Source organism: Halobellus litoreus (assembly GCF_024464595.1).
GTDB lineage: Archaea > Halobacteriota > Halobacteria > Halobacteriales > Haloferacaceae > Haloquadratum > Haloquadratum litoreum.
Genome location: NZ_JANHAW010000001.1, coordinates 1169503 through 1223999, shown reverse-complemented (window position 1 = coordinate 1223999; position 54497 = coordinate 1169503). Strand labels below are relative to the sequence as shown.

60 protein-coding genes and 1 tRNA gene (2 of these 61 only partly in view) are annotated in these 54497 nt (G+C 67.8%); 24 read left to right on the top strand and 37 right to left on the bottom strand.

The features are described 5' to 3' along the window. The 4 genes from NO360_RS06260 to NO360_RS06245 form a co-directional block, all read right to left on the bottom strand. Window positions 1-707: the 5' portion of an O-acetylhomoserine aminocarboxypropyltransferase/cysteine synthase family protein gene (locus NO360_RS06260; RefSeq protein ID WP_256306703.1), read on the bottom strand. 589 nt of this gene lie to the left of the window's left edge; only the first 707 of its 1296 coding nucleotides appear in the window; the start codon lies at window positions 705-707; its stop codon lies beyond the left edge, outside the window. A gap of 108 nt (window positions 708-815) precedes the next feature. Continuing rightward, a complete protein-coding gene (locus tag NO360_RS06255) occupies window positions 816-1187 on the bottom strand; it encodes a hypothetical protein (RefSeq protein ID WP_256306701.1) in 372 nt (123 codons plus the stop codon). 48 nt (window positions 1188-1235) lie between these two features. Then, window positions 1236-2486, bottom strand: a complete 1251-nt coding sequence (gene metX, locus NO360_RS06250) for a homoserine O-acetyltransferase MetX (RefSeq protein ID WP_256306700.1) — start codon at window positions 2484-2486, stop codon at window positions 1236-1238. Further along, on the bottom strand, window positions 2483-3853 hold the full coding sequence (locus tag NO360_RS06245) for an O-acetylhomoserine aminocarboxypropyltransferase/cysteine synthase family protein (protein WP_256306699.1): 1371 nt from the start codon (window positions 3851-3853) through the stop codon (window positions 2483-2485). The genes metX and NO360_RS06245 overlap by 4 nt, the downstream gene beginning before the upstream one ends. A 121-nt stretch (window positions 3854-3974) precedes the next feature. On the opposite strand from NO360_RS06245, the gene NO360_RS06240 reads away from it, so the two are divergent. Further along, a complete protein-coding gene (locus tag NO360_RS06240; protein ID WP_256306698.1) occupies window positions 3975-4541 on the top strand; it encodes a sugar O-acetyltransferase in 567 nt (188 codons plus the stop codon). Window positions 4542-4674: 133 nt separating this feature from the next. Here the strand turns inward: NO360_RS06240 and NO360_RS06235 are convergent, their stop codons facing one another. Next, window positions 4675-5880 carry a pyridoxal-phosphate-dependent aminotransferase family protein gene (locus NO360_RS06235; protein WP_256306697.1) on the bottom strand — a complete coding sequence of 402 codons (1206 nt, stop codon included), beginning with the start codon at window positions 5878-5880 and terminating at the stop codon, window positions 4675-4677. A gap of 222 nt (window positions 5881-6102) precedes the next feature. On the opposite strand from NO360_RS06235, the gene ligA reads away from it, so the two are divergent. After that, on the top strand, window positions 6103-8172 hold the full coding sequence (gene ligA / locus NO360_RS06230) for an NAD-dependent DNA ligase LigA (RefSeq protein WP_256307117.1): 2070 nt from the start codon (window positions 6103-6105) through the stop codon (window positions 8170-8172). Between the two features lie 214 nt (window positions 8173-8386). Here the strand turns inward: ligA and NO360_RS06225 are convergent, their stop codons facing one another. The 4 genes from NO360_RS06225 to NO360_RS06210 form a co-directional block, all read right to left on the bottom strand. Beyond that, window positions 8387-8641: a HalOD1 output domain-containing protein gene (locus NO360_RS06225; RefSeq protein WP_256306696.1), complete on the bottom strand. Its 255-nt coding sequence runs from the start codon at window positions 8639-8641 to the stop codon at window positions 8387-8389. Window positions 8642-8877: 236 nt separating this feature from the next. Further along, window positions 8878-9798 carry an ABC transporter permease gene (locus tag NO360_RS06220; protein WP_256306695.1) on the bottom strand — a complete coding sequence of 307 codons (921 nt, stop codon included), beginning with the start codon at window positions 9796-9798 and terminating at the stop codon, window positions 8878-8880. Then, window positions 9795-10790 (bottom strand): ABC transporter ATP-binding protein, encoded by a 996-nt coding sequence (locus NO360_RS06215; protein WP_256306693.1) that lies wholly within the window; start codon window positions 10788-10790, stop codon window positions 9795-9797. Before NO360_RS06215 ends, NO360_RS06220 begins: the two co-directional genes overlap by 4 nt. A 92-nt stretch (window positions 10791-10882) precedes the next feature. Next, window positions 10883-11233, bottom strand: coding sequence for a DUF7967 family protein (locus tag NO360_RS06210; protein WP_256306691.1), 351 nt, complete (start codon window positions 11231-11233; stop codon window positions 10883-10885). 112 nt (window positions 11234-11345) lie between these two features. Between NO360_RS06210 and NO360_RS06205 the strand changes: the two genes are divergently transcribed. After that, window positions 11346-13079 (top strand): excinuclease ABC subunit C, encoded by a 1734-nt coding sequence (locus NO360_RS06205; RefSeq protein ID WP_256306690.1) that lies wholly within the window; start codon window positions 11346-11348, stop codon window positions 13077-13079. A gap of 268 nt (window positions 13080-13347) precedes the next feature. Then, the gene (locus NO360_RS06200; protein WP_256306688.1) at window positions 13348-13746 is read left to right on the top strand and encodes a CBS domain-containing protein; all 399 of its coding nucleotides are present in this window, start codon (window positions 13348-13350) and stop codon (window positions 13744-13746) included. A 136-nt stretch (window positions 13747-13882) separates the two neighbouring features. On the opposite strand, the gene mdh is transcribed toward NO360_RS06200, so the two are convergent. Both mdh and NO360_RS06190 read right to left on the bottom strand, forming a co-directional pair. After that, complete coding sequence (gene mdh, locus NO360_RS06195; protein WP_256306687.1) at window positions 13883-14797, bottom strand: malate dehydrogenase; 915 nt, start codon at window positions 14795-14797, stop codon at window positions 13883-13885. Window positions 14798-15166: 369 nt separating this feature from the next. Next, window positions 15167-15240 (bottom strand) — tRNA-Arg (locus NO360_RS06190). A gap of 119 nt (window positions 15241-15359) precedes the next feature. On the opposite strand from NO360_RS06190, the gene NO360_RS06185 reads away from it, so the two are divergent. Both NO360_RS06185 and NO360_RS06180 read left to right on the top strand, forming a co-directional pair. Continuing rightward, complete coding sequence (locus NO360_RS06185) at window positions 15360-15998, top strand: AAA family ATPase (RefSeq protein WP_256306686.1); 639 nt, start codon at window positions 15360-15362, stop codon at window positions 15996-15998. After that, window positions 15995-16414: an RNA-binding domain-containing protein gene (locus tag NO360_RS06180; RefSeq protein WP_256306685.1), complete on the top strand. Its 420-nt coding sequence runs from the start codon at window positions 15995-15997 to the stop codon at window positions 16412-16414. Before NO360_RS06185 ends, NO360_RS06180 begins: the two co-directional genes overlap by 4 nt. A 137-nt stretch (window positions 16415-16551) precedes the next feature. Here NO360_RS06180 and NO360_RS06175 read toward each other — a convergent pair whose 3' ends face one another. The 4 genes from NO360_RS06175 to NO360_RS06160 form a co-directional block, all read right to left on the bottom strand. Further along, a complete protein-coding gene (locus NO360_RS06175; protein WP_256306684.1) occupies window positions 16552-17601 on the bottom strand; it encodes a nucleoside recognition protein in 1050 nt (349 codons plus the stop codon). Window positions 17602-17729: 128 nt separating this feature from the next. Continuing rightward, the gene (locus NO360_RS06170; protein ID WP_256306683.1) at window positions 17730-18287 is read right to left on the bottom strand and encodes a magnesium transporter; all 558 of its coding nucleotides are present in this window, start codon (window positions 18285-18287) and stop codon (window positions 17730-17732) included. After that, window positions 18288-18869, bottom strand: a complete 582-nt coding sequence (locus NO360_RS06165; RefSeq protein WP_256306682.1) for a magnesium transporter — start codon at window positions 18867-18869, stop codon at window positions 18288-18290. It abuts the gene before it with no gap. A 173-nt stretch (window positions 18870-19042) separates the two neighbouring features. Continuing rightward, window positions 19043-20455: a signal recognition particle protein Srp54 gene (locus tag NO360_RS06160; protein WP_256306681.1), complete on the bottom strand. Its 1413-nt coding sequence runs from the start codon at window positions 20453-20455 to the stop codon at window positions 19043-19045. A gap of 63 nt (window positions 20456-20518) precedes the next feature. On the opposite strand from NO360_RS06160, the gene NO360_RS06155 reads away from it, so the two are divergent. Both NO360_RS06155 and NO360_RS06150 read left to right on the top strand, forming a co-directional pair. After that, complete coding sequence (locus tag NO360_RS06155) at window positions 20519-21163, top strand: LysE family translocator (protein ID WP_256306680.1); 645 nt, start codon at window positions 20519-20521, stop codon at window positions 21161-21163. Between the two features lie 226 nt (window positions 21164-21389). Continuing rightward, window positions 21390-21980 (top strand): GNAT family N-acetyltransferase, encoded by a 591-nt coding sequence (locus NO360_RS06150; protein WP_256306679.1) that lies wholly within the window; start codon window positions 21390-21392, stop codon window positions 21978-21980. Between the two features lie 15 nt (window positions 21981-21995). Here the strand turns inward: NO360_RS06150 and ftsY are convergent, their stop codons facing one another. The 6 genes from ftsY to NO360_RS06120 all read right to left on the bottom strand — a co-directional run bounded on the left by ftsY (window position 21996) and on the right by NO360_RS06120 (window position 25216). Beyond that, complete coding sequence (gene ftsY, locus NO360_RS06145; RefSeq protein WP_256306678.1) at window positions 21996-23276, bottom strand: signal recognition particle-docking protein FtsY; 1281 nt, start codon at window positions 23274-23276, stop codon at window positions 21996-21998. Window positions 23277-23314: 38 nt separating this feature from the next. Beyond that, window positions 23315-23776, bottom strand: a complete 462-nt coding sequence (gene pfdA / locus NO360_RS06140; protein WP_256306677.1) for a prefoldin subunit alpha — start codon at window positions 23774-23776, stop codon at window positions 23315-23317. Continuing rightward, on the bottom strand, window positions 23773-23964 hold the full coding sequence (gene rpl18a, locus NO360_RS06135) for a 50S ribosomal protein L18Ae (protein ID WP_256306676.1): 192 nt from the start codon (window positions 23962-23964) through the stop codon (window positions 23773-23775). The genes pfdA and rpl18a overlap by 4 nt, the downstream gene beginning before the upstream one ends. A gap of 151 nt (window positions 23965-24115) precedes the next feature. After that, window positions 24116-24781 carry a translation initiation factor IF-6 gene (locus tag NO360_RS06130; RefSeq protein WP_256306675.1) on the bottom strand — a complete coding sequence of 222 codons (666 nt, stop codon included), beginning with the start codon at window positions 24779-24781 and terminating at the stop codon, window positions 24116-24118. Window position 24782: 1 nt separating this feature from the next. Continuing rightward, a complete protein-coding gene (locus tag NO360_RS06125) occupies window positions 24783-25061 on the bottom strand; it encodes a 50S ribosomal protein L31e (RefSeq protein WP_103991009.1) in 279 nt (92 codons plus the stop codon). Window positions 25062-25063: 2 nt separating this feature from the next. After that, on the bottom strand, window positions 25064-25216 hold the full coding sequence (locus tag NO360_RS06120) for a 50S ribosomal protein L39e (protein WP_103991010.1): 153 nt from the start codon (window positions 25214-25216) through the stop codon (window positions 25064-25066). 194 nt (window positions 25217-25410) lie between these two features. Between NO360_RS06120 and NO360_RS06115 the strand changes: the two genes are divergently transcribed. Beyond that, window positions 25411-26352: a DMT family transporter gene (locus NO360_RS06115; RefSeq protein WP_256307115.1), complete on the top strand. Its 942-nt coding sequence runs from the start codon at window positions 25411-25413 to the stop codon at window positions 26350-26352. A 131-nt stretch (window positions 26353-26483) separates the two neighbouring features. Here NO360_RS06115 and thpR read toward each other — a convergent pair whose 3' ends face one another. Next, complete coding sequence (thpR, locus tag NO360_RS06110; RefSeq protein ID WP_256306671.1) at window positions 26484-27044, bottom strand: RNA 2',3'-cyclic phosphodiesterase; 561 nt, start codon at window positions 27042-27044, stop codon at window positions 26484-26486. A gap of 78 nt (window positions 27045-27122) precedes the next feature. Between thpR and NO360_RS06105 the strand changes: the two genes are divergently transcribed. From NO360_RS06105 to sufU, 6 genes are all read left to right on the top strand, one after another. Further along, entirely contained in the window at window positions 27123-27905 is a 783-nt protein-coding gene (locus NO360_RS06105; RefSeq protein ID WP_256306669.1) for a tetratricopeptide repeat protein, read from the top strand. Further along, a complete protein-coding gene (locus NO360_RS06100; protein WP_256306667.1) occupies window positions 27905-28204 on the top strand; it encodes a DUF424 domain-containing protein in 300 nt (99 codons plus the stop codon). Before NO360_RS06105 ends, NO360_RS06100 begins: the two co-directional genes overlap by 1 nt. A gap of 318 nt (window positions 28205-28522) precedes the next feature. Beyond that, window positions 28523-29800, top strand: a complete 1278-nt coding sequence (gene sufS / locus NO360_RS06095; RefSeq protein ID WP_256306666.1) for a bifunctional cysteine desulfurase/selenocysteine lyase SufS — start codon at window positions 28523-28525, stop codon at window positions 29798-29800. A 120-nt stretch (window positions 29801-29920) separates the two neighbouring features. After that, a complete protein-coding gene (locus tag NO360_RS06090) occupies window positions 29921-30493 on the top strand; it encodes a mechanosensitive ion channel domain-containing protein (protein WP_256306664.1) in 573 nt (190 codons plus the stop codon). 72 nt (window positions 30494-30565) lie between these two features. Then, complete coding sequence (locus NO360_RS06085) at window positions 30566-31075, top strand: hypothetical protein (RefSeq protein WP_256306663.1); 510 nt, start codon at window positions 30566-30568, stop codon at window positions 31073-31075. Window positions 31076-31181: 106 nt separating this feature from the next. Next, window positions 31182-31601: a Fe-S cluster assembly sulfur transfer protein SufU gene (gene sufU, locus NO360_RS06080; protein WP_256306661.1), complete on the top strand. Its 420-nt coding sequence runs from the start codon at window positions 31182-31184 to the stop codon at window positions 31599-31601. Between the two features lie 25 nt (window positions 31602-31626). Here the strand turns inward: sufU and NO360_RS06075 are convergent, their stop codons facing one another. The 7 genes from NO360_RS06075 to htpX form a co-directional block, all read right to left on the bottom strand. Further along, on the bottom strand, window positions 31627-32292 hold the full coding sequence (locus tag NO360_RS06075) for a helix-turn-helix domain-containing protein (RefSeq protein WP_256306660.1): 666 nt from the start codon (window positions 32290-32292) through the stop codon (window positions 31627-31629). 213 nt (window positions 32293-32505) lie between these two features. Then, window positions 32506-33873, bottom strand: coding sequence for a glycine cleavage T C-terminal barrel domain-containing protein (locus NO360_RS06070; RefSeq protein ID WP_256306659.1), 1368 nt, complete (start codon window positions 33871-33873; stop codon window positions 32506-32508). Window positions 33874-34293: 420 nt separating this feature from the next. Then, window positions 34294-35325 (bottom strand): DNA repair and recombination protein RadA, encoded by a 1032-nt coding sequence (gene radA / locus NO360_RS06065; protein WP_256306658.1) that lies wholly within the window; start codon window positions 35323-35325, stop codon window positions 34294-34296. 169 nt (window positions 35326-35494) lie between these two features. Further along, a complete protein-coding gene (locus NO360_RS06060) occupies window positions 35495-36853 on the bottom strand; it encodes a hypothetical protein (protein ID WP_256306657.1) in 1359 nt (452 codons plus the stop codon). Further along, on the bottom strand, window positions 36850-37509 hold the full coding sequence (locus NO360_RS06055; RefSeq protein WP_256306656.1) for a hypothetical protein: 660 nt from the start codon (window positions 37507-37509) through the stop codon (window positions 36850-36852). The genes NO360_RS06060 and NO360_RS06055 overlap by 4 nt, the downstream gene beginning before the upstream one ends. Window positions 37510-37724: 215 nt before the next feature. Then, entirely contained in the window at window positions 37725-38360 is a 636-nt protein-coding gene (gene pspAB / locus NO360_RS06050; protein WP_256306654.1) for a PspA-associated protein PspAB, read from the bottom strand. Between the two features lie 27 nt (window positions 38361-38387). Further along, window positions 38388-39257 carry a zinc metalloprotease HtpX gene (gene htpX, locus NO360_RS06045; protein ID WP_256306653.1) on the bottom strand — a complete coding sequence of 290 codons (870 nt, stop codon included), beginning with the start codon at window positions 39255-39257 and terminating at the stop codon, window positions 38388-38390. Between the two features lie 130 nt (window positions 39258-39387). On the opposite strand from htpX, the gene NO360_RS06040 reads away from it, so the two are divergent. After that, a complete protein-coding gene (locus NO360_RS06040) occupies window positions 39388-40515 on the top strand; it encodes a 60S ribosomal export protein NMD3 (RefSeq protein ID WP_256306652.1) in 1128 nt (375 codons plus the stop codon). A gap of 54 nt (window positions 40516-40569) precedes the next feature. On the opposite strand, the gene NO360_RS06035 is transcribed toward NO360_RS06040, so the two are convergent. Further along, window positions 40570-40758, bottom strand: a complete 189-nt coding sequence (locus tag NO360_RS06035; RefSeq protein ID WP_256307114.1) for a DUF7317 family protein — start codon at window positions 40756-40758, stop codon at window positions 40570-40572. 398 nt (window positions 40759-41156) lie between these two features. Further along, a complete protein-coding gene (locus NO360_RS06030) occupies window positions 41157-43007 on the bottom strand; it encodes a helicase C-terminal domain-containing protein (protein ID WP_256306651.1) in 1851 nt (616 codons plus the stop codon). A 158-nt stretch (window positions 43008-43165) separates the two neighbouring features. On the opposite strand from NO360_RS06030, the gene NO360_RS06025 reads away from it, so the two are divergent. The 4 genes from NO360_RS06025 to NO360_RS06010 all read left to right on the top strand — a co-directional run bounded on the left by NO360_RS06025 (window position 43166) and on the right by NO360_RS06010 (window position 46162). Beyond that, a complete protein-coding gene (locus NO360_RS06025; protein WP_256306650.1) occupies window positions 43166-44239 on the top strand; it encodes an A24 family peptidase C-terminal domain-containing protein in 1074 nt (357 codons plus the stop codon). Window positions 44240-44310: 71 nt separating this feature from the next. Continuing rightward, window positions 44311-44679, top strand: a complete 369-nt coding sequence (gene hisI, locus NO360_RS06020; protein WP_256306648.1) for a phosphoribosyl-AMP cyclohydrolase — start codon at window positions 44311-44313, stop codon at window positions 44677-44679. A gap of 5 nt (window positions 44680-44684) precedes the next feature. Beyond that, on the top strand, window positions 44685-45887 hold the full coding sequence (locus NO360_RS06015; RefSeq protein ID WP_256306647.1) for a DUF7118 family protein: 1203 nt from the start codon (window positions 44685-44687) through the stop codon (window positions 45885-45887). Then, entirely contained in the window at window positions 45887-46162 is a 276-nt protein-coding gene (locus tag NO360_RS06010; RefSeq protein WP_256306645.1) for a hypothetical protein, read from the top strand. The genes NO360_RS06015 and NO360_RS06010 overlap by 1 nt, the downstream gene beginning before the upstream one ends. A 45-nt stretch (window positions 46163-46207) precedes the next feature. On the opposite strand, the gene glmM is transcribed toward NO360_RS06010, so the two are convergent. Together glmM and NO360_RS06000 are read right to left on the bottom strand one after the other, a co-directional pair. Continuing rightward, a complete protein-coding gene (gene glmM / locus NO360_RS06005; RefSeq protein ID WP_256306644.1) occupies window positions 46208-47575 on the bottom strand; it encodes a phosphoglucosamine mutase in 1368 nt (455 codons plus the stop codon). Window positions 47576-47696: 121 nt separating this feature from the next. Next, on the bottom strand, window positions 47697-47957 hold the full coding sequence (locus tag NO360_RS06000) for a DUF8151 family protein (RefSeq protein WP_256306643.1): 261 nt from the start codon (window positions 47955-47957) through the stop codon (window positions 47697-47699). 158 nt (window positions 47958-48115) lie between these two features. Here NO360_RS06000 and NO360_RS05995 point away from each other — a divergent pair, with 158 nt between their 5' ends. Together NO360_RS05995 and hisA are read left to right on the top strand one after the other, a co-directional pair. After that, window positions 48116-48346, top strand: a complete 231-nt coding sequence (locus tag NO360_RS05995) for a DUF7860 family protein (protein WP_256306642.1) — start codon at window positions 48116-48118, stop codon at window positions 48344-48346. 94 nt (window positions 48347-48440) lie between these two features. Further along, window positions 48441-49166, top strand: coding sequence for a 1-(5-phosphoribosyl)-5-[(5-phosphoribosylamino)methylideneamino]imidazole-4-carboxamide isomerase (hisA, locus tag NO360_RS05990; RefSeq protein WP_256306641.1), 726 nt, complete (start codon window positions 48441-48443; stop codon window positions 49164-49166). Here the strand turns inward: hisA and NO360_RS05985 are convergent. Further along, a complete protein-coding gene (locus tag NO360_RS05985; RefSeq protein ID WP_256306639.1) occupies window positions 49138-49308 on the bottom strand; it encodes a hypothetical protein in 171 nt (56 codons plus the stop codon). The two genes, hisA and NO360_RS05985, sit on opposite strands and share 29 nt — an antisense overlap. Window positions 49309-49459: 151 nt before the next feature. Further along, window positions 49460-50455, bottom strand: coding sequence for a tyrosine--tRNA ligase (locus NO360_RS05980; protein WP_256306638.1), 996 nt, complete (start codon window positions 50453-50455; stop codon window positions 49460-49462). 118 nt (window positions 50456-50573) lie between these two features. Between NO360_RS05980 and NO360_RS05975 the strand changes: the two genes are divergently transcribed. Continuing rightward, complete coding sequence (locus NO360_RS05975; protein WP_256306637.1) at window positions 50574-50891, top strand: PLDc N-terminal domain-containing protein; 318 nt, start codon at window positions 50574-50576, stop codon at window positions 50889-50891. A gap of 25 nt (window positions 50892-50916) precedes the next feature. Here the strand turns inward: NO360_RS05975 and NO360_RS05970 are convergent, their stop codons facing one another. Together NO360_RS05970 and rnz are read right to left on the bottom strand one after the other, a co-directional pair. Beyond that, window positions 50917-52896, bottom strand: a complete 1980-nt coding sequence (locus NO360_RS05970) for a DUF460 domain-containing protein (RefSeq protein ID WP_256306636.1) — start codon at window positions 52894-52896, stop codon at window positions 50917-50919. Window positions 52897-53186: 290 nt separating this feature from the next. Beyond that, window positions 53187-54116 carry a ribonuclease Z gene (gene rnz, locus NO360_RS05965; RefSeq protein WP_345780186.1) on the bottom strand — a complete coding sequence of 310 codons (930 nt, stop codon included), beginning with the start codon at window positions 54114-54116 and terminating at the stop codon, window positions 53187-53189. Between the two features lie 87 nt (window positions 54117-54203). Between rnz and NO360_RS05960 the strand changes: the two genes are divergently transcribed. Beyond that, on the top strand, window positions 54204-54497 hold the 5' portion of the coding sequence (locus tag NO360_RS05960; protein WP_256306634.1) for an SHOCT domain-containing protein. 225 nt of this gene lie beyond the right edge of the window; the window shows 294 of its 519 coding nt (coding positions 1-294); its start codon is at window positions 54204-54206; its stop codon lies beyond the right edge, outside the window.

The window sequence follows — 54497 nt, the reverse complement described above, 5'->3', positions numbered from 1 at the left end:
GCGTTCTCGCTCCAGGGGAACGACCCGCCGTCGACGAGGATCCCACCGATGGTCGTGCCCGCGCCGTGGATCCACTTCGTCGTCGAGTCCCACACCAGGTCCGCGCCGTGTTCGAGCGGGCGGCAGAGATACGGCGTCGCGAACGTGTTGTCGACGAAGAGCGGCACGTCGTGCTCGTGAGCGATGTCGGCGATGCGCTCGATGTCGGGCGTGACGAGCGCCGGGTTGCCGATCGTTTCGAGGTGGACGTAGGCGGTGTCCTCGTCGATGGCCTCCTCGTAGGCCTCGTAATCGAGCGTGTCGACGAACTTCGTCGTGATGCCGCGGCGCTCGACGGTGTGGGTGAAGTACGTGTAGGTGCCGCCGTACAGCGACGCCGCCGTGACGATGTTGTCGCCGGCGGACGCCAGGAGGAACGTCGCGAGGTCGAGCGCGGCCATCCCCGAGGCGGTCGCGGCCGCGCCGATGCCTCCCTCCAGCGACGCGAGGCGCTCCTGCAGCGTCGCGACCGTCGGGTTCATCAGTCGGCTGTAGATGAACCCCTCCTTCTCCAGCGCGAACTGCCCCGCGGCGTCCTCGGCGTCCTCGAAGACGTAGGAGGTGGTCTGATAGATCGGCGGTGCGCGCGCTCCGGTGGCCGAATCCGGTTCCTGTCCTGCGTGGAGGCTCCGCGTCCCGAATCCGAGCGGTTTCTCGTCGTCTGCCATACCGAGCCCTTCTCGGAGGGGCGTCCTAACCGACGTGACCTGTGCAATTTCCGCCGGTACCTGCGACGAGACGGCGAGTCGGCGCGCGTGAACCGGCCCGGATCGGGGTCACGCCGTCGCGCGACCGCCGATCGACGCGCCGGTGAGAAGCAGGACGAGCGCGACGCCGCCGACGCCGAGCACGCTCCCCGTCGAGTTCGTTCCGACGGCGAGCAGGCCGAGCGCGGCGACGAGGACGACGCCGCCGACGGTGACCGCGAGCGACCGACCGCGGTCGACGACTAGGGCGAGCCCGGCGACGACGAAGCCGACGCCCGTGAGGCCCCCGGCGACGACGATGTGCACCACTGCACCGCGCGCGAGCAGATCGAGGCCGGACGCACCCGCGGTCGGGACGAAGAACCCGCCCCACGCGAGGACGACCCCCGCGACGGCGACGAGCAGGCCGACGATCCGAGCGAGGAACTCCGACGGAGACATACGCCCGAGAACGGCGCAGGGAGAAAAGTGTGTTCGGGTTTCGGGCGGTCACTGACTGAACAGCGAGGCGTGGACGGGCGCGAAGTCGGTCCCGGAGTCGGCGTCCGGTTCGTCGGTGTCGTGGACGGCGCGCCCCTCGACGCCGGCGTCGAGGAAGTCCCGCAGCGGCGGCCCGACCTTCTCCGGTTCGACGAGGAACGCGTCGTGGCCGTGGTCGGACTCGATGACGTGGTGGGCGACCGGGGCGTCGGTCTCGCGGAACGCGGCGGCGACCGTCTCGGACTGCTCGGTGGTGAAGTGCCAGTCGCCGGTGAAGGAGAGCAACAGCGCCTCGCCCTCGAAAGCCGCGACGGCGCGGGCGTCGTCCTCGTACCCCTCCGCGAGGTCGTAGTCGTCCATCGCGCGGGTGAGATAGAGGTAGGAGTTGGCGTCGAAGCGATCGACGAACTTCTCGGCCTGGTAGTCGAGGTAGGACTCGACGTCCCGGTACGGGAAGAAGGCCGCCGCCGGATCCGACGGGAACGAGTCGCGTCTGGCGTCGCGGCCGGCCGCCCGGCGGCCGAACTTCTGCTCCATCGACGACTTCGAGAGGTACATTATGTGTCCGATCTGCCGGGCGAGCGCGAGGCCGTCGGTCGGTCTCTCGTCCTGGTCGTAGTACTCGCCGCCGTTCCAGTTCGGGTCGGTGGTGATCGCTCGGCGCGCGACGGCGTCGAGCGCGAGACACTGGGCGTCGAGGCGAGCGGCGGCGGCCACGGAGACGACGTAGCGGACGTCGTCGGGGTAGCGCTTCGCCCAGTCGAGGGCGTTCATCCCGCCGACGCTCCCGCCGACGACGGCGTGCAGGCGCCCGACGCCCAGTTGATCGAGGAGCAGTCGCTGCGAGCGCGTCCAGTCGCCGAGGGTAACGGGCGGGAAGTCGGTGCCGTACACCTCGCCTTCGGGGTCTTCGGAGGCAGGGCCCGACGTGCCGTAGCACGACCCGGGAATGTTCGCGCAGACGACGTAGTACTCGTTGGTGTCGATCGCCTTCCCCGGCCCGACGATGTCGTTCCACCACGCGCGGGCCTGCCCGGTCGTCTCCGAGCCGTAGCCCGCGACGTTCTGACTCCCGGTGAGGGCGTGACAGACTAACACTGCGTTGCTACCGGACTGCGTCCGGTCGCTCGCGGAGCCGTGCTCCGCGCTGTCGCCGTCGAACTCGCCGTAGGTCTCGTAGGCGACTTCGAGGTTCTCGATCTCGTCGCCGGAGGCGAAGTCGAACCGGCCGAGGTCGACCGTGCCGCTTTCGGTTTTCATCGCTCGTCTGCCCCCCCTTCGTCGCCCGCCCCCGAAACGTCTCGGGTCGCGGCGCGGATCGCCCGGTCCAGGTCGGCGATCACGTCGTCGGCGTCTTCGATGCCGACAGAGAGCCGGAGCATCTCGGGGCTGAGCCCCGCGGCGCGCTGTTCTTCCGCCGACAACTGCGCGTGCGTCGTCGACGCCGGGTGGATCACGAGCGTCTTCGCGTCGCCGATGTTCGCGAGGAAGGAGGCGAGTTCGGTCTCCTCGCAGGTCCGCTTAGCCGCCTCGAAACCGGCGGCCAGCCCGAACGTGACCATCCCGCCGAACTCGCCGGCGTCGCCTCGTTCGTTCGCGTCGCTACGTTCGCCCACGTCGCCGCCGTCACTGCCGAGATATCGACGCGCGTTCTCGTGCGTCGGATGGTCCTCGAAGCCCGGATACGACACCCAGGCGACGTCCGCGTGGTCGCGGAGGAACCTCGCGACGTCGCGGGCGTTCTCGCAGTGACGGGCCATTCGGAGCGGTAGGGTTTCGAGCCCCTGGATCGTCTGCCAGGCGTCGAAGGGCGACTGCTGGTTGCCGAGCGTCCGCAGCGCGCGCTGGCGGACGACGTTGGCGAACGCGGCGTCGCCGTAGCGCTCGACGAAGTCGACGCCGAACGCCGGGTTCTCTCCGGAGAGCTCGTCGTAGTCGGCGTGCTCCCACGGGAACGTGCCGCCGTCGACGAGAACCCCGCCGATCGTCGTGCCCGACCCGTGAATCCACTTCGTGGTCGACTCCCAGACGATGTCCGCACCGTGTTCGAGCGGGCGGCAGAGATACGGCGTCGCGAACGTGTTGTCGACGACGAGCGGCGCGGCCTCGGCGTGGGCGACGTCGGCGAGGCGCTCGAAGTCGGGCGTCTTCAGCGACGGGTTGGCGATGGTCTCGACGTGGACGAAGGCGGTGTCCTCGTCGATCTCCTCTGCGTAGGCCTCGTAGTCGAGGGTGTCCACGACCCGGACCTCGACGCCGCGGCGCGTCGCCATCTTCGTGAGATACGTCGCCGTCCCGCCGTACATATCGGCGCTCGCGACGACGTTGTCGCCGGCGCTGGCGAGCACGCTCGTCGCCGAATCCAGCGCCGCCATCCCCGAGGCGGTCGCGACGGCGGCGACGCCGCCCTCCAACGCTGCGAGCCGATCCTCCAGGATCCGCGTCGTCGGGTTCGAGATCCGCGAGTAGACGTCGCCGTCGGCCTCCAACGCGTAGAGGTCCGCGGCGTGGTCGGCGTCCTCGAAGGCGTAGGAGGTGGTCTGATAGATCGGCGGCGCGCGTGCGCTCGTCGCCTCGTCCGGCTCCTGACCGGCGTGCAGACTCCGGGTGTGGAACCCATCGACCATACTATGTGTTATATGCATATTCATTCGAACGCTTATAACCAGCGGTTACGCCCCGAGCGCTTCGGCGCGACCGATACCCGCCTTCGAAAACAGCTATCCGCCTCCGAAACGGGTGACGCGTATGGACACCGAACGGGAGAAGATGCTGCGAGGAGAGTTGTACGATCCCACAGACCCCGAACTCGTCGCCGATCGGAAGGCGGCGCGGGCGCTCACGAGACGCCTCAACCGGACGACCGAGGCCGAGACGGACCGGCGATGGGAACTGCTCGCGGACCTCTTCGGCACGGTCGGCGAGGAGTGCTACCTCGAACTGCCGTTTCGCTGTGACTACGGGTACAACATCCACGTCGGCGACTCGTTTTTCGCGAATTTCGGCTGCGTCGTCCTGGACGTCTGCCGGGTGGAGATCGGACGGAACTGTATGCTCGGCCCCGGCGTTCACATCTACACCGCGACGCATCCGCTCGACGCGAGCGAACGGGTCGCCGGACTCGAATACGGCAAGCCGGTCACGATCGGTGACGACGTCTGGATCGGCGGGCGGGCGGTCCTCAACCCCGGCGTCACCGTCGGCGACGGCAGCGTGATCGGATCGGGCGCGGTCGTGACCGAGGACGTCCCGGCGAACGCGGTCGTCCAGGGGAACCCGGCGACGGTCGTGAAGGAACTGGACTCGGAGTCCTGACACTCGCCGAAATACGCTCGAAAATATGCTCGCGCCGCCCGAACGATGCCGGGCGGACCTGTCGATCGGGTCCGAGCCCTGTCGCCGGCAACGGGGTCGACGACGTCAGAAACGTCGAAACCTCCGCCCTCGCTCAGTCGTCGGCGGAGGCCGTCTCGGTCACGTCGAGTTCCTCCTCGGCGGCCGCGATGCCGGCGTCGACGTCGACGTCGACGCCCGCTTCGGCCATCGCCTCGCCGACCGTCCGGACGCCGCGACGGATGGCCGCGTCGGGGAGCCCCCCCATATTGCTCACGCGGAAGATGGTGCCGCCGAGATGGCCCTGCCCGCCGGAGATGCTGACGTTGCGCGCCGCGACGCCGTCGAAGAAGTCGTCGGCGTCGTCACCGGAGACCGCGTCGGGCAGCGACACCGACGTGACGGTGTTCGACAGTTCCGTCTCGCCCGTCGCGTCGGCGAAGAGGTCCAGTCCCATCGCGGTGAACCCGGCGCGGAACGCCGCGGCCTGCCGGCGGTGGCGGGCGATGCGCGTCGGCATCGTCTCCTCGACGATGTCCTCGACGGCGACCGCCATCGCGCGGAACAGCGGGACGGCACTGGTGAAGGGCGTCTGGTGGGACGCGGACTTTCGGAGGTGCCACTCCAGGTCCTCGTAGAACGGCGCGGCCTCGCCGTCCAAGTCGTCTTTGACTTCCTCGGTGACGTACATCGCGCTGATGCCCGGCGGGGCCGCCAGCGCTTTCTGGGAGTCCGTGACCGCGATATCGACGTTCCAGGAGTCGAGTTCGAAGGCGTCGCCGCCGATGGAGGTGACGCCGTCGACGACGAAGCGAGCGCCGTACTCGTCGGCGACCTCGCCGACGCCGGCGACGGGGTTCAAGAGCCCCGTGCTGGTCTCGTTGTGGACCATCGTCACCACGTCGGTCCCCTCGGTCACCACGGCGCGGACGTCTTCGAGGGGAATCGACTCGCCCCACGGGACCTCGACGCGCGTGACGTCGGCGTAGCGCTCGGCGATCCGCGCGAAGCGGCGGCCGAACTTCCCGTTGACGAGCGCGACGACGTGGCCGCCGTCCCCGACCAGGTTGGCCACGGCCGCCTCCATCCCCATCGAGGCGGTCCCGTTGAGAATCAGCGAGGTCCCGCCTCCCTCGGTCGCCGTCGAGGACCCGTCGAGCGTCGACTGCTCGAAGATGTAGTCGAGACCGTCCTGTGCACGCTCGTAGACCGCCTCGAACGCCGCGGATCGGTGCGAGACCATCGGCTCGTCCATCGCCGCCGACACCTCGTCGGTGATGGGCACCGGACCGGGGTTGAGGAGCAGGAAGTCCTCTTCCATACGCGGCGATTGCGGCGCTTGGGGATAAGCGGTACGGGTTGCCGTCGCCGCTGCTCGGGCGACGCACACGGGATTCGCGTCCGCGTTCGAAGACGTGGCGAGCGCGTCCGGATCGTTCGACGAAGCACCTAACACCGCGCCGGACGACCACCCGGTAGCATGATCGACGAGGCGTCGTCGGAGACGGACCAGCAGGGGCGCGAGGGGGAGGAGCCGGCGGAACTGTCGTACGCCGACCCGGACAATCCGTATCTCCGCGACCCCGACACCGACTTCGACCCGGTCGAGGAGCTGACCCGCGAAGAGGGCCGGGCCCAGGCCGAAGCGCTCAGAGCGGCGATCCGCGAGCACGACCACCGTTACTACGTGCTGGCGGCTCCCCTCGTCTCCGACCGCGCCTACGACGAACTGTTCGCGCGGCTGCAGGACCTCGAAGCCCACTTCGACCTCGACACCGGGACGAGTCCGACCCGACGGGTCGGCGGGGAGCCGCTCGACGAACTCGAGACGGTCGAGCACCGCGCGCCGATGCTCTCGATCGAGCAGTCGACCGATGCCGACGCGGTCCGGGCGTTCGACCGCCGCGTCCGCGAGGCCGTCGGCGACGTCGACTACGTCTGCGAGCCGAAGTTCGACGGGCTCTCCGTGGAAGTCGTCTACGAGGACGGCGAGTACGTCCGGGCGGCGACGCGCGGCGACGGCGAGCGCGGCGACGACGTGACCGAGCAGGTCCGGACGATCCGCTCGATTCCGCTGTCGCTCCGCGGCGACGTCCCCGACTCGCTGGCGGTTCGCGGCGAGGTGTTTATGCCGAAAGACGCGTTCCGCGAACACAACCGCGAGCGGGTCGAGCGCGACGAGGAGCCGTTCGCGAACCCCCGGAACGCTGCTGCCGGGACGCTCCGCCAACTCGACCCCTCGGTCGTCGCCGACCGGCCGCTGGACTGTTTCTTCTACGACGTCTTGGACGCGAGCGAGGTTCCCGAGAGCCAGTCGGCGACGCTCGACCGGCTCCGCGAGTGGGGGCTCCATACCAACGACCGCGTCGCGGTCGTCGACGCCATCGAAGAAGCGACCGAGTACCGCGACGCGCTGTTGGAGGCGCGCGAGGACCTGAACTACGAGATCGACGGCACCGTGATCAAGGTCGACGCCCGCGACGCCCGCGAGCGACTGGGGGCGACGAGCCGCGCCGTCCGGTGGGCGTTCGCCTACAAGTTCCCGCCCCGCGCTGAGGTGACGCGGGTGACGGACGTCGTCGTGCAGGTCGGGCGGACCGGTCGGCTCACCCCCGTCGCCCTGCTTGACCCGGTCGACGTCGGCGGCGTGACGGTCTCGCGGGCGTCGCTGCACAATCCCGACGAGATCGAACGGCTCGGCGTCGGCGTCGGCGACGAGGTGCGCGTTCGCCGCGCGGGCGACGTCATTCCCGAAGTCGCCGAGGTGATCGAGAAGCGCGCCGAGGGGACGTTCGACTTTCCGGAGACGTGCCCGGTTTGCGGCAGCCCCGTCGAGCGCGACGGCCCGCTGGCGTTCTGCACGGGCGGGCTCACCTGCGACGCCCAGCTCGTCCGGGCGATCGTTCATTACGGCAGCCGGACGGCGCTCGACATCGACGGCCTCGGCGAGGAGCGCGTCGAACAACTGGTCGACGGGGGCGTCCTGTCGTCGCTACCGGACCTCTACCGGCTCTCGGTCGGTGACCTGGCCGGCCTGGAGGGCTGGGGGGAGACGAGCGCGCGGAACCTGATCGACGCGGTCGACGCCACGCGGTCGCCGCCGCTGGCAGACTTCCTCGTCGCGCTCGGGATCCCCGAGGTCGGCGGCAGCACGGCCCGGAACCTCGCGCGGGAGTTCGGGGCTCTCGACGCGGTGATGGACGCCAGCGAAGCGGAGCTACAAGCCGTCGCGGACGTCGGTCCGACGGTCGCGCGGCACATTCACGAGTTCTTCGCCAACGAGCGGAACCGCGCGGTTGTCGAGGAACTCCGCGATGTCGGCGTCGCGCCGGAGCCGGTCGACACCGACGCCGGCGACGCGCTCGACGGGCTGACGTTCGTCTTCACCGGGTCGCTGTCGGTGACGCGGGGCGACGCACAGGAGCTGATCGAGCATCACGGAGCGACGGCGACCGGGAGCGTCTCGGGCAACACGGACTTCCTCGTCGTCGGCGAGAATCCGGGGCGGACGAAACGCGACGACGCCGATGCGCACGACGTCCCGACGCTCGACGAGGCGGCGTTCGCCGACCTGCTCGACGAGCACGGAATCGAGTACCCGCCCGAGGAGTAGCGGCCGCCAATCCGCGGCGGACGCCGTGTGCGACGCCGCAAACGAGTCTCGCGCACGAGCAGAGAGACAGGGAGTTCGAGGCTCGCGGCTGTTCAGATCCGAGCGCACGACGGCGTGCGAACGGACGTGTGGTCAGACCTGGACGCCGGTGTGCGAGAGCCGGCCGCCCACCGCCGACCCGAACGGACGCGCTCTGCGGGTCCGGGCTTCCCTGTCAGTCGTCGGCAGCGATACCGTCGGCTGTGGGTGACTCGGAACAGTCGACGATGCTGATCGCCCCCCCGCTCTCGACGCAGACCTCGCGGCCCGCGTACGGGAACGTGATTTCGACGTCGCCCGGTCCCGCGACGAGCGCGTTCAACGCGTCCGGATCGATCGATTCGTACAGCGGCGGCAGCTCCAGCGGATCCGTGTCGGTAGCGCTGGCTACGTGTTCGACGATCTGTTCGGACACTGTCGTCTCCATCATACACAGTCTGAGTAATGACACCGTATAAATATTAGTCAGACACCTGTACGACTATATACACTTTCGTGGAGATACGGGCACGTATTCGTCGATAGTAGTGCCGCTTCGCGCCGTGCGCTCGGCTCCGAGCGCTCCGACGTCACGAACGGGGCCGTGATTTCGGCACCGTCACCGCAATTGATTCGAATGAACTCCCTCCTGCCCGTCCGGACTAGGGCGTCGACGTCTCGATCCGGTTACAGATCGGCGCCTTCGAACGCCCAGTAGCCGACTGCCGCGGGGAGGGCGATCCACGCGAGCAGGATCAAAAAGAGGAACCACCCCGAGTAGTAGAACGGAAGCGACCCCTCGAGAACGGGAGCCAGCACCGTCCGCTCGCCGAACGTGGTGCTGACGAGACGGGCCTGCGCCGGGCCGTAGTACGCCTGCGCAGCGAGGGTCTCGTAGGTCTTCAACGGGTTCAGGTACTTGAGAAAGACGCCGAGCTTGACGCGCGTGAGTTCCGCGACCCCGCCGCCACCGAGCTGTTGGGCCGCGTAGTTCAGGAGCTTCGGAATTCCTTCGGAGACCGATCCCCAGAGGATCGCGAAAACCAGATACAGCCCCATCGTCGCGAGCGTCGCCTCGCGGTTCGAGTCCGCGAGCGCGGAGATACTGAGACCGACGGAGACGAACGCGACGCCCAGGAGCGCCGTCAGCAGAATCTGCTGGGAGAACGATCCGAGTTCGAGCCGCGTACCGGTCGCCAGGAGGACGACGAAGGTCGCGAAGAAGCCGACCAGCAGGGCGACGACGACGACGCCCGAGCGGCCCAGGAGTTTTCCGAGGACGGCGTCGAGCCGCGAGTTCGGCAGCGACAGGAGCAGTTTGATCGACCCCGATTCGCGCTCCTCGGTGATCGATCCGTACGACGTCGAGAGCGCCATAAACCCGAGGACGAGCGCGAGCAGCCCGGGGAACGAGAAACTGAACACGCCCAGATTGGCGAAGAATCCGAACAGGTTCGACACCTGACGGCTCTCGGGACCCAGGAGGACGCCGAAAAAGAGCCCCGCGGTCCCGGCGAGGAACAGCACGAAGAACAGTGTCGAGCCGTGGAGCCACCGCGAGCGGATCGCGTCGCGGAACTCCTTGCGGGCGACGGCCCGCCAGCTCATCGTGCCACCTCCGTGTCTTCGACCGAAGAGTCCGGTTCCGCGCCGTCGGCCTCGTCCTCCCCGGCGTCGACTCCCACGTCGACGTCGTCTTCGGTGTACGCGAGGAAGAGATCCTCGAGAGAGGCCTCTTCAGTCGTGAAGTCGGTGACAGTGATCCCGTGCTCCTCCAGTTCCGTGACGACGGTCGTCTTGGCGTCGCTGTCGCAGGTCACTCGGAGGGCGTCGTCGCCGTCGCGGTCGACGCTCTGTACGCCCGCGAGGCTCCGGATCTCCGCGATGACCTCGTCGTCGACTCGGTCATCGACGGCGACGCGGAGGGTCGCGTCGGCGTCGGTCGCCTCGCGCAGCCCCTCGATGGAGTCGACCGCGACGAGTTCGCCGGCGCGGAGGATGCCGACGCGGTCGCAGACGGCCTCGACCTGTTCGAGGATGTGGCTGGAGAAGAAGACCGTCGTACCGCGCTCGGCCTCCGAGAGCACGATTTCGCGCATCTCCTTCGCGCCGGCGGGGTCCAGCCCCGACGAGGGCTCGTCGAGGATCAAGAGATCCGGATCGCCGACGAGCGCCATCGCCAGCGCGAGGCGCTGTCGCATCCCCTTCGAGTAGCCGCCGGCCTTCCTGTCGGCCGCGTCGGCGAGACCGACCCGCTCTAAAACGGCGTCGGGGTCGGCGTCGACCTCTTTCGAGTCGATGGCGAACTCCACGTGCGCGCGGCCAGTCAGCCGATCGTACACGTCGAAGCCCTCCGGAAGGACGCCCGTTCGCTCCCGGACGGCGACGCTCTCCTCGCGGGCGTCGTGGCCCAAGACTCGCACGGTGCCCGCCGTCGGCCGGACGAAGTCGAGGAGGACGTTGATCGTCGTTGACTTCCCGGCGCCGTTGGGGCCGAGAAAGCCGAAGACCTCTCCCTCCTCGACGGTCAACGAGAGATTCGAGACGGCGGTGACGTCCTCGAACCGCTTCGTCACCCCGTCGAGTTCGATAGCGGTCATAGGCGACGGTTGTCAGGTCCGTTCATAAAGCGTTTGGTGCCGTACTCAGCGTTGAGACTCAGTGGGCCGCGATTATCTCCGTTTCGATCCGCCTACACTTCGTCGTCCGGGCCGTACCGTTCGCGCACGCGCTCGACTTCCGTCGCGTACCGCTCTCGCACCGCATCCTCGTCGACTGGTTCGAGATCTCCCCGATCCACGTCGACCGCGGCGGTCGTCCCTGAGCCACGCTGTCGCATAATCGTCGTCGAGAGCTGTTTCCGGCGGACGTGCGCGCCGTCCGGCGTCGCGTACACCATATCGACGAGTCCGCGGTCGGTGTACGTCCGCTCGACGAGCCAGCAGCGGACGGTGTCGGCGGTGCGACTCGCGGGGTCGTCGGTGCGGTCCTCGGGATCGGTGGACCGGTCTCCCTGATCGTCGGCAGCGTCCTCGTCGGTCATACCCTCACGTCTTCGGTCGACGCGTTTGTAGCTGCCGCCCCGAATCGGGGGACGGACCACCGCGCGCGCTGTCGCGTCACGCTCAAGCCGCTCGGCCCGCTACGTGGAACCGATGCAGCGCAGCGAACTTCGCGAGCGCGCCGCGGAGTTACCCACCGGCCCCGGCGTCTACCAGTTTCTCGACGGCGACGACGTCCTCTACGTCGGCAAGGCGGTGGACGTCCGCGATCGGGTCCGCTCGTACGCCGATCCGCGCGGCGAACGGATCCGGCAGATGGTCGAGCGCGCCCGCTCGATCGACGTCGCCGTCACCGACACCGAGACGCAGGCGCTGCTGCTCGAAGCGAACCTGATCAAGCGGCATCAGCCGCGGTACAACGTCCGGTTGAAGGACGACAAGTCCTATCCGCTCGTGCAACTCACGGACCATCCGGTCCCGCGGATCGAGGCCACCCGCGACCCGGATCCGGGCGCGACCGTCTTCGGTCCGTTCACCGACAAGGGCCGCGTCGACACCGTGGTGAAGGCGCTCCGGGAGACGTACGGCCTGCGGGGCTGTTCGGACCACAAGTACGCGAACCGCGAACGGCCCTGTCTCGATTACGAGATGGGGCTGTGCACCGCGCCCTGTACCGGCGAGATCGACGCCGACGCGTATCGCGACGACGTCGAGTCGGTCGTCCGATTCTTCGAGGGCGAGACGGGCGTCCTGGCCGATCCGCTTCGTCGGGAGATGGAGACGGCCGCGGAGTCCGAACAGTTCGAGCGCGCCGCGAACCTCCGCGACCGCCTCGACGCCGTCGAGTCGTTTCACGGGGAAGGCGAGGAGGCCGTCTCCGCGCAGTCCGACGAACGCGCGGTCGACGTTCTCGGCGTCGCGGTCGAGGGCGACGGCGCGACGGTGGCGCGGCTGCACAGCGAACGCGGACAGCTCGTCGACCGTTCGCGCCACCGCCTCGACGCGCCCGACGGCGGCGAGCGCTCGGCCGCGGTGCTCACGGCGTTTCTCACGCAGTACTACGCCGAGCGCGACCTCCCGGACGCGATCCTCTGTTCGGAGCGCCCCGACGACAAGGACGTCCTCGCGTGGCTGAACGCCGAGGGCGTCGACGTCCGCGTGCCCGGTGCCGGTCGAGAGTCGAAACTCGTCGACCTCGCGCTCAAGAACGCCCGGAGCGGACCCGGCCGAGGCGACGGACTGAGCGCGCTCGCGGAGGCGCTCGGACTGTCATCGATCACGCGAATCGAGGGCTTCGACGTGAGTCACGCCGGCGGCACGGCCGTTGTCGGGAGCGACGTCTGCTTCGTCGACGGGTCGGCGGAGAAATCCGACTACCGCCGGAAGCGACTCGCCGACGGCAACGACGACTACGCGCGGATGCGCGAGCTCGTCCGCTGGCGGGCCGAGCGCGCGGTCGCGGGCCGCGACGACAGGCCGGACCCCGACCTGCTGCTGATCGACGGCGGCGAGGGGCAACTCGGCGCCGCGCGGGACGCGCTCGCGGAGACTGGCTGGAGCGTCCCCGCCGTCGCGCTCGCGAAGGAGCGGGAACTCGTGATCACGCCCGACGGCGTTCACGACTGGGACAGCGACGAGCCGGCGCTGCACGTCCTCCAGCGCGTCCGCGACGAGGCGCACCGGTTCGCCGTCCAGTACCACCAGACCCTTCGCGACGACGTGCGAACGGTCCTGGAAGACGTGCCGGGCGTCGGCGAACAGACTCGACGTGCGCTCCTCCGACGGTTCGGGAGCGTCGAGAACGTCCGCGACGCGTCGACAGCGGACCTGACAGACGTGCCGGGCGTCGGCGAGGGAACGGCGCGGACGCTTCAGGAACGACTGTGACGGCGGCGTCGAGCACGGATGACACGCTGACCGGCGGTTCGGACGCGCACGAGTGGCTGACTGTCGGCACGACTACTGCCACAACTCCCCGCGTCGTCGTGCCGAACGACCGCGTTCGACGCGGGGGCAACTGTTACGTTATGCGGCGTCTGGCCCCTCGATCGTATATAAACGTACGCGAGGAAGCGGTCGCCGTGCGGCAGTCGGTCCGAATTCTCGTCCACCGCGAGCCGAATCCTTAATGGTAGATACTCCCCCACGGCGTACTATGGACGACATTTTCGTCGCACGCGTGATGTCCTCGCCCGTGCACACCGTCTCGCCCGACACGCTGGTCGAGGACGCCGCACAGAAGATGCTGGACGAGGAGATCGGATCGGTCGTCGTCGTCGACGACGGCCAGCTCGTCGGCATCCTCACCAACACCGACTTCGTGAAGATCGTCGCCGAGCGGAAACCGAAGGACCGGACGCCCGTCTCGGCGTACATGTCCGACACGGCGGTGACGACGACCGCGCAGGTCCCGATCGCACAGGTCGCCGAATCGATGATCGAACACGGCATTCACCACGTCCCGGTCGTCGACGACGACGGTGCCGTCATCGGAATGGTGACCACGACCGACCTGGCGTCGTACGTCTCCCACCTCCGCACGACGACCGCCTAACCGACGGTTTCGCCCTATGTACCTGTCACCGGCGCGGACGAGGTGACGTCGCGTTTTTTCAGTTGGTCTCCTCGATAGCCGAACAGCCGCGGCGTCGCGGAGAGAACGGCAGCCTCGCCGTTGGCGGTCTGTCCGCTCAGGCGATCTTCTCGTACTGCTCGGACAGTTTCTCGGCCGCATCGTCCATCAGTTCCCGCTCGTACTCGTCGAGGTCCCACTCGACGACTTCCTCGGCGCCGTCGGAGCCGAGTTCCAGCGGGACGCCGAAGGCGGTGTCCTTGTACCCGAACTCGCCGTCGAGGGCGATCGATCCCGGAAGCACCTCGCCGGTGTCGCGGAGGATGGCCTCGACGGTGTGGGCGACGCCCGTTGCGGGCCCCCACTGCGTCGCGCCCTTCCGCTCGATGACGTCCATCGCCGACTCTTGGAGGTCGCCGAGGATCTCTTCGCGCTCGTCGCCCGAGAACTCGGGGTCCGCGCCGTCGACGCGAACCTTTGAGAAGACTGGAACCTGCGCATCGCCGTGCTCGCCGAGAATCGTCGCCTCGACGTTCTTCACCGGCGCGTCGAAGCGCTGGCTGAGCACGTAGCGGAAGCGCGCGGAGTCGAGGCGGCCGCCGAAGCCGATCACCTTGTGGCGGTCGCGGTCGCCCGACTCGTAGAGGTGCCGGTTCAGCAGGTCGACGGGGTTCGAGGTGGTGACTGAGACGAAGTCGTCGTTGTGCTCGGCGAGCGAGGAGCCGATGTCCTCCATAATCGGCGCGTTGTCGCCCGCGAGGTCGATCCGCGTCTGTCCGGGCTGACGCGGAATGCCCGCGGTGATGACGACGACGTCCGATCCGGCGGTGTCCTCGTAGCCCCCCTGGACGACCTCGGTGTTGGAGTCGTAGGCGACGCCGTGGTTCGCGTCCGCAGCCTGTCCGACCGTCTCGTCCTCCTTCTCGGGGATGTCGACGAAGACGAGTTCGTCCACGACGTCCCGGAGCGCGAGGTTGTACCCGGCGGCGGCACCGACCGTTCCGGCGGCACCGACCACGCTGACTTTCGTCATATCGAGTAGAGAAGGCGTCGGAGTTCGATTAAACGCTTCGGAAGTGTGAGCCGTCCTCGCACGAGTCAGACCGCAATTTCACGAGCACGGCGGGGTTCGACCCGCGGTCGGACGTGCTCGCTCCGCTGCGCGTGATCTCCCTGATCCGAATCCCGCACGGTGCGTTCAGATACGCCTCGCTTCACTCGTTGATCTCGCGGCGCGACGGGATCCCCGCGAGCAACGCGAGCGGGGAGTCGTCGCGCGAGTGAAATCTTCGATTTCACGAGCGCGACGGGATTCGGACCACGGTCGCTCACTCTGTTCGCTCTCTGATTCGAATCCCGCCCGGTGCGTTCAGATACGCCTCGCTTCGCTCGGCGATCTTCACGAGCGCGACGGGATTCGAACCCGCGACCATCGGATTAGAAGTCCGACGCTCTGTCCGACTGAGCTACGCGCCCTCGTGGCAGTCAAATCGGTCGCGGGTAAAAAGGAGTACGGGTTCGGCGTCGAGAGCGCCCCGGTGCGTCCGCTCCGCCGAGCGCAACGCGTAAGGTCGGGTGCCGTGAATCGACGCGTAATGAAGGTCATCGGTACCGTCGGACTGCCCGGCAGCGGCAAGGGCGAGGCCGCCGCCGTCGCCCGCGAGGCGGACGTTCCGGTCGTCACGATGGGCGACGTGATCCGGAAAGCCTGCCGCGACCGCGGCTTCGACCCCGCCGAACACCACGGCGAGATGGCGCGAACGCTGCGCGAGGAGGACGGCCCCGCGGCCATCGCCGAGCGGTCGCTCCCGCTGATCGAGTCGGAACTGGAGACGAGCGACGTCGTACTCGTCGACGGCCTACGCTCGGACGTCGAACTCGACCGCTTTCGCGCGGCGTTCGGCGAGGACTTCCTGCTCGTGAGCATCGAAGCCCCGTTCGAGACGCGCGCCGACCGCCTGCTCGAACGCGACCGCGACGACTCCGACGTCGATAGAGAGGCGCTTCGCGAGCGCGAGGAGCGCGAACTCGGCTTCGGGATGGGCGAGGTGATGGAGCGCGCGGACGTCGTCGTCGAGAACACCGACTCGCTGTCGGCGTTCCGCGGGCGCATCCGGGCGATCCTCGACGCCGACTTCGAATCGCTCGCCGACGACGAGTACGTTCGCGTCGTCGACACGAACGGCGAGGATGTCGAATCGAGAGCCGCGGCCGACCCCGGTGAGTCGCGATGATCTACCGCATCGACGCGCGGATCGTCGCGCCGGTCCGCGACACCGAGGTGACGGACCGGGTCGAAGACGCCGTGAGAAGCCTCTTTCCGAACGTCGAGTTCGAGCACCGACCGGGCGAGCTCGTGGGTGAAACGCACTCTCTGGAACGGTTCTCCGAACGCCTCCACGAGCAGGAAATCCTCGAGACTGCCCGCACGGAGTTCTTCAAACGCGCCGACGACGAGGGGTTCTCCTTCGCGCTGAAGAAGCAGGCGGCGTTCAAGGGCGTGATCAACTTCGCCGTGGGCAACCCCGACGAACTCGGCGACATCCACGTGCACGTCACCGTCAACGAACCCGACGTCGAGTCGTACATCGACCACGTCGCGCCGCCGACGGAGGACGGGCGGCCGGTCGATCCAGACGAGCGAGCGTAGCGATCAGCCGAGTTCGACGAGCGAGCGTAGCGATCAGCCGAGTTCGACGAGCGAGCGTAGCGATCAGCCGAGCTCGACGAGCGAGCGTAGTAGCCGGCCGATCCCGACGCGGGAAACGCGCGGCTCGGCGGCGACGTTCACACCGGCGCGAGGAGCAGGGCCAGCGCCGCCGCGATGAAGACGATTTTCAGCGCCGTGTTGACGAGGATCACCTTCGAACCGAACTTCGGGCCCCAGATGCCGTACTGGAAGGGAATCGAGCGTTTGAACGTCGAGACTGCGAAGGAGACGATGCCGCCCAGGAGCATCGTAGCCACGGCGGTCCGCGGGGTGAACGTCGATCCGATCATCGGCGCGATGGTCGCCGCGCCGGTGGTGGTGTCGAACGCGAACACGCCGACGACGAACAGCGACGCCGCCGGGAGGCCGAGTAGCGTCGTCAGCGGCTCGGCGATCGCCGTGGCCGACTCCAGGTCCTGCGTCCGGACCAAGAGCGTGACGAGCACGTAGACGACCGCCAGGCGCGGGACGATCCGCTTCAGTTTCGGCCAGGTCTTCTCGCCGGCGGTCCGGAGGACCTCCAGCGGCGGTTCGTCGTCGTCGATGTCGGCGGCGGTCGTGAGATCGCCGCGTTCGGCTGCCGCCCCATCGGCTGCCAGTCCGCCGTCGGTCGCGCTCTCGGAACCGGCCGAGCGGGACGTGGCGGGCGCACGAGCGCTTGAGAGCAGCACCGCGCCGCCGAGCACTCCCGCGAACGTGATCCCGAGCGCGACGGCGGCGCGCGCGCCGACGTAGAGCAGGCCGACTTCGAGGCCGAGGATCGGGATCAACACCGGCGCATAGAAGGTGAAGATGTGCTGGACGAAGCCGAAGAACGTGTTCATCGTGACGGCGACGAGCGTCTCGACGTCGTCGAGCCGGCCGGACTCCCGGAAGTCCGCGAGCATCCCGTAGCCCGCGGTCGTCGACGCCGCGGTCGTGACGATGGCGGTCCCGACTTCGTCGGGCAGGTTCGCCGGTCGGGTGAGATACTTCGAGAACGCGGCGATCTTCTCGACGAGGCCGAAGCCGACGGCGACGTTCGCGAGAAAGACCCCGACCGCGATGAAGACGGCGATGCGGGCGACTCGCGGGGCGACTTCGACGAGCACGGGCCAGACGGACTCGACGATCCCTGCGGGTTGCACGCTCGTCGCTTGGCGCGCGGCCGACTAATCGGCGTCGGTTGCGGCGTCACAGAACGTCGCGCCGACGCGGTCCCGGGTGGGTTCCGGGTTGACCCCGGTCCGGTTCCACTTCTACCTCCGGTCTCACCTCACAGGAGCACCTGCACGGTCGCGAACAGCACGACCACGCCGAGCACGTCGCACGTGTTGGTGACGACCGGGATGACGACGTCGTCGGGATCGAGGCTGAGGCGGTACGCGACGTACGTGACCGAGAGCGTCACCGCGACCGCGAGCACCGCGAGCGCGATGCCCGAGGTGAGGGCGACGGCGAGCACGGTCCCGGGGCCGAGTCGGACGCCGCTGAACACCGCCGTGAGCCCCCACGCGCCGATCCCGACGAGCGGAAAGATCGACACCGCGAGTGCGAGCGTCGCGACGGCGTTGCCGGCGAGGTGTTCGTCGGTCGGATCGAACGAGAGCGTCCCGAGGTGAAACGACGTGGAGAGCCGCGCCGCGAGGATGCTCCCGAGGTTCCCGGCCGTGCCGATCGTCACGGGAACGAGCGCGAGCAGCGTCGGATACTGCAGGAGTTGCGCCTCGAACTGACCGAGCACGAGTCCGCTGCCGACCTCGACGATCGTCAGCGCGAGAAGCACCGGAAGCATCGCGCGCGTGATCGCCCGGACGGTCCAGTCGGTCGACACTCAGACCACCCCGGCGGCGAACAGGACCAGCCTGACCGCCACGAGCAGGAAGAGCATCCCGAAGAGGTCCCCCGTCGTCGTCACGAGCGGCCCCACGAGCGTGTCGGGGTCGCGCCCGCGGCGGTAGCCGGCGAAGACGGCGGTGACGACGACGCCCGCGAGCGCGACGCCGGAGAGGAACCCCGAGAGGAGCGCGGTCGCGACGAGCACGGGGAGCGGGGCGACGGAGTCGCCGAGTACGGTGAGGATCGCGAACACCGCTACCGCCGCGAACGACGACACGAGCAGGCCGTTCGCGAGGGCCGCAGCCACCGCCGCGCGGAGGCGCTCGTCGCCGCCGCGCACTCGGGGTTCGACGAGCCCCTGGTGGAGCGCGGTCGAGATGCGCGCGCCGAGGGAGCCGTAGACGTTGCCGCGGGTCGCCAGCAGCGCCGGCACGAGGACGAGCAGTCCGGGGACTGCGCGGAGTTCGGCCCGCATCCCGCTGAGGACGACGCCCGCGAAAAGGCCGCCGACGAGGCTCGCAGCGAGCGCTGGGAGCGCCTCGCGGTAGGCCTCGCGAGCCACCTCCCGGACGGTCATACGACGCCCGACGGGCGCGGGGGTCAAAAATCGGACGTGTCGCGGCCGACATCGAACGCGTTGTGACCACCGTCGAACGCGTCGCGGCCGGTGTCGAACGTGTTGCAGCCGATGTCGAAGGCGTCGCGACCCACATCGAACGCGTCGCGGCCGGCGACCCCGATATCAGAGCGCTATCCGAACGGCCCGAGACCGCCGCCTCCGCCACCGCCGAGACCGCCCATTCCGCCGCCTCCGCCGCCCTGGTTCTGGAGCTTCTTCATCATCCGCTGCATATCGCCGTCGCCCATCCCCTGGAACTGCTGGATGGTCTGTTCCATCATCTTGTGCTGTTCGAGGAGTTCGCGGACGGTCTCCTCGTCCTTCCCGGAGCCGCGGGCGATCCGGCGGGTCCGGGACGCGCCGATCGAGCGGGGGTTCTCCAGTTCGTCGTCGGTCATCGAGTCCATAATGACGTCGAAGGCGCGCATCCGGTCCTGGGTGACGTCCATCGCGTCGTCCGGGAGCTGATCCTTGAAACCGCCGCCGAGCCCAGGGATCATATCGAGGACCTGATCGAGCGGCCCCATCCGGTTCATCGCCTCCATCTGCTTCTGCATATCTTTGAGGGTGAACGACCCCTCCATGATGTCCTCGGGGTCCCAGTCGTCCTCCTCCTCCTCGGTCTCGGCCATCGCGCGCTCGACGCGCTCCGATAGCTGTTTGAGGTCGCCCATCCCGAGCAGCCGGGAGATGAAGCCGTTGGGCTCGAAGCGTTCGATGTCCTGGACCGTCTCGCCGGTCCCCAGGAAGGCGATCGAGGAGCCGGTCTCGTTGACGGCGGTCAGCGCGCCCCCGCCCTTCGCCGTCCCGTCGAGTTTGGTGACGACGACGCCGCCGATGCCGATCGCGTCGTCGAACTCGCGGGCCTGCTCCTTCGCGCCCTGGCCGATCGCGGCGTCGAGGACGAGCAGCGAGCGGTCGGGGTCGACGACCGATTCGATCTCTTCGATCTCGGCGATCAGGTCGTCTTCGAGCGCGTGCCGGCCGGCGGTGTCGACGATGTGAACGTCGGCGTCCTCGGTAGCCTCGAGGCCGTCGCGGGCGATCGTGACCGGGTCGGACTCGTCGGGGTCGCCGTAGAAGTCCACCTCGGCGCGCTCGCACATCTGCTTGGCCTGGTCGTACGCGCCCGGGCGGAACGTGTCGGTCTGGATGACGGCCGGGCGGAGCCCCTTCTTCGAGAACCACCACGCCATCTTCGCGGCGCTCGTGGTCTTGCCCGATCCCTGGAGCCCGGCGAGGAGGATGGTCTGAGACTCCAGCGGGAGGTCCGTCGACTCGCCGACGAGGTCGACGAGTTCCTCGTAGACGATTCTGAGGACGTGATCCCGGGCGGACGTACCGGCGGGCGGTTCCTCCTCTGTCGCGCGCTCTTCGATCGACGAGGAGAGGTCCATCACGAGACCGACTTCGACGTCGGCGGAGAGCAGCGAGCGCTGGATCTCCTTGACGATCTCCTCGACGTCCTCCTCGTCGAGGCGGGACTTCCCCTGCAGCTTGTCGAGACTGCTGCGGAGGGAACTCCCGAGATTATCGAGTACCATTACCGCTCTCTACGCCACCACACGGGTAAAGGCTTTTTCTGCGACGCCGACGATCGGTCTCCCGTGTCGCTCGTCCTCGACCTCGTCTCCGTCGTTCCCGACCTCCCGACGTACCTCGCTTTCTGCGCCGCCGCCGTCGCGCTCATCCTCACGCCCGGTCCGGACACGATGTACGTCCTCGCGCGGGGGATTCAGAGCCGCGACGCCGGCGTCCGCTCGGCGTTCGGCGTGTCCACCGGCGTCCTCTTCCACACCGCGGCGGCGACGCTGGGGCTCGCCGCGCTCCTTCGCGCCGCCCCGGCCGCGTATCGGATCGTCAAGTACGCCGGCGCGGTCTACCTCGTCTACCTCGGCGTGCAGGCGATCAGGAACGACGAGTTCGGTTCGGCCGGGGACGCGGACGGGACGGCCGCGAACGCGACGGGGAGTTTCCGCCGCGGCGTCCTCGTCAACGCGCTCAACCCGAAGGTGGCGCTGTTCTTCCTCGCGTTTCTCCCCGGCTTCGCCGGCTCCGGTCCCGACGCCGCTCCGCGGATGCTGCTTCTCGGGGCGACGTACGCCGCGCTGACGGCGGTGTACCTCTCGGGCGTCGCCGTCGCGTCCGGACGGGTCGGAGACGCGCTCGCCTCGGCGACGACGACCTCGCGGCTGAGTTGGCTCGGCGGCGGCGCGATGATCACGCTGGGACTGGCGCTGGCCATCGACTGATCGCGAACGGTTTCGAGGGAAGATAATTGTTCCCAGGGCACGTACGCTCGGGATATGACAGCGACCCACTCGCCTGTCTCGTGTGACCACGCCGTCGAGGACTCGCCTCTCGACGCTAGCAGGACGCGTCGACGCTCCCGCACTTTCTCTCCGCCTCCGCTCGCTCTACGCGGGACTGAGCGGAGACGAGAACGCTCTCGCGGGGCGTCGTGACGGAGGGATCGGTATGGACGACTCCGACAGTCGATGTGACTATTGGAACCCCTCTGAGTGCACCGGAACGCCGTTCTGTCCGCCGCGATGCCCCCGGTTCGTCGACGGGGAGGAAACTCCGTTACTCGTTCGACGCTACGAGGAGCAAGAGTTCGACGCTGTCGTGCGGATGTACGAAGATCTCGATCCGACGAACCGCACGATGGGACTGCCGCCGGCGAGTCGAGAGCGGCTCGAACAGTGGCTGACCAACTTCACCGAGGACGGCTGGAACCTGGTCGCCGTCGACGACGACCGCGTCGTCGGACACGTCGGCGTCGTCCCGGCCACGGCCGAAGACCCCCAGTTCGTGATCTTCGTGCACGACGACTATCAGAACCGCGGAGTCGGCTCCGAACTGATCAGACACCTCATCGCGTCAGCCGCTGACAGAGGCCACGACGCGCTTCAACTGGACGTCGCGAAGGAGAACCGCCGCGCCATCTCCGTCTACCGGAACGTCGACTTCGAGGTCACCGAACGGAAGGGGATGGGCCTCTCGATGGAACTCTCTTTGGACGCTGCAATCGCGGAGGCGGTACAGCGGCCACCGGCAGAACGGTGACCGGCGACCGAGCGGCTACGACTCCTCGCCGACCAGCCGGTCGACCATCCGCTCGGGATCGAACCGTTCGATGTCGTCGTAGCCCTGGCCGGTTCCTAAGAAGAGGATCGGCTTGCCCGTCACGTAGGCGATCGAGATGGCCGCGCCGCCGTTGGAGTCGGCGTCGGCCTTCGTGAGAACGGCCCCGTCGATCTCGGCGGCGTCGTTGAACTTCTTCGCGCGCTCGACGGCGTCCTGGCCCGCGACGGCCTCGTCGACGAACAGCGTCATGTCGGGGTCGACGACGCGGTCGATCTTCTCCAACTGGGCCATCAGGTCGTTGGAGGTGTGGAGCCGCCCCGCGGTGTCGCCGAGGACGACGTCGACGTCGTGCGCCTCCGCGTACTCGACGGCGTCGTAGAGCACGGCCGCGGGATCGCCGCCCTGCTCGTGAGTAATGAGCTTCGTGTCGAGGTTCTCGGCGTGCTTTTGGATCTGCTCGTTCGCCCCGGCGCGGTACGTGTCGCCGTTCGCCATCACGACGGACAGCCCCTGGTTCTCGAAGTACCGCGCCATCTTCGCGATGCTCGTCGTCTTCCCGACGCCGTTGACGCCGGTGAACACGATCGTCACGGGCTTCTCGCTCTCGGCGACGCGCCCGTCGAAGTCGAACTGGCCGACGCTGATGACCTCGTAGAGCGCGTCGTGCAGCGCCGTCTCGACGAGTTCGCCCGTCGTCTCGACCTGCGCGCGCGTCTCGCCGATCATCTTCTCGCGGATCGTGTCGAGGATCTCCTCGGCGACGTTCATCTCCACGTCGCTCTCGAGCAGCGCCATCTCGAGTTCCCAGAGGGGGTCTTCGAGGTCCTCCTCCTCGATGATGATCTTGCCCGTGGCGAACGCCGCCGCGCGTTTGAGCCGGCCCGGTCCCGAGTCCTCCGCCGCGTCCTCCTGCAGGGCGGCGGCGGCCTCCTCGGACGCCAGCGACGCGGGCTCGTCGCCGTCACCGTCGCGCGTGTCGGGGCGCTCCTCGACGCCGGCTTCGTCGGGGCCGGCGTTCGCTTCCGTGCCGTCGCCCGCCTCGGCGTCGTCAGCAGCTTCTGTATCGTCGTCCGCGGCCCCTGTGTCGATCGACGGCTCGGCTTCGGACGCGGTTTCAGTCCCGTCGCTCGTCGTCTCGGAGGGCTCGTTCTCGCCGGACGGCGCCGGCTCGGAGTCGTCGAGGTCGGCGTCGGCCGCGTCCAGTTCCTTTTCCTCGGCCGTCTCCTCGACGTCCTCACGGAAGCTGTCGAGTTTCTTCTTTAGTCCGTCAAACATTGGTGTCGGCTCCGCCTGAACGTGCTACCGCGGTCGACTTACTCGTCGCCGCCTTCGTCCATCTGCTGCATCTGCTGCATCTGCTGCTGCTGCATCTGCTGTTGCATCTGCTGGGCCTGCTGTTCGAGCTCCGAGCTCTCGGATTCGAGTTCGGCGATGTCCTCGCGGACCTCGTCGATGCGGTCGTCCAGCGCGTCCTGCTTCGTGCGAAGGGCGTCGACCGCGTCGTCGGCGGACTGCTCGGCCGCGAAGTCGCCGCCGAGACCGACGATGACCTCGTCGATGTCCTGGACCTCCGCGCGGACGTAGGCGCCGCCGCCGAGCGGGACCTGAACCGTCGAGCCGCTTTCGAGGGTCTGAATCGCCTCGATCGCCTCGTCGATCTCGGTCTGTTCGGTCTGGAGGTCGTCGACCTGAGACTCCAGCTCTTCGATCTCCTCGTCGATGGCCTGCAGTTCCTGGGAGAGCTGCTGGAGTTGCTGCTGACCGCCACCCATCATGCTGCGGCCTCCTCGGCCTCGGCGACCTCGCCGAGCTCGATCTGCGTGCGCTTCAGACCGTGTTGGCTGCCGATGTTCGCGTACACGCGTTCGCGGGCGACGTCCTCGTTGGGCGCCTCCACGCTCGTTGTGAACTCGCTGAACCCATCGCGGCTCTGGAACCGGCCGCTCACAGTAAACTGACTCATACCGCTTGATTCCCGAGCGAGCGGGAAGTATCTTCCTACTCGGGATCCGGAGGATTGACCCGAGTCGCGCCGTGAGAATGGCTCTCAGCGTCGTGAGCGATCGATGATGCGAGGGACGCGTCGAAGGATGCGGGTCGAGAGGGCCGGCCGCTCACTCGAGATAACCGAGCGCGTCCTCGATCCGGCTCAGTTCGGGGCCGGTGGTGTCCTCGCCGGCGACGTAGCCGGCCTCGTTGGCGACCAGACCGGAACCGACGAGCGGCGCGCCGTAGTTGACCGTGCCGATGTCCGCGCGGACGTCGAGGTGCGATTCGAGCGCTTCGAGTTCCGGTTCGCGGGACTTCGGGTGACACAGCGCGCCCTCGTTGGTCGCGACGGCGGCCGTCCCGACGGTCTGGACGTCCGCGAGCGAGCCGTGCTCGACGGGGACATCCAGCGTCGATTCGACGACGCCGACCGCCTCTGCGGAGAGTTCCGGGTGGACGTACGCGCCGTAGTCGTTCGCGAGGACGACGTTGCCGGCGGCGTTGATTCGACCGGGCAGTTCGGCGACCGGCACCTCCGCCGCCGACTCGATCGCCTCCTTCTCGCGCTCGGTGGCGCGACTCGTCACGAGGATCCCGTTCTCGTTGCCGGTCGCGAGTGCGCCGACGGTCCCGGAGCCGCCGACGGTGGTCGCGACTGCCGGAACGTCGAGTTCCTCGGTCATCGCGTCGACGACGTCGGATTCGGCGTCCGAACGGACGATGAGAACGTGATCCGTCGCGCGGGCGAACACGCCGACGTACGGCGACCCGGCGAAGGAGGCGCGGAGCACGCTACTCTGCGATCTCCGCCTCGACGATGGACTCGCCGTCCTCGTCGAACCGGGCGGCGCGGACGCGGAGCTTGCTCGGCGGCTTCTGCTTGCCGCGGGCCCACACTGTCTCGTTGAGCGAGGGGTCCAGGCGGACGGCGTCTTCGTCCACCTTGAAGTGCTTCGCGAGGTGCTCTCGGATCAGGGACATCGCTCGTCCGGCGCGTTCGTGGCCGGGGACCGCCTTGACGTCCCGAAGCGGTACCGTGACGACGCGCTCTTCGAAGTCGCTGGCGCTCATCCTTACTCGTCCGTGTTACTGCGACGCCAGTTGCGGCGCTTGGGGTTTCGCGTGACTTCCATATCCGTCTTCATCATCACCCAGGCCGGAACGCGCGTGTTCTGGCGCTCCAGTTTGGCCAGGCGCTTCTTCTTGGCCTTCGATTTCTTACCCATAGTGGTCGCTTCTACCCCCGGACCGCATAAAATCTTGTTCCTTCGGGGCTGCCGGCCGTGCGAGCGTGTACCACTCGCTTCTGTTTCGGCTCGGTCCGATGCGGCTCAGTCCGATGCGGCTCGTTCGATGCGCCGACGGCGACCCGAGCGAGCCGAAGTCGAGACGTTCAACACGGCCGGACACCTTCAATCGGTTGATGCGCACGCGCACGCCCCTCGTCTTTCTTCTCGTCGCCGCGATCTGGGGCACCGGATTCACGGCGACCGAGATCGGCCTCAGATCGCTGCCGCCGGCCCTCTTCGCGGCGCTCCGGTTCGATCTGGCCGCGGTCCTCCTCTTCGGTCTCGCCGTCTGGCGCGGGAACCGGCTCCGCCCCGCCAGCCGCGGGGAGTGGTGGCCGATCCTGACCGGCGGCGTCCTCCTGATCGGCGTCCACCACGCGCTGCTGTTCGCCGGCCAGCAGTACGTTCCGAGCACCGTCGCCGCCGTACTCCTCGGGCTCATTCCGGTCGTCACGCCCGCGCTGACGCGACTGTCGACCGCCCGGAAGCGACTCACGCCGATCGGCCTCTTCGGCGTCGGACTCGGCTTTCTCGGCGTCGTCACGATCGCGAACCCCGACCCGTCGAACCTCCTCGGCTCGGACCTCCGGGGGGTCGCGCTCGTCCTCGGGTCCGCGCTCGCCTTCGCGTTCGGCGCGGTGTTGACCCACGATGCGGAGGCCACGATGCCGATGCTGGCCGAACAGGCCTGGATGATGCTCGTCGGCGCGGTCGTCCTCCACGCGACGAGCGCACTCCTGCCCGGCGAGTCGCTGTCGGCCGTCCTCTGGACCGTCGACGGGGTCCTCGCCGTCGTCTACCTCGCCGTCGTCGCCGGCGCCGCCGGGTTCGCGCTGTACTTCTGGCTCCTGCGCCGCGTCGGCCCGATCGAGGTGAGCCTCCTGGAGTACGTGATTCCGATCGTCGCCGCCGTCGCCGGCTGGGCCGCCCTCGGCGAGGCGCTCGCACCGACGACTGTCGCCGGGTTCGTGGTCATCTTCGCGGGGTTCCTCCTCGTCAAGCGCGGGGCCGTCCGGAACGCGCTCCGACGGTGGCGAGACGGTACGACGCCGCACACGCAGCGGGCGGACTGAGGCGCTTCACCGGGCGAATTGAGGCGCTTCACCGATCGAACCGGATGTCTCCGGGCGAACTGAGGCGTTTCACCGGGGGAACCGAGTACCACCGGGCGGACCGAGGGCGTCCACGAATGCCCGGATCCGTCTCACAACTCGAACGACGCGACCGTCTCGTACTCGGGGCCCGCTTCGGTCAGCGTGCTCTCCTTCAGCCGAATCTCCCCGACGCGGAACGCCCCGAGGTCCGGGTCGGTCTCGCGGACGACGCGCTGGACGAGATCCTTCCCGCGGGCGTCGTCCATCCGCGCGATCGTGACGTGCGGCGTGAACTCGTGGTCGTCGCCCTCGAAGCCGAGCGCGGTGAGTTCTTCTGACACGGCGTCGTGCAGCCGCGTCGTCTCCGCCGCGCCCCCGCCGTCGCGGACGCCGACCCAGACGACGCTGATGTACTCCGGGGATGGGAAGACGCCGAAGCCGCCGACGCGGAGCTCGAAGGGGTCGACGCCGGCGTCGTCGACCGCCCGCTCCAGCGCGTCCTCGATCGCGATCACGCGGTCCGGATCGGTGTCGCCCAGGAAGAACAGCGTCAGGTGCGCCTGTGTGGGATCGACGAAGCGCAGTCCCTCGGCCTCGGCGATGCGCTCCTGCGCGTCGGCGACGGCCTCGGCGAGGCGGTCCGGGAGGTCGATGCTGACGAACAGTCGCATACCGGACCGTACGCGTCGCGAGACGTTAAACCACCGCGTGACGCAGTGCTTAACCGTCCCGGCCGAGAAACGAGAGGTATGACAGACGGCGAGCGAGACGACCACGAGTTCTCCTCGGGGCAGGGCTTCGACGAGGACTACGAGGAGTTCACACTCGACCCGCCGGAGTTGAAGGTCGACCCGACGAAGGTCGACCCCGTCGACACGCGGGTCCTCACCGACGAACTCGACAGGCGAAACGTCGCCTCCGACCAGGTCGACGTCGAGCAACTCGTCGACGTCGGGCTCTCGTATATGCAGATCAACCGCTTCGAGGAGGCCACCGAGACCTTCGAGCGCGCGGCGCGCTTCGCCGACGAGGAGTCGCTCGAAGCGCAGGAGGCCTGGGTAAACAAGGGCGCGGCCCACGCCGAGTTGGAGGAGTGGGACGAGGCCATCGGCGCGTATCGGGAGGCGCTCCGCGCCAACGAGGAGTCCGAACACGCCGCGTCGGCGGAGACGAACCTCGCCTACGCGCTCTGGAACGCCGGCGAGATCGAGGCGGCGCTGCACCACGCCGAGCGCGCCGTCGAGATCGACCCGCGCTTCCCGCAGGCGTGGTACAACCGCGGGTTCTTCCTCGCCGAACGCGGGCTCAACGAGGAGGCCGTCAACGCCTTCGACAACGCCATCCGCCTCGGGATGCGCACCGCCGACGTCCTCGAAGAGAAGGCTCGCGCGCTGGAGGAACTCGGCGAGGACGAACAGGCCGAGGAGGTCCAGCAGCAGGCGAACGAACTGCGTCAGGAACGCGAACAGGAGATGCTGCAACAGCAGCAAGGACAGCAGAGGCAGCCGCAAGAGCGCCAGCAGCGCCGGTGATGCTCCTCCGCGAACGACAGACGTCGGACGGCCTGCTCGTCTCCGTCTGCGACCCCGAGTGCCTGGGCGAGACCTACTCGGAGGGCGAGATCGAACTCGACGTGACCGAGGCGTTCTACGGCGGCGAGCAGGCCCGGGACGCCGATGCGGAGACCGTCGTCGACAGCCTCACCCGCGCCAGCGTCGCCAACCTGGTCGGCGAGCGCGCCGTCACCGTCGCGATCGACGCCGGCATCGTCGACGAGGAGCGCGTGCTCTCGGTCGACGGCACGCTGCACGCGCAGTTGCTGTGGATGTAGAAAACGCCCCCACCTTTTTGCTGACTCGGGTGCGCCTCCGGCGCACCGCTCGTTGCAAAAAGCTGGACCAAAAAGACGCCGCTCGCTCGGCCTTCGGCCTCGCTCGCGGAAGAACATCCTGGAAACAGAGGACGAGACAGCTACTCTACAAGGGGGATTTTATCTACAGATCTCCGGATCGGCTGAAAAATAGACGCCACTTGCGGAACAGATAGTTCGTCTCATACCTTCTGAAAGTACGATCTTGTAACCAACACCGGTTGCATTCGCCCGCCCAGACCGAAGCCGTGTTAGTGCTGCAGCCGTTATCAGACCCCAATGAGAACGCAGGAACAGTATCCGATCGACGTGGAAGCCATCCGCGAGGACTTCCCGATTCTCGATCGACAGGTCGGCGGCGACATCGAGACCCCGGGCGAGGGTCCCGACGACACCCGGCCGCTCGTCTACCTCGACAACGCCGCGACCAGTCAGACGCCGAAGCCCGTCGTCGAGTCCATCGTCGACTACTACTACGGGTACAACTCGAACGTCCACCGCGGCATCCACCACCTGAGCCAGGAGGCCTCCGTCGCCTACGAGGCGGCCCACGACCGCGTCGCGGAGTTCATCGGCGCCGAGGGGCGTGAGGAGATCGTCTTCACGAAGAACACCACCGAGTCGCTGAACCTCGTCGCCTACGCGTGGGGACTCGCCGAGTTGGGGCCGGGCGATACGGTCGTCCTGACCGAGATGGAACACCACGCCTCTTTGGTCACCTGGCAGCAGATCGCGAAGAAGACCGGCGCGAGCGTCGAGTACATTCGGGTCGACGACGACGGCCGGCTGGATATGGATCACGCCGCCGAACTGATCGACGACTCGACCGCGATGGTCTCGGCCGTGCACGTCTCGAACACGCTCGGGACGGTCGTCCCGGTCGGCGACCTGGCGGACCTGGCGCACGACCACGACGCGTACGTCTTCGTCGACGGCGCGCAGTCGGTCCCGACCCGTCCCGTGGACGTCGGCGAGATCGACGCCGACTTCCTCGCGTTCTCGGGGCACAAGATGCTCGGGCCGACCGGCATCGGCGTGCTCTACGGGAAAGAAGAGATCCTCGACTCGATGCAGCCGTACCTCTACGGCGGCGAGATGATCCGCAGCGTCACCTACGAGGACTCGACGTGGGAGGACCTCCCCTGGAAGTTCGAGGCCGGCACGCCGGTCATCGCGCAGGGGATTGCCCTGCACGCCGCGATCGACTACCTCGACGAGATCGGGATGGAGCGCGTCCAGGCTCACGAGGAACTGCTCGCGGCGTACGCCTACGACCGGCTGACCGAGTTCGACGACGTCGAGGTCTACGGCCCGCCCGGCGACGACCGCGGCGGACTGGTCGCGTTCAACCTCGACGGCGTGCACGCCCACGACCTCTCGAGCATCCTCAACGACCACGGCGTCGCGATCCGCGCCGGCGACCACTGTACCCAGCCGTTACACGACAAACTCGGCGTGCCCGCCTCGACCCGCGCGTCGTTCTACGTGTACAACGAGAAGTCCGAGATCGACGCGCTCGTCGACGCTGTCGACGACGCCCGGCAGCTGTTCGCCTGACAGACGGAAATCACGGCTCTCGTCTCCCAAAGCCCGCGTCTTCGCATCCGGGGCGTTGTGACCCTCTCGCGTTGCTGTCCCCGAAACACTTAGTGACAGCCGCGTGACGCCACGACATCGATGACCACAGCAGGCGGGTTCGTTTTCCAGACGATCCAACGGGCGATCAACGAGTTCGGGGCGGGGATACAGCAGGCCGCGCCGAAGCTCCTCACGGGAGCCGTCTTTCTCCTGCTGGCGTACGTCGGAATCCGACTGGTGACCGGCGCGCTCGGCCGGGCGCTCGCGGCGATCTACCCCGACGAACAGGGTCTCATCGTCGATCTCGGCGTGACGCTCGTCGGGATCTTCCTGTGGTTCGGAGCCGCGCTGACGCTGCTCGAGATCCTCGGGATGGGCGAGATCGCGGCGAGTCTCGGGACTGCGGCCGGCTTCGTCGCGCTCGGCGTCTCCTACGCGCTCTCGAACATGATCGCCGACACCGTCGCGGGGGTGTACCTGCTCCGCGATCCGGACTTCAACCCCGGCGACGAGGTGAAATCTGACCCGGTCACCGGCGTCGTGACCGCGATCGAACTGCGGAAGACGCGCTTTCGAGACGAAGAGGGGCGGACCGTCGTCGTCGCGAACCGCGACGTCGAGAAGAAGTGGACGCAGTTGGACGCCGGTCACGACGCCGACACGTCGGACTGACTCTTCGCCTTGATCGACGCGTGTTAGCACTCATCATATGCTTTTTATTATGCTTGTGAGCGTCTGAAAACTATGGATGCAAGATTTCTCCGCGGCGACGGTCGATGGATCGCCGCGCTGATCGCGCTGCTCGTCGTGACGAGCGGCATTACTAGTGCGCAGTCGGATCAGCCCGACTGGGCCGACTCGACGTTCGAGGAGTTCGAGGGAATGGTCTCGGTCTACAACGAGTCGATCACGAGCGTCGACTTGGGCATCGCGGGCGACCAGTTGCAGGGCGAGACGGTGAATCTCGCCGTGACCGACGCCGACGGGGCGACGGCGACGTTCTCGTTCCGACTGGACGGGCAGTTGCGGATGACGGAACTCGATCAGGGCGAGCGCTCGGACGCGACGCTGCGGATGTCGACCGACCGCGAAACCCTCAACGAGACGCTGAACGCGGAGAACCCTGCGGTCGTCTTCCGGGACGCGGTCGCGGACGGTGACATCTCCCTGTCCGGCATCGGCGCTACCAACGCCGTCAAGTGGACCGTAATCAACACGCTGGCGGACCTGGGTCGAAGCCTGGGACTGTTCTGATCCTCCGTCGACCGCGGCGCGAACGCGGCCAGCTGCCGTCGACGGGCTTCACGAGGGGACCACTGGCGGAACCCTTTTGCGCGACACCGCCGTATCCCCGCCAACGATGGGAATGGGCTCGGATATGTATCGGCAGCAGATTCTGGATCACTACAAGAACCCCCGGAACAAGGGCGAGATGTCCGATCCGGACTTCTCACACACCGGGGAGAACCCCTCCTGCGGCGATACGATCACGGTGAACGTCAGACTCGAAGACGACGACGAGACCATCGAGTACGTGACGTTCACCGGCGACGGCTGTGCGATCAGCCAGGCCTCCGCGAGTATGCTCTCGGAGAAACTCCGGGGACTGACGCTGTCGGAACTCGACGCGATGGACACCGACGACGTGACGGAGATGCTCGGCGTCGACATCTCCCCGATGCGGATCAAGTGCGCCGTGCTCGCCCGGCAGGTGGCCCAGGACGGCGCGAAGATTCACGAGGGCGACGTCGATATCGACGAGACGACGACTGAGGAGTAGACACCCTCCTCACCGTCACCGTAGCTCACTCCGGCTTTTCACTGTCCTCCATCAGGGACGAGACGATGAGTCGCTTGATTCCGCGTCGAAGGAGACCACTGGCTGCGGGTTGGGAGATATCCAGGGTGGCCGCGACCTCGCTGAGCGTCGCGTTCCGCGGTTCTTCGAAATATCCCGTTTCGACTGCGACGAGGAGGGCTTCTCGTTGGCTGTCGGTCAACCCAGCGTCCGTATCCCCTAAACTGGCGTATTCGTTCACGCGCAGTAACTCGATATCGATACCGTTCTGCTGTGCATAGTCCCAGAGGTGGACGAGATCCGTCCGCTCGGGCATCCATATAGTGAGGATCCAAGCGCTCCCGTCGTTCTCCATATCGAGGATGACCCCGTTCGCCGCCGAAATTATCGGTGAAAGGATCTTCGCTTCGTCTGTGTACTCGAAGCTGTAGATCGCCTTCTCGTCTCTGGTTTCACTGACTCGCTCGAACTCGCCGATGGTCCTATCGTTCCGCAGTCCGTCTTCGAACTGGCCGAAGTCGGACGACTCGATGTGATAGAAGAATTTTCCCGACGTCGGGTCAGTTCCTGCCTCCGACACCGACTTGACTTTCGAGCTCCTGTCGTGCGTGACTGTTTCTGTGAGAACTATGTCGGGGTGCTCGACTTGGACGACCGCTTTAATATCACTCATTGTTCAGGAGGGTAGGCGCGTACTGCGCTACGCTGTACAATTACGTACGTCTGCGACGCGCAGTGACATCTACATTGCGATGTATGCGACCGGGGTTTTGCCGGCGGTCGCCCGGTGGCTTACCCGCGTCGGTCGTGAGTGCTGCGGACGAGTCGCGTCTCGGAGTCGTACTCTGCCGAGTTCGTCACGGCTCGGCTTCGGAGAAAACGGTTCTCACTCGTCCATACGGTCCCTGGCGTGTATCTTGGCCTGCTCGCGAGCGCTGGGATTGACCGACTCTTTGAACGGCACCTTCGCCAGCGTCGCATAGACGGGTTCGCCGGGCGTCTCGGCGTACTCGTCCGGGAGGTGTACCTCGAACTCCAGGTCGATGTCGGCGTCGTAGATCGAGTCGTCGAGCGGCACGTCGGTCGCGGACTGCAGTTTCTCCGCTGGCACGAATCCGAGGCCCAGGTTGGCCTCGAGATCCGGATTCCATCCCGCAGACGTCAGGTATCCACACTCCTCGCCCGTCTCCGGGTCCGAAACGAGCCAGTAATCCGAGGCCCACTCCAGAATCGGGTCGCCTGCCATTTTCAGCCCGACCAGTTTGTGCGTGAACGGGAACTCGCCGTTTTCGATGGCTTCCTTCTGGCGTTCCAGTTCGGCTTTGCCGACGTAGTCCGCGTCCTTGTCGTCGGGGACCTGATAGCCGAGATTGACTTGGAACGGCGACGTCTCGTGGTCCATATCCTGTCCCAGCGACAGGATTCCGGCAGCGATCCGCCGCCGACCGTTTACCGGCGCCGCGGCACCGCCGTGGTCCTTGACCGTTTCGAGTACCGGGTTCCACACTGCTTCGGCGTTCGTCGTCGCCTCGCGGACGTAGATCTCGAACCCCGCCTCTCCGGAGAAGCCCGTTTGGCTCACTAACACGGGGACGTCGTTGATAGTCGCTTCCAACAGCCCGTAGTACGGCACGTCTTCGACCGGGTCATCGATGAGCGACTCGATCACGTCGGGCGATTTCGGGCCCTGAATCTGCATCGGCGAGACGTCGATCTCGTCGATGTCGACCGCGAAGTCGTTCCCGACCGTGACACCTTGCAACCACTGCAACAGGTCGGCGTCGGCGATGGAGAACCAGAACTCGTCCTCCTCGGGTCGTAACAGGACGAAGTCGTTGAGGATACCGCCGTCGTAGTTGCAGCAGATGGCGTACTTGCCACGCATCGGCTCGATGTCGGTCGCGTCCCGCGTGATGACGTAGTTGACGAACGACTCGGCGTCGGGGCCTTTGACGCGAATCTGGCGCTCGACCGCGACGTCCCACAGCGCGACGTCGTTGACCAGCAGGTCGTACTCGGCTTTCGACCCGCCGTCCTCGGGGTCGATGAACGCCCGAGGGTGATACATATGGTTGTACACCGTCGCCTCGTGGCAGCCCTCCTCGACGGAGAGGTGCCAGAACGGGGACTTGCGGACCCGGTTCGAGATCACGAGGTCGACGTCTGCGTCGCCAGTTTGACGCAGATTCCTGGGAACGGTGCGATCCGATTGGTCCACACTGTGGTGGTTCGGATGGTGTTGCTCTCTCGACATTAGAGAGCTATTTCCGTGGTCCGACGTGGTGGTTGAACAGCGCCGCCCAGATCCGCTCGAGTCGACTGGTTATGAACGATGGGCTGGCCCCAGCGGGGAGGTAGTATTCTGTTTCACTCGCGCTGTCCTGATCGTCGCTGTGGACTCTCTGTGGCATACAACTGAATAGAAGTCCCGTACCCGCATTGGTTTGTAGCTTAACCGTATAAGACATTTATACCGAGCGTCGAAGATCCCCCCCTTCTCGACGACTTCCGCACACCGGTCAGGACGCCGTGCGAACGATTATATTATGTGAAATTTGCCATTTTCCGCCGTGAGACGCGCCGCGTCTCAGACGCCTTGCTTCGTTTCGGCCGGCGAGACAGGTTCCTGCGCCGTGGGGTGCGCGGGACTCCCCGTGGAAAATGGGTGGGAGACCTATTCGGGCTTGAGCCCGCCGTCCTGGACGCGCATCACGGCCTCGCCGTCGGCGAGGTTCGGCGCGTCGACGAGTTTGACGATCCGCTTATCGCCCTTCGACTTCCGGAGATACATCCGGAACGTCGAGGTGTGTCCGAGGATGTTGCCGCCGATCGGCTGGGTCGGGTCGCCGAAGTACGAGTCGGGGTTGGAAGCGACCTGATTCGTCACCAGCACGGCCGTGTTGTAGAGGTCGCCGATGCGCATCAGGTCGTGGAGGTGCTTGTTGAGTTTCTGCTGCCGCTCGGCGAGTTCGCCGCGGCCGACGTACTCCGCCCGGAAGTGCGCGGTGAGCGAGTCGACGCAGAGCAGGCGGACGGGGAACTCCGCCTCTTCGTTGTCGCGGGCGAGCTCTTTGGCCTTCTCCGCCAGCAGGATCTGGTGGTTGGAGTTGAACGCCTTCGCGACGTGGATGTGGTCGAGGAAGCTGTCCAGGAGGTCGTTCATCGTCTCCTCGTCGCCGGGTGACCCCTCGATCTCGCGTCGCTCCAGCAGTTCGGCGATGATCTCGTCGTCGAGGCCGCGGATCATGTCGTCGATCCGCTCTGGTCGGAACGTGTCCTCGGAGTCGATGAAGATGCACGAACCGCCGAGGCCGCCGTGTTCCTCCGGCAGTTGGACGTTGACGGCCATCTGGTGCGTGACCTGCGACTTGCCCGCTCCGAACTCGCCGTACACCTCGGTGATCGACTGCGTCTCGATGCCGCCGCCCAGCAGTTCGTCGACCTCGGGGATCAGCCACGAGAGCTTCCCGATCTTCTCGCGCCGTTCGAGGACGGTCGCGCCCGTCTCGAACCCGCCGATGTCGGCGGCGTCGCGGGCGGCGTTGATGATGTCGGCCGCCGTCGACTCGCCGACGTCGGCGGTGTTGGACATCTCTCCCGGGCTCGCGACGGCGATCGCCTGATAGCTCTCGAATCCCGAGTCGGTCAGTTTGTCTGCTGTCGCGGGGCCCACTCCGGGAAGACTCTCGAGGTCGTCTTCTGGCATTGTATCCGCTTCTGGGTCGGGCTTGCACATAAACCCTCGTTAACACCAAAGTGAAAGTGAAAACGCAGCACGGAACGGCGTGCCGCTGCGAGGCTCTGCGAGGGTTCATATCGGAGGGAGTGCCGACCCGTTACCGCCGAGCGTCCGAACCGGACGCGTCGCCCGCTGGCTACGCGTCGCTCTCGCCGCGAAGGACGGCTACCACGTCGGCACTGGCGGTCGGGACGGCGCGGCACGTCTCGGCGACGACGACGTACTTCGCGGCGTCCCAGCGAATGGAACTGACGGCCACGGCTCCCGAACTGCGTTCGAACCGGTCGTCCGTCCACTGAATCTCCCGCGCGAACTGCGGGAGCGTGGCCTCGGCGACGAGTCCGCCGGCCTCGGCGTCCCGCGCGGCGGCGATGGCGTCGATGGCTTCCGAACGCAGGGCGGCGACGTCCTCGGCCGTCCCGACCGCGACGTCGTCGCCGCCCTCGATTCGTTCGCGGAGGCGTTCGAACGCCCGGACGTACGTGAAGGTGGCCGCCGCGTCGACCGCAGCGCTCGCGAGATGCGGCGCGTCCCCGCCGTCGACGTCCTCGATGCGCCACTGCGCGTCCCTGAGCAGATCCCCGAGCGCAACGACGCCGACGGTCTCGTCGATCTCCCGGTCGACGAGCGACGTTGGGTCGTCGGTCTCGGCCGGCAGCGACTCGCTCCGTCTCCCGAGCCGGTCACGAAGCGTCTCTCGCGTGCTCTCGAACCGTTCTCGGCGGTTGCGCTCGGCGGCGAGGCTCTCCCGGAACCGGTCGTAGAGATACGATGCGACCGCGACGTCGACGCGGGCGCGTTCGACGTCGACCGCGAGGTCCGCGAAGTCGAGGACGTTCCTGCTGGCGTGGTCGAGCGCTCGCTCCCGGAACGACAGCCAGTTTCGCACCCCGCGTATCTCCCGCTCGATCTCGGCGTGGACGACGGCCGCGCGGACCGGGCCGTCGCCGACGTACGACCACCGGGAGGTGAACGCGTCGGCCTGGTCCCGAACCGCCGACTGCGCCTCTCGGAGGTCGGCGACGGTCGCCTCCGACTCGATCGCGCGCCAGGCGGTCAGCACCTCGTGTGCGCTCGTGCGGGCACGGGTCGCGTGCCCGAGCCGTTCGTAGGGCGTTTCGGCGTCCGAGACGGCCCGGACCGACTCCCTCGCGGCGTCGTACTCGCCGTTCAGCCGTTCGCGGATCACCCCGTTCGGGATCTGCTCCTCGTCGAACGGCCCGGGGACGTCGTCGAGCTTCGACTTCGCGGCCGCGCGCTGCTCGTCGACGAACGATGCCTCGATGTCGACCGGAACGGTTTTCGGGACCATCGGTGCGTCGCCCGCGACCAGTTCGGCGAGCGCGTCGCCGTCGATCGTCTCCCGGTTCGAACCGAGGACCCGATCCGCACAGCCGGCGAGCGAGGAGACGCCGACAGCGCCCGTCAACGCGAGAAACTGCCGACGGCCGAGACCCAGCCCGCGACCTCGCGACCGCTCGGGATCTCGGTTCACGCGGACTCACCCTCCGTTCGTTCGCCCGCAGGACGGCGACAGGGACCGCTACCGCTGCTGGATCCGTAGCTCCGGACGTCGTCGGGGTTCAGCGCGGCCGGGATGCGGATGAGGTTCGTCACGAAGTCGTCGGCGTCGGCCTCGCAGGCGACGTCCGCGTCCCGAAGGATCCGCGCGTAGTCGGTCTCGATCTCCGAGTCGGTCCACCGAACCCAGCAGAGCCGTCGCTCGTAGCACTCGGGGACGACGTGCCCCTCGACGTACACCGACTCCGACTCGAAGTCGGTCTCGTCGAGGAGCGCGCGGGCCTCGTCGGCGCCGTCGACGTCCGCGAACGTGAGCGACCCGGCTCGCTCGGCGTCGACGACGAGGTCGTGTTGCCAGTCGTCGAACCGCGGCGTGCCGGCGGTATCGCTCTCCGACGCGTCCGTCTCCGAATCCGGATCCTCGACGATCGGGGCCAGTTCGGAGTTCCGGAGGCTGACGTGCGTCGGATCGGTCAGAGCGTCTTGGGGGGGTTCGACGTTCGGACCCGCGCGGGCGGTGCCTGAAGCGGAACCGCTGCCGCCGCAGCCGGCGAGCGCGGAGGCCCCGAGGACGGCAGCGATCGACTGGAGGAGCCGTCGCCTACTCGGCGAGGGCGCGTTGGAGGGCATCGAGCGAAGCTACTCGGGTGGAGAATAAAATAGCCACGGGAACGGCCACCGCCGATCGCGGCGAGCGTTTACATACGAAGACGGGGCCAGTCCCGACGTGAGCTGAGATCCGCCCCGCGTCGAGCAGCGGTTGTTCGGCACGTCGACGCGGGAGAACCGGTCCGAATCCGGAGTGTCCGGGCAGAAACCGTCGTGCCGACTGTCCGCCAGACCGCTCACTCCCAGGGATGGCCGCCGTCGCGGTCGGGCCACATCGGGTACCAGTAGGACTCGTCGTCCTCCAGTCCCAACTCGCCGTCGAGCATCGACTCCAGCTTGAACTCCAGACGCTGGTCCCGCTCCTTGCCGCGCTTCGGGGCGAACGGGTAGTACGCGCCCCGCCGGAACGAGTAGATCCAGTAGGCGCGGTCGGCGTCGCCGTCGTCGCCACCACGACGGTCTTCGATCCGCTCGAAGCCGAAGACCGCGGCGAGGATCCGCGAGCCGTAGCCCCGCTCGATGAACTCGTCGGCCGCGAAGTGGACGCTCGTCACCAGGTCTTCGGGGTCGTCGTCGCGGAGGACGACCCACTCCCAGCCGTGGCTGTCCTCGCGGAGTTCGAACTCCGTGCCGGTCTCCTCCTCGCCGGCGCGGAGGATCGCCTCGACGTCGTCGACGGTCTCGGCGAAGTCAGTGCTGTCGACGCCCGAGAAACAGAGCGCCGCGGCGCCGACGGAGACGAACCCGAGGTCGGCCTCCATCGTGACGTAGGCGGTGCTCATCCCGAAGAGGTCCTCCGGGTCGGCGTCGCGCGTCGCGTCCGCCTCGGCGTTCGTGCCGAGGACGGTTCGGATCGTGTCGAAGAGTCCCATCAGCGTGTGTCCTCCGGTAGTGACATCTCACCGCGACTCCAGTTCGCGTTCGAGGTTGCGCAGGCGGTCGACGCGCTTCTCGGTCGCCGGGTGGGTGCTGAACAGTCGTCCGATGACGTCGCTCTTCAGCGGCACGATGAAGAACGCGTTCATCTCCGACTGCTCGCGGAGGTCCTCCTTCGGGACCTTGTCCATCCGGCCGTCGATCTTCAGGAGCGCGGAGGCGAGCGCCGAGGGCCGGCCCGTGATGAGCGCACCCCCTCGATCGGCCGCGAACTCGCGGTACCGCGAGAGCGCGCGGATCAGGAAGAACGAGACGATCCAGACGACGAGCGAGGCGACGATGGCGACGAGGAAGCCGCCGCCGCCCTGGCGGTTCCGCCCGCCGCCGAACCAGAAGCCCATCCGGACGATCATGAACGCGACCGTCGAGAGGAACGACGCGATGGTCATCACCATCACGTCGCGGTTCTTCACGTGCGCGAGTTCGTGGGCGATCACGCCTTCCAGTTCGTCGCGGTCGAGCGTCCGGAGGAGGCCGGTCGTCACGCAGACCGTCGACTTTTTCTGCGAACGCCCGGCCGCGAAGGCGTTCGGGACGCGCGAGTCGGCGACGGCGACGGTGGGCTTCGGCAGGTCGGCCTGCTGGCTGAGCCGCGACACCGTCGCGTGAAGCTCCGGATACTCCTCCTCGGAGACCTTCTTCGCGCCCATACTGTACAGCGCCAGTTTGTCGCTGAAGAAGAACTGTGCGAGGACGAACACGCCCATCAGCGGGAGGAAGACGAACGAGTTCGTCTGCCACAGCGCCCCCACGAAGACGAGATAGAGGGCGAAAAGCAGGAACATCGTGAGGACCATCCGGCCCCTGAGTCCCCAGTCGGGTTTCCACTCCATACCCGACCTACGGCTTCGGGGTAATAAACGGTGTTGCAGGAACGGCGGCCGTTCGAGCACGCGCCGAGACAGCACGCCGCATTCGGTTCGCTTCGTCGCGCTTAACCGCCTCGGTCGTCTACGGGAACCGATGAGTTCGGGAGACTTCTGCCCTCGCTGTGGGGATCCGGTTCCGGAGCGCGAGGACCCGCTCCCCGGTGAACCTCGCGAGCGCGACGCCGTCCTCTGTGACGACTGTTACTTCGAGGACTTCGATCTCGTCGACGCGCCCGACCGGATCGAGGTCCGCGTCTGTTCGCAGTGCGGCGCGGTCTACGAGGGCAACCGCTGGGTCGACGTCGACGCCGAAGATTACACCGACGTCGCGATCGAGCAGGTGACCGAGGCCCTCGGCATCCACCTGAAGGCCGAGGACGTCCGCTGGGGCGTCGAGCCCGAACAGATCGACGAGAACACCATCCGGATGCACTGCACGTTCGGTGGCATCGTCCGCGACACCTACCGCGAGGAGACCGTGACGGTCCCGGTCTACATCTCCCGACAGACCTGCGAGCGCTGCGGCCGGATCGCCGGCGGCTACTACGCCAGCATCGTCCAAGTGCGGGCCGAGGACCGGACGCCGACCGCCGAAGAGGAAGAACGCGCGGTCGAGATCGCGGAGTCCTACATCGCAGAGCGCGAGGCGACGGGCGACCGCGAGGCGTTCATCTCCGAGATCACCGAAACTGACGACGGCACCGACATCAAGATCTCGACGAACCAGATGGGTGGCGGCGTCGCGAAGCGGATCGTCCGGGAACTCGGCGGCAACGTCGAGGAGTACCCGACGCTCGTGACGGAGGACGGCGACGGCAACGAGGTCTACCGGGTGACCTACGCCGTTCGGCTCCCGAAGTTCACGCCCGGTGACGTGGTGAACCCCGACGACGACGAGGGGCCAGTGCTGGTGAGGAGCGTCCGCGGGAACCTCAAGGGCGTTCGGCTCACCTCCGGCGAGCCCTACGAGGCCGCCTTCGAAGAGGGCGAGACCCCCGACGCCCGCCTGATCGGGACCGCCGACGAGGCGGCCGAGACGACCGTCGTGGCCGTCGAGGACGAGTACGCGATCCAGGTGCTCGATCCCGAGACGTACGAATCGAAGACCATCTCGCGGCCGTCGTACGTCGACAGCGACGCCGACACCGTGTCGGTGTTGAAAAGTCGTGCCGGCCTACACATTCTTCCCGCCGGAGACGCGGGCAGCGAGAACGACGAATAATGGTACGGCGGGCGCTGAAGGCATCGATCGAGTGAGAAGCAGCGGGACGAAACCTCAGTCGGCCCGAAGCGATTCCTCCGCAGTCCGCGAGCGAACATGATTCTCGCGAACGGAAATGCCGTGCCGCACGAGCGCCGTGGCGAACGCGTCCCTCGAGCGGCCCGCCCGAGACGCCGCCTGTGAGAGCGTCAGTGTTCCGTTCCGGTACAGGGTCATCGCCGTGTTCAGCCCGTGGGTGTACATTGCCGGACACGCTGACACACGATCCGGGTAGTGTTAAGTATTCTGTGAGATAGAGTCTCAATGAACAACGAAGACGCGATTGTAGAAAACGTTCGTCCGATAATATTAGAGTTCATACGTTGTATCCAAACCCAAATTAACATTCATTATGTATCTGTTTCGGGATCGAGCCGATTCGCTGTGAACCTACACAGCGGCCCCCTTGGAAGCGGTCGTCGGGCGAAAGAATTGAATTACCGGGGGTCGAACACTGGCTATGGATCGACAGCAGGTGCTCGCGCTGATACTCGTCCTTCTGATGGTCGGTTCCTCGTTCGCCTACGGGGCGGCGCTACTCTTCTGATCGGCCGGTCCGACTGGTGGACCGTACCGCTGCGCGATGACCACGACAACGGCCGCTACCCGTCCCCCCAGACGTCCGAGAGCGGGTGATTCGACCGGTCGTCGTCACTGGCTCCGTCGGAAGTAGCGCGCTCTCCGCTCGGTCCCGTCGACCGCGACGACCCCGTCGCCGATCGTCCGCCGCTTCGGTTCGACGTCCGGCGACGGTTCGTCGCCGACGATTTCGAGCGGCCCGATCCCGCAGCTGAACCGGACGCACCGCCGGCCGCGACCTGATCGAACTCGGGGAGGTCCGGTTCCGACAGTCGATCGACCTGCTCGCGGAACCACCCCGGCATATCGCTCCGCGTCCGCTCGAACAGGTCGAGCAGCGACGAGTCGGCCAGGTAGGTCGCACCGTAGTCCTCCGGCGAACGGACGACGCGGCCGCACGCCTGGATGACGGTTCGGAGCGCCGCGCGCCGGTACCACGCCCACTGCCCGTCTTCGAGCCGGCGTTCGACCCGCGAGTCGTTCGTGTTGAGGTACGGCGCCTTGCAGACGACCTGCCAGCGACAGAGCTCACCGTCGAGGTCTAAGGCCTCCTCCATCTTGACCGAGAGGAAGACGTCGGGGTCGTCGGTCGTCTTCCAGGACTCCAGTTCGGCGTCGCGGTCCTCTCGGTCGTGCACGCGAACGCGACCCCCGAGGCCGAGTTGGGCGAGCCGGCGGCGGAGTTCCGACTGGATCGCGTAGGAGTGACAGTGCACGAGGCCCTTCTCGTCCGGGTGGTTCGCCATAATTCGGACGAGCGTTCGCGCCACCTTCGGGAGCGTCTCGTCGCGCTCGTCGTACGTCATCTTCCCCCGAGTCACGTCGTACAGCGGGCGGTTCTCGACCGGAAAGGTGTGCTCGACGTCGACGAGGGCGACGCTCGCAGGGTCGAGGCCGACGCCCCGACAGAACGACGCCTTATTCAGGATCGTCGCCGACAGGAGCGCGAACTTGTTGCCGCGGTCCCAGACCGTGTGATGGAGGTAGCGCGCCGGATCGAGCGGCTTGATCGTGATCGCGCTCCCCTCGCCGTCGGGCTGGTCGACGACCCAGGTCGTCGGGCTCTCGGGGTTTCGGTAGTCCTCGACGAACCACTGGAGTTCCGAGCGAAGTTCCTGTAACCGGTCGCGCCGCGCCGCCTCTTCGGGCGTCAGTTCGGGCTTTCTGAGCAACTCGTCCTTCGCGCGCTCGGCCACACCGGCGAGCGTCTCGGCGAAGCGCACGGTCCGTTCGAGCGGATCGCCGTCGGCGGCGACGTCCGGAATCCCCACGTCGTCCCACACCGGCACCGTCCGCGGGTTCAGATCCACGGTCGCGTACATCTCCGCCCACTCCGAGAGGCCGTGCGCCTCGTCGATCACGACGACGTCGCGCTTCCGGAAGACGTCGGATCCGGCGGTCTGCATAAAGTACGCCAGCGTCATCGCCGCGATGCGGCGGTTAGAAGCGATCGCCCGGTCGGAGAAGTACGGACAGCGGTGCCGGACCGAGCAGTCGAAGCCCGAGTGTCTCGCGCACGGGGCGCGGTCGACCGGCGTGTCGGTCTCGCCGTTCAGGATGCACGTGTAGTTCGACTTCCCCCTGATCACGTTCAGGTCGTCGAGCAGCGGGTCCTCGGCGACGTCGTCGAGTTGGGAGACCTGCGGCGTGGTGTAGTACGCGTCGGTCGCCTCGGCGGGCGAGACGTCGTCGGTCGTCGCCGCCGCGCCCGCGATCGCCCGCGCGAGAAGGGACTTCCCGCTCCCCGTCGGCGCGCGGACGAGGACGACGTCGTTCCCGGCGGCGAACGCGTCGCGGATGTCCGACAGCGCCTCCTCCTGCGCGCCGCGGTAGCTCGGGGCCGGAAACGACGAGGGAATCCGATCGGGGTCCACACTCGCTCTGTGGCGCTCTCGGGTAAAAAGGTTCAGACGGGATAGCCGCGGGCGGGTCCAAGGTCTTCTCCGCACCGTTCCGGACGGTTTTACTCTCAACTAAATACTGCTAAACGTACAGACGCAAACTACAACTCCCCCCGGTTCGCTTCCCCTGTATGTTCGCCAGCGCTCCGGATCTGCTTCGACTGGTCGTGCTCCCGGTTCTCGGGTGGACGGCGTGGCGGGACGTCGAGACCAGGCGGGTGCCGACGCGGACCTGGTACCCCCTGGTCGGACTGGGTCTCCTCCTCCTCGCGTGGGACGCCGTCGGCCACCTCTCGCTTGCGACGTCCGCGGACGTGCTGTTCTTCGTCCGCGTCGCCATCAGCCTCTTTCTGGTCGCGCCGATCGCCTACGGCTTCTGGTGGATCGGCGGCTTCGGCGGCGCGGACGCGAAGGCGCTCATCACGATCGCCATTCTTCTCCCCACCTTCCCGACGTACTACTTCCTCGGGTTCGCGCTACCGGAGGTCGTGACGACGCTCGGCGTCTTCTCGATGACGATTCTCACGAACACGGTGCTCCTCGCCGCCGCCTACCCGCTCGCGCTCGGCGTTCGGAACGTCCTCGACGGCGAGGTCCGGTTTCCGGTCTCGTTTCTCGGCACGCGGGTCGACGTCGCCGATCTCGCCGAGGCGCACGGCCGCCTCTACGAAACCCCCGACGGCTTCTCCCGGAACGGCCTCGACATCGACGCCTTGCGGATGTATCTCCGCTGGCGGGGGCTGACCCTCGACGAGTTACGGGCGGCTCCCGAACGGTTCCGTGCTCCCGGGAGCGTCGGTGACACGTACGATCCGACCGACGGGGCGGTCGACGTGGGGGGCGACGGCGCGAGCGACGGTTCCGCGAATCCGAGTGAGGCGGCTACGGGCGTCGAGTCCGACGGCGGGATCTCGCCCGAACGCGACGGCGAGGTACCGGACGAGACCGACGGCGGCGACGTCGGAGTCGCCGCCGAGGCCGACGACCCGTGGGCGGCCGAGGCGTTCCTCGACGACATCGAGGGGAGCGCCTACGGGACCACCCCGGAGAAACTCCGCGGCGGACTCGACGTCGTCTCCGAGCAGGAGGAGGTCTGGATCTCGCCGGGGATTCCGTTCCTCGTCCCGATGTTCGTCGGGACGCTCGTGGCCTTCACGTACGGCGACATCGTCTTCGGCGCGCTCGGTGCGCTCGGCGTCTTCTGACGCCGTTTCGACGCCGACGCCGTGCGACGGGGGCAAAAGACCTATCGGCCGGACTCCCGTCGGTCGAACCAATGACAGAGGACGTCGAGGTCGACTTCGGCGCGGACGGACTCGTCCCCGCCGTGGCACAGGACGCCGACACCGGCGAGGTGTTGATGCTGGCGTACGTCTCGCCGGAGGCGCTCGAACGGACGCGCGAGACCGGCCGGGCGCACTACTACTCCCGCAGCCGCGACGAGCTCTGGGAGAAGGGCGCGACGAGCGGGCACACGCAGTCGGTCGAGGAGATCCGCGTCGACTGCGACGCCGACACGCTGCTGTACCTCGTCGAGCAGACCGGCGGCGCGTGTCACACGGGCCACCGGTCGTGCTTCTACCGCACGGTCGACGGCGAGCACGTCGGCGAGCGCGTGTTCGATCCCGACGACGTCTACGAGTGAGATCGATGGCAGAGTCAGAGTCGAGCACGGACGACGCGGAACGCGGGGCCGAGGGCGCGGCGGCGCTGCTGGACGCCGCCGAGGCGCGCGTCGACGACCTCCGAGCGGCCCGGGAGCGTCGCGAGACGGTCGAATCGGAGATCGACGACGCCGGCGAGGAGGCCGTCGTCGCCGCCGCCGACACGTACCGGAAGGCCCACCGGCTGCTCGATCAGTACGAGGATTCGGCGACCGGAACCGGTGACTTCCAGGCGTACGTTGAGTTCCAGGACAAGTTCCTCGGCCTCCTGGAGGAACTCTCCGACGACGTTCCCGCCACGGACGCCTTCGAGGCCGCCGCCGAGCGGATGGACCGCCGTCGACTGAGCGAGGACGACTTCGAGGGCGCGCGCGACGACCTCGAAGCCGCCGCCGACTACGTCGCCCTCCTGGATCGGCGCGAGGAGACCGAGGAGGCGGTCTCGAAGGCCCGCCGGGACGCGAAGCTCTGCCTCCGCGACCTCGACGAGGAGATCGAACGACGCGAGGAGACGCTCGCCTTCGCCGACGCCGACCTCGACGCGCCGGTCGAAGAACTCCGCGAGCCCATTCGAGCGTACAACGACGCCGTCACCGAGGAGTTCCGGGAGTTCTACGAGTCGGCGGCGGCCGCCGAGGTGATCGCGCTCTTGGAGCGTGCGGACTCGTTCCCGCTCGTCGAGTTCCGGTCGCCGCCGCGGGACCTCAGGGAGTTCGCCCGCGAGAGCCCCGACGCCGACGAACCGATTCCCACGCTCCTGGAGTACGCCGACTACTCGGGGTCGAAACTCGACCACTACGCCGAGGATCCCGCGCTGTTGCAGACGACCGTCGCGGTCCACCGCACGTATCTCGAACGCCTCTCGGCGGACCCGCTGACGGTCGAGCTCCCGCCGCCGACGGCCGAGTCCCTTCGACTCTGGGCCCGCGAGGCGATGTCGCTGCTCGGCCGCTTCGCGAGCGAGGAGACGGTCGCGCGCCTCCGGACGGTGCGGGACCGCACGCGCCGCGACGACTACGAGGAACTGCGGTTCGTCGCCCGCGCGCACGAGGAACTGGACGCCGAGGCGCGCGAACGAGTCAACTCCGGCGCGGCCGCGGCCGAACTCGAGCGCCTCCGCGACGCCCGTGACCGACTCGAAGCGACGCTGCACGAGGAGACGGGGCCGACCGACGGCTCTCGCGGCTGATGGTGGTCGTCTCGGTCGTCGCGTTCGGCGCCGGGGCGCTGTGTCTGTACTACGGCGCGCGCGACCTCCGGTCGAGACGGGCGATCCGACGGTTGGACGCCGAGCGCGACGAGGGGATCGACCCCGCGACCGACCGGGCCGGCGCTCGCGGGAACGCGGCGGCGGGAGGCGCCGACGCCCCTGACGACCCCCGCGACGACGTCGCGATCGAACGCGGGTTCGTCCTCCTGGCGCTCGGCGCGCTCTGTGTGCTGTTCGGCGCGCTCGCACTGTGACGCAGGCGGGGCTCGGGCGGAAGCGTCCGCGTGGTCGACGAACGGTCAGTACAGTTCCGCGAGCGCGTCACGCAGGCGGTCGGCCGCCTGCTCGGCGAGGTCCGACGCGCGTTCCGCGTCGCCCGCCTCGGCGTAGACGCGCACCTTCGGTTCGGTACCGGACGGGCGGACGAGCACCCAGGCGTCGCCGTAGTCGAGGCGGTAGCCGTCGATCGTGTTCGGGTCGGCGTCGACGGATTCGGCGAAGTCACGGGCGGCGTCGAGCATCGCGTCCAGTTCCGCCTCTGAGTCGTATGCGAGGTTGATTCGGACGTTCTCGTAGTCGGTGTAGGGAGCGACGACCGCCGAGGCCGGCCGCTCGGCGACGAGTTCGAGGAACTTCGCGCCGACGTAGGCGCCGTCGCGGACCAGCCGATACTCTGGATAGAAGATTCCGCCGTTGCCCTCGCCGGCGATCGGAACGCGCTCGCCGGCGGCGTGGAGGTCCCGGATTCGCGTGATGATGTTCGTCGCGCCGATCGGCGTGAGTTCGAGCGTCGCGCCGGCGTCGTCGCAGACGTCGACGAGACGCTGGGAGACGTTCACCGCGGCCACGGCGGTGTCGCCCGCGTCCAGTTCCGCGGCGGCGAGCGCGGCCAGGGAGGCCTCGCCGGCGACGAACTCGCCGCGCTCGTCGACGAAGACCGCCCGGTCTGCGTCGCCGTCGTGGGCGATCCCGACGTCGGCGTCGGCCGCTCGCACCAGCGATTCGAGGTCTCGCAGGTTGGACTCGACGGGTTCGGAGGGGCGGCCGGGGAAGTGGCCGTCGGCGTTGGCGTTGACGGTGACGACCTCGCAGCCGAGTTCGCGGAAGAACTCCGGACTCGTCAGCGCGCCCGGACCGTGACCGGGATCGAGCGCGACCGTGAGGTCGGCCGCGGCGATCGACTCACGGTCGACGGCGTCGAGGAGGTCCGCGACGTACTCGCGGTTCGCCGACTCGATCCGCCGCGACTCGCCGACGGCGTCCCACGCGGCGGTGGAAAACCGGTCCTCAAGCACGTGCGACTCGATCTCTTCGAGGTCGGCGACGCCGAGTTCGACGCCGTCCGCGCCGACGAGTTTCACGCCGTTGTACTCCGGCGGGTTGTGCGAGGCCGTGATCACGATCGCCGGGCGGGCCGTCTCGCCGGCGTAGCGGACGGCGCTCGGGGTCGGCGTCGGGCCGAGGCGGTCGACGTCGACGCCGACGCTCTCGAGTCCGCTCGTGGCCGCGTTCGAAAGCATCTCGCCGGTCGTGCGGGCGTCCCGGGCGACGACGGCGCGGTCGGTCTCCCAGACCGTGCCGGCCGCCTTGGCGATCCGGAGGACGAACTCGGGCGTCAGGCCGTCGCCGACGACGCCCCGAGTGCCGCTCGAACCGAACAGTCTCATTACGTCTCTCTCTTCGGTCCTGCGTGAAAGCGGTTGCGACACGGTCGTACGCGGTCGCGAGCGGACGATGATCCCGGCATCGATCGTCCGGTCGACCGCTCCCGCTGGTCGCGCCGGGCGATTACTCGGTCGCCGGCGACGCCCGTCCGGTGAGTTCCAGAAGCGCCGGCAGGACTCTATCGACCGTGAGCGAGTACGCGAAGAACAGCGCGACAGCACCCATCGCGGCCGCCCAGAGCCCCAGTAACGGTTGCCCGTGCTGGACGGTCGCGAGCGCGAACCGCTCGACGTATGCCCCGGCCAGCGAGAGTCCGAGCGCACCCAATCCGAACGCCGAGAGTTCGAGGAGCGCCGGGAAGAGTTCGAGTACGGCAGTCGTCATAGCCGGCCGTATCCGGGGCAGTGTTGTGGCTCTTTCGATCGGCGGAACACCGCGCTCCGGCGGGAACGTGAGCGCTGTCGATTTCGCAGATTACCACCCGGTCCGTCGTCGATTCCCCAACCGAAATTCTGTAGTGCAGCGCCGACAGCCGGAGTGATATGACGGGACGCTACGGCGACCTCGACTTTCCGACACTGACGAAGCGGAGTTTCCTCCTCGGCATCGGCCTGTTCGCGCTGGGCGCGCTCGGCGAATTCGCGCTCGCGGCGACCGGAACGGCGGTACCCGCCTGGGAGCACGCGATACTCGTGGACGCCGAGTGGCTCGGGGTGGTGATCGCGCTCTTCTCTCCGTTCGTGTTCGGTATACTGCTGCCGCTGACGGAGTAAGCACCGCCGAGAGAGTGAGAAGCGCGCGCCGAACACTCGCCGCGCGCCGCGGCGCTCCGGAGACTTTAGGCCGCGTCGCCGCCGAGCGTCCCCTATGAGCGATCCGTTTCCCGACTTCGAGGTCGTCCCCGCGGTCGATATGCAGGACGGCGAGGTGGTGCAGCTCGTACAGGGCGAACGCGGCACCGAGAAACGCTACGGCGACCCCGTCGCCGCCGCGAAACGCTGGGTCGACGCCGGCGCGGAGACGCTGCACCTCGTCGACCTCGACGGCGCGTTCGAGGGCGAACGCGAGAACGCCGACGCCGTCGAGGCCGTCGTCGACGCGGTCGACGTCCCGGTGCAACTCGGCGGCGGGATCCGGACCGCCGCCGACGCCACCGACCTGCTTGACCGCGGCGTCGAGCGCGTGATCCTCGGGACGGCGGCGGTCGAAGAGCCCGAGTTGGTCGCGGAGATCTCCGAGGCGTACCCCGGCCGGGTGATGGTGAGCCTCGACGCGAGAGACGGCGAGGTCGTCGTCTCCGGCTGGACCGAGGAGACCGGCCTCGATCCGGCGGCGGCCGCCAGCAGGTACGAGGACCTGGGCGCGGGGTCGATCCTCTTCACCGACGTCGACGTCGAGGGGAAGCAGGAGGGCGTCCAGACCGAGGTGACGAAGCGCGTCGTCGACGCGGTCGACGTCCCGGTGGTCGCGTCGGGAGGCGTCGCGTCGCTCGACGACGTCCGGGCGCTGAGGGACGCCGGTGCGGCGGCGGTCGTCGTCGGCACCGCGCTCTACGAGGGGGCGTTCACCCTCGCTGCCGCGATGCGCGTTTGAGGCGGTAGCGGGAGAAGACCGCGATCCAGGTGACCGCGATGAGCGCGACTCCGAACCCGGTCGTGACGCCCGACTCCGAGAACAGGAACAGCCCTCCGAGACAGAGCGCGTACGCCCCGAGTGCGATTTCTTTCATCCCCATCGTACACGCTTCGACGCGGCAGGCGTATCAATCTCCGCAAGACGGCCGTCAGACGCTGTGTGGCCGCCGGGCCCTCGATACCGCGTCGAGACCTGGGAATCGGTCCGGCCGGGACCGTCATAATCAGCCCCGCGGCGGCGACCAGGCCCGCTCAGTTCCGTTGTTGGCGGATCTTCTCGCGGCCGGGTTCGATGAGGGCGTTCAGGTACGCCGTGAGCGCGCCCTTCGCGTCCGCCGGGTGGAGTTCGCCGGATTCGAGGTCGTCTTCGAGAGCCTGGTACGTCTCGTAGGTCAGGTCGCCGCCGTATTTGTCGGGGCGCTCGACGACGACCTCGCCGAACCGCGGGAAGACGTGGTACTCGAAGATCTGGAGGACCGGGTTCTCCCGCTCCTCGCCCTCGTCGGTCGGGTCGGGATCGGCCGTCGGCGGGCAGTACGCCTTGTTGACTTTCTCCTCGATGTCCGATTCGGCGTCCTCCATCGAGATGGAGACGCCGGAGGAGGTCGACATCTTGCCGACGCCGGTCGTCAGATCCGCGATCAGCGGCGTGTGCAGACAGGTCGGCGAGTCGGCGTCGATGCTCGGCAGCGTGTCGCGGGCGAGCATGTGGACCTTTCGCTGTTCCATCCCGCCGATCGCGAGGTCGACGTCGAGGTAGACGATGTCGAGCGCCTGCATCAGCGGGTAGACCGCCTGCGCGACCGTCGCGGTGTCGCCGCCGGCGATCTCGGCCATCGCGCGCTCGGCCCGCGAGAGCGACGTCTCAAGCTCCAGGGCGTGCAGATCGAGGACGTACTCCTCGTCGAGTTGGAAATCCGAGCCCAGAACGAACTCCGTCTGGGACGCTTCGAGGCCGTAGGCGACGAACTGCTCCTGCATCCGGGTCGCGGTCTCGCGGATCTCCTCGAACGTCCCCTTCCCGTTGAGGTAGGCGTGGACGTCGGCCAAGAGGACGACGACCTCGAAGCCGGCATCCTGCAGTTCGATCAGTTTGTTTGCCGTCAGCATGTGGCCGATGTGGAGGACGCCGGAGGGCTCGTAGCCGACGTACGCCCGCTTTCCGTCCGGGGACTCGGCTAGCGCGCGCACTTCCTCCTCTGTGACCACCTCGGAGACGTTCCGGGTGATCCGGTCGTAGGCGTCCATACTGGAGGGAAGTCGCGACGCCGGCATATGACTTCTGGGATGGCGTCGTCGGAGGCGGGCGACTCCGAGCCGCACGCACTGGAAAGCATCATACCCGCGCGGTCCCAAGGGAGCCCCGATGGCAACGACCCGTTCGCCGTTCATCGTCCTCATCGGGCTGGTCGCGGTGGCGCTGCTCCCGCTCTTGGTGATGTGGATCGTCATCAGCGACCTCGCGACGTTCGCGTACTTCACCGGCTTCGCGCTGTACTTCCTCGTCGCCCACGTCGCGCTCCCGGGGTGGGTCTACATCGACGCGACCGGCCGCGGGAGCGAGTCGGCGGTCGGCTGGACGGGTATCTGCTTTTTCCTCCCGTTCGTCGGCTTCGTCGCGTACTACTTCCTCGGCCGGCCCGACGCCCCCTACGAGGCGGGCGCGAACGCCGGCGTGCGATAGGCGGCTAGGACGCTCGACGGCCGCCCTACCGACTCTCGCTCCGCGTCTCCGCGCGGTGCTCGGAGATGATCTGATCGACCATCGACGCCTTCCGTTCCTTCTGTCGCTCCTCGGCCCGTCGCTCCCAGTCCGTGATCGCCGCCTCGACGTCGGCCTCGCTGGCGACGGCGAGCTCGTCGACCTCCTGGATCGCGACGTCATCGGCCGGCGAGACCGGAATCTCGTGCTCGAAGAGGATCCGGTCGGCCACCTCAGAGAGGTTGCCCCCGGAGCGGAGCACGACCCGCGGGCCGATCTCCGCGAGGCGCTCGGCGGTGGAGCGGCCCGCACCCGAGGCGTCCCGGAGGTAGACCACGTCGCCGGCGGCCAGCCCGTACTCCTCGTCGGCAGTCTCGATGGCGTCGCGGGTGAACTGCTCGATCACCTTCACCGAGACGAGGTCGCCGTCGGTGTCGACGTCGGCGAAGTTCGAGTGATCGAGTTTCCAGAGGCGCTTCAGCCGCTCTAGCTTCTCGTCGAGTTCCTCGTTCTCGTCCGCTAACCCCTCGACGCGTCGCTCCAGCCGGTCGTTCTCGCGTTCGAGGCGCTTGACTTCGCGGCGCTCTCTGGCCTGCCGGCGCTCCTCGCGCTTGGCCTCGGAGAGTTCCTCCTCGTACTCCTCGATGGTCTCCTCGCGCTCGTCGATCGTCTCGTTCAGGTCGTCGACGTGCGATTCGAGGCGCTCGACCCGCTCGCGGAGCCGCCGGATCTCCTCTTCCTCTTCAGTGAGTTCGCGCTCCTCGTGCTCGGAGTCGGACTCCTCGCTCTCCTCGTCGTCAGCGAGGTCGCGGAGCACCGCCTCCACGGACTCCTCGCCGGCGACGACGCGGGAGATCACCTCGCCGCGCTCGACGTCCACCGGTACCTTCTGTGAGATCCGCTCGATCTGGTCCTCGTGGTCGTCGCGGGCGAAGAGCGCCGCCGCGAGCGCGTCGCGCTGGTGGTCGTTCTCGTAGGCCGCCTCGCGCGTCCGGTGGAGTTTCTCGTCGATCGGGAGGTCCGAGTTCGGCGTCCAGCCGGCGGCGTCGAAGCTCCGCCGGAACTTCTCGACGGTCTCGGGCATCGGCGTCACGTCGGCCGCGACGACGACGGGTCGGCCGCGCTCGATCAGCCACTCGATCACGTCGGCGGTGTCGGCCGTCCGCGTCGAGTAGACGTCGAGGACCTGCCCGTCGAGGCTCACGACCGCCGCGGCCGTCGTCGTGCCCGGGTCGATCCCGACGACGACGTGGTCGCGACGCTTGACCAGCGGTTCGAACTCGATGCCGTCGTGGCGCTCGCGCTCGATCTCGATCCGCGTGTCGCCGGAGCGCCCCTCCGAGACGGGGATGTCCGCCGGCGGCGCCTCGACGGTGAAGACGGCGTTCGCGTATCCGCCGTACTTCTCGGTCACGTCGGTCTCGAATTCCAGGCCCGCCTGCTTCAGGCGCTCTTTCACCTCGCGGGATCGACGCTTCACCGACCCGTGGATCCGCCGGGTGTAGCGGTCCTGGCTCCAGCCGCCCTTGCCGGTCGAGCGTCCGCGGGACACCTTCACCGTCGTCGTGTCGCCGAAGGCCGACACCTCGTAACCGACGTTGGCCGCCGCGAGCCGCGCCGCCGCCTCGGCCTCCTTCATCGGCTTTTTGCCGTACGGCACGCCGTGTCTGGAGGCGACTCGCGAGAGCGGTTCCGGCCGCTCCGCGCCGGTCACCTGCACCAGTTTCGTCTCGGTCGGCAGCGCGCGCAGGAAGTGGACGAGCGCGTCCTTGTCGGCCGCGAGCTCGTACATATTGTCCGTCGCCACCATTGCGGGCTCCTCGCGGTCGAGCAGCCTGCGGAGCTTCCGGTGGGAGACGACGTCGCGGTCGACGTGCTCGCCGTCGAAGGCCACGAGGGCGTAGGAAGGCGCGTCGCCGCGGACGTCACCGCTCTGGATGTCCACGCCTAAGACGAGGGTGTCGAGGGCGCTCGTCCGGTCGTTCACACCCTCGTTTGGTCGCGTGCGGATATATATTCCACGCCGGGTCCGCCGACGGGTGCAGACCCGGTCGACGCGGTTCGCTCCGGCGAGCGTTTATATACGATCGGCCGGCCAGACGTCGCGTGACGTGAGACTCGCCCCGCGTCGACACGCGGTTGCTCGGCACACCGACGCGGGACAAGGGAGCGGCCGCCAGTGAGCGAGCCGCTGGCGGACGGCCCGAGCGGGTGCCGACTGTTCGCCCCTGTACGCAGTCCTCGGACCGGCCCGTTCCCGATTCGACGGTGACGCCCTCACTCGTCGTCGGGGTACGGGACGTCGACCGTCCGGCCGTCGTCGGGAACGAACGCCGTCTCGCCGTCGAAGACCTCTCTGGCCTCCCGTTCGATCGGCGAGGCGTCCGCGGCGTACCGCGAGGAGATGTGGGTGAGCGCGAGCCGCCTCGCACCGGCGCGGTTCGCTATTTCGGCGGCCTCCCGCCCCGTCGAGTGGCCGGTCTGACCCGCCCGGTCGGCCCACTCCTCGGCGAACGTGGCGTCGTGGACGAGTAAATCCGGCGCGTCGACGACGTCGACGGTGGCGTCGACGGGTCGGGTGTCGCCCGTGTAGACGAATCGCCGTCCGGGACGGGGGTCGCCGACGACTTCCTCCGGATCGACGACCGTTCCGTCCGCCAGTTCGACGCTCTCGCCGTCGTGGAGTCGACCGAACTTCGGCCCGACGGGCACGCCCAGGTCCTCCGCCTTCTCGCGGTCGAAGCGCCCGCGCCTGTCGTCCTCGACGAGCGCGTAGCCAACCGAACTGACGTTGCGGTGCTCCGTCGCGAACGTTCGGATCTCGTAGTCGTCGGCGTCGAGCGCGACGGCACCGGGGCGGGCCTCGCGAACGGTGAGCGGGAACCCCGGCCGGTAGCCGCCGGCCTCGACGAGGTTCGTGAGGTGGCCCTTCGATCCCGGCGGGCCGTAGATCGCGAGCGCTTCCGACCGGTCGTTGAAGTCCATCGTCTGGATCAACCCCGGAATCCCGAGCACGTGGTCGCCGTGGAGGTGCGTGACGAACAGGTGCGAGACCGAAAAGCCGGTTCCGAACCGCATCATCTGCCGCTGCGTCCCCTCCCCGCAATCGAACAGCAGTCGCTCCCCCTCGCGTTCGACGAGGAACGCACTCGGACCACGCTGGGTCGTCGGTACGGCCCCGCCCGTCCCGAGAAACGTCACGCGCATCGACATACCCGTCCTGCGTGACGGTCGGGTAAACGCGTGTCGGATGGACGGTACACCTTTTTGCTCCTCCCGTCGGAGGTCGTCGGTATGGACGGAAGCCGGAGTCCCAGATCCGATCGCTGGTGGGACGAGGATCTCGCCGATTCGGACGATCCAGTCGTCGGAGCGGTCGCACTCCTGGTTCTCGGGGCGGGTCTCGGCTCGCTTTTCGGCGTCCCGATCCTCTCTGCGATCGACTTCTGGGTCATCTTCGTCATCGGTTACGCAGTGATCGTCCCGCTCGTGTCGCTGCTGCGCGGACGGCAGCGGGGGGCAGAGAGGGATCGTCACGAGAACACAGACGCCCGACAGCCGGGGGCAGCGGCCGCCGATCGGGGCGAC

What these genes read in the sequence shown, in the direction of transcription:
- NO360_RS06215 (WP_256306693.1), bottom strand. Translation starts at nt 10,790, where the DNA reads ATGACCGCTATCGAACTCGACGGGGTGACGAAGCGGTTCGAGGACGTC.
- NO360_RS06055 (WP_256306656.1), bottom strand. Translation starts at nt 37,509, where the DNA reads ATGCCCTCCAACGCGCCCTCGCCGAGTAGGCGACGGCTCCTCCAGTCG.
- thpR (WP_256306671.1), bottom strand. Translation starts at nt 27,044, where the DNA reads ATGCGACTGTTCGTCAGCATCGACCTCCCGGACCGCCTCGCCGAGGCC.
- NO360_RS06205 (WP_256306690.1), top strand. Translation starts at nt 11,346, where the DNA reads ATGCAGCGCAGCGAACTTCGCGAGCGCGCCGCGGAGTTACCCACCGGC.
- NO360_RS06015 (WP_256306647.1), top strand. Translation starts at nt 44,685, where the DNA reads ATGGCAGAGTCAGAGTCGAGCACGGACGACGCGGAACGCGGGGCCGAG.
- pfdA (WP_256306677.1), bottom strand. Translation starts at nt 23,776, where the DNA reads ATGATGGGTGGCGGTCAGCAGCAACTCCAGCAGCTCTCCCAGGAACTG.
- NO360_RS06220 (WP_256306695.1), bottom strand. Translation starts at nt 9,798, where the DNA reads ATGAGCTGGCGGGCCGTCGCCCGCAAGGAGTTCCGCGACGCGATCCGC.
- rnz (WP_345780186.1), bottom strand. Translation starts at nt 54,116, where the DNA reads ATGCGCGTGACGTTTCTCGGGACGGGCGGGGCCGTACCGACGACCCAG.
- htpX (WP_256306653.1), bottom strand. Translation starts at nt 39,257, where the DNA reads ATGGAGTGGAAACCCGACTGGGGACTCAGGGGCCGGATGGTCCTCACG.
- NO360_RS06255 (WP_256306701.1), bottom strand. Translation starts at nt 1,187, where the DNA reads ATGTCTCCGTCGGAGTTCCTCGCTCGGATCGTCGGCCTGCTCGTCGCC.
- NO360_RS06235 (WP_256306697.1), bottom strand. Translation starts at nt 5,880, where the DNA reads ATGGAAGAGGACTTCCTGCTCCTCAACCCCGGTCCGGTGCCCATCACC.
- NO360_RS06160 (WP_256306681.1), bottom strand. Translation starts at nt 20,455, where the DNA reads ATGGTACTCGATAATCTCGGGAGTTCCCTCCGCAGCAGTCTCGACAAG.
- NO360_RS06180 (WP_256306685.1), top strand. Translation starts at nt 15,995, where the DNA reads ATGATCTACCGCATCGACGCGCGGATCGTCGCGCCGGTCCGCGACACC.
- NO360_RS06010 (WP_256306645.1), top strand. Translation starts at nt 45,887, where the DNA reads ATGGTGGTCGTCTCGGTCGTCGCGTTCGGCGCCGGGGCGCTGTGTCTG.
- mdh (WP_256306687.1), bottom strand. Translation starts at nt 14,797, where the DNA reads ATGACGAAAGTCAGCGTGGTCGGTGCCGCCGGAACGGTCGGTGCCGCC.
- hisA (WP_256306641.1), top strand. Translation starts at nt 48,441, where the DNA reads ATGAGCGATCCGTTTCCCGACTTCGAGGTCGTCCCCGCGGTCGATATG.
- NO360_RS06240 (WP_256306698.1), top strand. Translation starts at nt 3,975, where the DNA reads ATGGACACCGAACGGGAGAAGATGCTGCGAGGAGAGTTGTACGATCCC.
- hisI (WP_256306648.1), top strand. Translation starts at nt 44,311, where the DNA reads ATGACAGAGGACGTCGAGGTCGACTTCGGCGCGGACGGACTCGTCCCC.
- NO360_RS06120 (WP_103991010.1), bottom strand. Translation starts at nt 25,216, where the DNA reads ATGGGTAAGAAATCGAAGGCCAAGAAGAAGCGCCTGGCCAAACTGGAG.
- NO360_RS05975 (WP_256306637.1), top strand. Translation starts at nt 50,574, where the DNA reads ATGGCAACGACCCGTTCGCCGTTCATCGTCCTCATCGGGCTGGTCGCG.
- rpl18a (WP_256306676.1), bottom strand. Translation starts at nt 23,964, where the DNA reads ATGAGTCAGTTTACTGTGAGCGGCCGGTTCCAGAGCCGCGATGGGTTC.
- NO360_RS06070 (WP_256306659.1), bottom strand. Translation starts at nt 33,873, where the DNA reads ATGTCGAGAGAGCAACACCATCCGAACCACCACAGTGTGGACCAATCG.
- NO360_RS06035 (WP_256307114.1), bottom strand. Translation starts at nt 40,758, where the DNA reads ATGTACACCCACGGGCTGAACACGGCGATGACCCTGTACCGGAACGGA.
- NO360_RS06100 (WP_256306667.1), top strand. Translation starts at nt 27,905, where the DNA reads ATGCTCCTCCGCGAACGACAGACGTCGGACGGCCTGCTCGTCTCCGTC.
- radA (WP_256306658.1), bottom strand. Translation starts at nt 35,325, where the DNA reads ATGCCAGAAGACGACCTCGAGAGTCTTCCCGGAGTGGGCCCCGCGACA.
- sufS (WP_256306666.1), top strand. Translation starts at nt 28,523, where the DNA reads ATGAGAACGCAGGAACAGTATCCGATCGACGTGGAAGCCATCCGCGAG.
- NO360_RS06085 (WP_256306663.1), top strand. Translation starts at nt 30,566, where the DNA reads ATGGATGCAAGATTTCTCCGCGGCGACGGTCGATGGATCGCCGCGCTG.
- NO360_RS06000 (WP_256306643.1), bottom strand. Translation starts at nt 47,957, where the DNA reads ATGACGACTGCCGTACTCGAACTCTTCCCGGCGCTCCTCGAACTCTCG.
- NO360_RS06040 (WP_256306652.1), top strand. Translation starts at nt 39,388, where the DNA reads ATGAGTTCGGGAGACTTCTGCCCTCGCTGTGGGGATCCGGTTCCGGAG.
- NO360_RS06025 (WP_256306650.1), top strand. Translation starts at nt 43,166, where the DNA reads ATGTTCGCCAGCGCTCCGGATCTGCTTCGACTGGTCGTGCTCCCGGTT.
- NO360_RS05985 (WP_256306639.1), bottom strand. Translation starts at nt 49,308, where the DNA reads ATGGGGATGAAAGAAATCGCACTCGGGGCGTACGCGCTCTGTCTCGGA.
- NO360_RS06225 (WP_256306696.1), bottom strand. Translation starts at nt 8,641, where the DNA reads ATGATGGAGACGACAGTGTCCGAACAGATCGTCGAACACGTAGCCAGC.
- glmM (WP_256306644.1), bottom strand. Translation starts at nt 47,575, where the DNA reads ATGAGACTGTTCGGTTCGAGCGGCACTCGGGGCGTCGTCGGCGACGGC.
- NO360_RS06245 (WP_256306699.1), bottom strand. Translation starts at nt 3,853, where the DNA reads ATGGTCGATGGGTTCCACACCCGGAGTCTGCACGCCGGTCAGGAGCCG.
- NO360_RS06090 (WP_256306664.1), top strand. Translation starts at nt 29,921, where the DNA reads ATGACCACAGCAGGCGGGTTCGTTTTCCAGACGATCCAACGGGCGATC.
- NO360_RS06200 (WP_256306688.1), top strand. Translation starts at nt 13,348, where the DNA reads ATGGACGACATTTTCGTCGCACGCGTGATGTCCTCGCCCGTGCACACC.
- ftsY (WP_256306678.1), bottom strand. Translation starts at nt 23,276, where the DNA reads ATGTTTGACGGACTAAAGAAGAAACTCGACAGCTTCCGTGAGGACGTC.
- NO360_RS06185 (WP_256306686.1), top strand. Translation starts at nt 15,360, where the DNA reads ATGAAGGTCATCGGTACCGTCGGACTGCCCGGCAGCGGCAAGGGCGAG.
- NO360_RS05980 (WP_256306638.1), bottom strand. Translation starts at nt 50,455, where the DNA reads ATGGACGCCTACGACCGGATCACCCGGAACGTCTCCGAGGTGGTCACA.
- sufU (WP_256306661.1), top strand. Translation starts at nt 31,182, where the DNA reads ATGGGAATGGGCTCGGATATGTATCGGCAGCAGATTCTGGATCACTAC.
- NO360_RS05995 (WP_256306642.1), top strand. Translation starts at nt 48,116, where the DNA reads ATGACGGGACGCTACGGCGACCTCGACTTTCCGACACTGACGAAGCGG.
- NO360_RS06165 (WP_256306682.1), bottom strand. Translation starts at nt 18,869, where the DNA reads ATGACCGTCCGGGAGGTGGCTCGCGAGGCCTACCGCGAGGCGCTCCCA.
- NO360_RS06075 (WP_256306660.1), bottom strand. Translation starts at nt 32,292, where the DNA reads ATGAGTGATATTAAAGCGGTCGTCCAAGTCGAGCACCCCGACATAGTT.
- NO360_RS06210 (WP_256306691.1), bottom strand. Translation starts at nt 11,233, where the DNA reads ATGACCGACGAGGACGCTGCCGACGATCAGGGAGACCGGTCCACCGAT.
- NO360_RS06150 (WP_256306679.1), top strand. Translation starts at nt 21,390, where the DNA reads ATGGACGACTCCGACAGTCGATGTGACTATTGGAACCCCTCTGAGTGC.
- NO360_RS06125 (WP_103991009.1), bottom strand. Translation starts at nt 25,061, where the DNA reads ATGAGCGCCAGCGACTTCGAAGAGCGCGTCGTCACGGTACCGCTTCGG.
- NO360_RS06105 (WP_256306669.1), top strand. Translation starts at nt 27,123, where the DNA reads ATGACAGACGGCGAGCGAGACGACCACGAGTTCTCCTCGGGGCAGGGC.
- metX (WP_256306700.1), bottom strand. Translation starts at nt 2,486, where the DNA reads ATGAAAACCGAAAGCGGCACGGTCGACCTCGGCCGGTTCGACTTCGCC.
- pspAB (WP_256306654.1), bottom strand. Translation starts at nt 38,360, where the DNA reads ATGGGACTCTTCGACACGATCCGAACCGTCCTCGGCACGAACGCCGAG.